Here is a 57,230-nt window from a genome sequence, read left to right on the forward strand (position 1 = left end):
AAATGAGTATCTTTTGAAAAAGTTCAACATTATGCGTTAGCGATTAGAAATCGCCTTCTGTAAAAAATGTACGAATCCGTTATGTAGTGGCTTGGCATAATAAAGAACGAGAAGACCTCTGTCCAATTATACTGCCGGAAATTGAATTGGTGAAGAATCATGTCTAAGTATATTCTTGTTGATTTTGAAAATGTTCATGAAAGCAATTACAAAGACTTGCTTTCCAAAGATATTCGCTTAAAGGTTTTTCTTGGAGAGTCTCAAAATAAGATTCCTACAGAACTTGTTCTTGGAATTCAGGATGCAGCAGGTCTTGGCCGATTGATTCAAATTTCTGGTAATGGCAAAAATGCCCTGGATTTTCATATTGCTTATGAGCTAGGTCGCATCTTTAGTAATGACAAGAACGCAGAATGCATTATCGTTTCTAAGGATACTGGATACGACCCTCTAATCGAAAATATCCGTAAGGAATTCGGCAAGAAAAGTTGCAGCCGAGTAGAGTCCATAGAAAAAATAGGCTCCCCGAAGAAGGTTGCAACTAAAGCAAAAACACCCGAAAAGAAGACTGAGCCAAAGCCACAAACAACGCCAGAGGCTACAACAAAAGTAGACATGATTCTTTCTATTGAAAACATCATCAAGTGGCTTAAAAAAAGTTCAAATAATCGTCCCAGTTCTGTTGATACTTTTATAAAATCAGTTCAAAATCTTGCAAAACCCAAGGGCTGCATCAAGAAGAAGCAAGTTGAAGCTCTTCTTAAGAATCTTGAATCGCAAAAAATGCTTGTCATTTCCGATACGGGAAAGATCAGCTACAAACTCTAAATAAAGTCATACAACCATTTTCCCAGCGTGGAGAAAATGGTCTACCCCCGATCCCACAGTTTCTCTTCTTTGTAAACGATATTCTCGTCTGCGTCAATGCCCATGCAACCAAGATTTACCATCTTGGCGATAACGCATGCAATGGTGCGTGGGTCCTGTCAAATGCCTCAGATGTCGCACCCAAGGCGACTAATGTTTTTCCAATTTTGTCACTAAAGTGTCAAAAATAAATGGTACTGTAGAACAGCTTTTTGATAAAAAAAATTAAATAGGCAGCAAATCCAATTCCTCTCCGCGAATCATGTTCTTGAAATTCCCGAAGATGAATTCTTCCTTGACCTTGTAAATGAAATCGATGTCGCTGTAGATTCTTGCCAGGGTTACGATAATGCCCCCGACATCCAATATCTTTGGATTCTCTGTCACCAATGCAGCAACGACATTCGAGGCGCTTGCGATGATGTTGGACCACATGAGTATCTTACGGGTCTTTACTTCGCCTAGCTTACGGTCCAAGCCTTGCTTGTCGAGGTAGGTGAGGCCGTGAAGCATGGCTATGAGTGTATTGATTGCGCATGCCATTGCAGCCTGCTTGCCGATATTGGCGATGTTCGACATGTCCAGACCAATCTTGGCAAGGTTGGAGGCCATTTGGGGGCTGAATGCCATTATTCCCGGTATCGGCAGGCTTGCCTTTGAGTTGATGTCGGATTGCAGGTGGATAATTTCTTTTATCAAGGAAGCCGCTACAATAAGATAGCCGTCAGAGCCTTTGTCGTAGAAGTTCCTAAAGAAATGCTTGAACACCAGCCCTGTATCTGCACGCTGGCTAAAGAAATCTCTGCCGCGGCCGTTGGTCTGGATATGGAATGATTCCCACTTGTAGTTTGTCAGGGTCGATGTGGCAATGTTTGCGGTACCCACGACGATGCCAATGACTCCGTCATGCCCCAGGGTTGTTCCTCTGTGGCCAAAGCTTCCTCCGCCGGCCAGGTTTCCGTTGGCATTGATGTTCGCATCGAAAGGAACAGGGTTGGAGCATATTTCTTCCAACGAAGGATTGTATAGCCTGTGATGACGGTTGGATTTTTCATCACCGAAAGGCTTTGGAGTTTCCTTGGATGATGTCTGGTCGTCGGGACGCTCCGGGAAGCTAGTCATAAGGTATTGGCGCAATACTTGTAGGGCTACAGCAAAAAACAAGAAAGCGAAATCCGTCTTGTTAAGCCCAGTGGCCTCTTCGAATTGGTCGTCAAGGTCGTCCAGAATCTTTTCGGCATTGTCGGCGACTTTTGCCACACGTCCGCTTTCGTCAGCCAATTTGCCCATGTTTTGAAGACAGGCATCGCTATGCTTGCACAGTCTTTCGAATTCCGCATCGAGTTCTTGTCGCGTTTTCATATGCTAGGCTGCATTTTGAATGTTTAGCAAAGCCTCTAGCTCGCTATTTAGCTTGATCAATGCCTCATTTTCTTTTTCTGTACGATTGGCCTTTTCCTCGAGACTCTTGATGAGGCAACTGTATTCAATGATGAGTTTTTTGAGTCCTTCGAGATCTTTTTCCATCGCCTCTTTCTGCTCCAGGAACATCTTGGCTTGATTATGCAGTTTTTGGGCATACTCTACGGAGGCCTCTTTATAGCCTTCCTTTTTGCCATTGACGTGGCCTTCCTTTTTACCAGCGTTGTATATGGTGCCTGTAATGGGATTATCTTCTATACTTTCTTTAACAGTGCGTTTGAGCCCGCTACCAACACTTCCTTCCTCAACGACGTTCTTTGCAACGATGGCGACTCTTGCGCCCGGAACTGTAGTGCAAATAATAGCTCTAGCAAGTCCTCGTAAAAAACCCATAATGTAATCTCCTTATTTTTCAATGAATATACATTATTGTCAATATAAGCGTTATTTTTTTTAGGAAGTGTGACATCTTCATAATCAAAAGTATGCTATCGATCATCTTCCCGGCGTGGGGAAAATGATGTTCTTTGCCGTTGTGGTTTTGCAGAATCACGACATAGGAAATTATTATGGTAAAAAAGGTTGTTGGCGTGAGCCGCGCTGAATTTTATGTACGATTTCCAAAATTCCAGACAGTGTCTGGAAAATTGAGCTGGAGCCACTATACCGAAATCTTGAAGTCCGATTCAGAACTTGAAATTGGCTTTTACGGTTTTTCCAATTTTGTCACTAAAGTGTCAAAAATAAGAGGTATTTTTCTCTACAAACAAGGAGAATGCCATGAAAAAGGTTCTGTTTCTAATGGTTTTGTCGGCGGTCTTTGCCTTTGCCGGCTGTAAAAAGACAACTGTCATGAGTCTTGATCGTGCTAGAGTTGAGCCCGGTAGTGGAATGGTTGCCATGCTCGGGGGTGGTAACGTCAAATACGAAACCTATGGCGACTCCGTGTACTTCAGGTCCGAGGGCGAATACCAGGTTTTTGTTCCTAAAAAGAACGGAACTCTTTTCTATTATAAGCACCAGAAAAAGAATGGGGAATCCTACGAGTGCTTTATGGAAAAATCCGAATGTGTCGCCAAGGATGAACTTGGCGTGATTTACGATAGAGAGCATTTCGGATACGATATTCATAAAAATCAGGATAAGCTCGAGGTCAAGCTCCAGGGCCTTTACAAGAAGGCCAAGGCCGGGTGCAAGGAATAGTTCTTTTATTCCCTGTTCCGAATGTCGTCGAGGATGTTAAATTTCGAAAATTCAAACGCTTGAAAATCCATTAATAATTGCATATATTTCATTCTGTAATTCATCACTCCCTGCGACAGTCGACATAGACTTGCAAAAGTCCGTACGTGCATTCGCGGCAGGGCTCATCAACCTTCTCGTTGATGCTGTTGGATAGCTGGCAGGAACACGACCTGCTCGAGATCCGCCGTAAGGCTGGCAAGTAACGCCGAGGAATACCCTCGCCAACAACAAGAACTGGAGCATCCCCAAATAAAATGATAGGCTCAAAGCAAGTTTTTTGCTTTGGCAATGTTGTATATGTCAAATGACTTAAACCACCCGTTTTAGTCATGTTCAACTATTTTGGCCTAGCGCCATTAATAAATTACAGGAGGCTCAAATGAGCTGTCATCAAATAGGCGAGGCAATGAATAGCGTCGTTAACACAGTCTTTAAATTGTACGATGCAAATGAATTGTCTAAAAAAACTGCGATTACACTAATAAAATCGTTGAAAAACGGTGTCAATTATTGTGACGGAAACGAATACGAGGCTGTAGAATCGGTTTCTAAATGCCGTTGCGGCAGGTGCCTGAAAATCCTAAAACCCGGAGTAGATCGCATATATTATTTAGTAGGTCTTTCTTCTAATGATTTCCTTAAAATTTCAGATAGAGAAGATGTTGCCTACGAAAACTTGTGCGTTGAATGTACCGATTCCGTTTTGAACGAGTATTTTCACGATGAAAATGCCGGTCAGAAATACCGGGATATGAGGGATGAATCAGATCCTGGCGATTCCGAAGTTGAAGAATACTGAATAATTCACAACAAGTGTTGTAAACCGTAGCTCTATTTAAATATCATTTTGCCGACATCGGCAAAATGATGTTTCACTTTTTTAAATGGAGACTTTTTATGGAAAATAATCCTTTCGGTGATATATTTGGAGAATTTTTCGGAAACAAAAATCCTGTTGATGAAATTGATCGAAGGATGAAGGAAAAAGACGCGGAGATTGAACGTTTAAAGAATCTGATTTTACGCTGTCCTAAATGCGGTGCAAAATTACGATATCCTAGAGGATAAACAATAAAAATGGAGGCTGTATGACTCAAAAAGAAATATCCGCTTATTCCGGGCAGACTTTTGATGGAATCAAGCGGTTGCGAGTTCTGGTATGCTCGCGAGCTGCAAAGTGCGCTGGAATACAAGGAGTGGCGTAATTTTGAAAAATCTGTTGACAAAGCGAAGTTGGCAGAAAAGGCAAATGAAACTCATTTCGTTGTGGGCCAGGTTGGTGGAAAAAGCTTCGTTTTGCCAAATGAGAGGCTCATTCTCACATGTTGTATTGATATAGGTTGATTTTATGAACTTGAATCTCGGTTCCACTTTGTTATATTTAACCGTGAGGTCCAAAAATGGAAGATATGAACAACAAGAAAAAACGTTCGTCTGCAGCAGACGCCTTCCGCAAGATATTGCGGGACAAGAAGGTTGTTTCTGCGTACCTCAAAAAGAACGGCTCTCTAAGGGGTTTTGATGACCCCGAAGTTAAGCTCGTTAAGCCATTATAACTGGCAATCTGAAGGATTCGAATATTTCTTCATTACAGATACAGGGAATAGAGTATCTATTCTATTCATTGACTGTTCAAGTCAGTTTTCGGAATGTTTTTCCGGAATAACGCTGTATTCGCTGTCTATTGAAAATCCTTGGTATGATCCCTCCCGAAGAAATAATGATTCTGATGATAAAACAAGGAATACAATATTTCTTATACTTCAAGATTTCTTCTCAAAAAATGTTGGCATAGTCCTTTTTATGGTCCTTGACTCAAGTGATGGGCGAGAAAAGGTACGTGAACGTCTTTTTTATAAAAACTGGTATATTCGGTTTGGGCAAGAGATTTGTGATATGGAAGCGTTGCCTGGCATGGTTGTTGACTCAATCAACATCATAACATACCTTATGTTTCCCAAGGATTTTGTAAACAAGGACTTTGTGATGCAAGTGATGTCGAACTACATCAAGGAATCATTTTGTTGACATTAACAAAATGGTTCGTGTTAGAAACGGTTTAAATAATGGAGGCTATATGGCTAAAGAAAGTGATGAAAATTTTGAAATCAAGAACGAAGAGTCTACTTCCTGGGAAGAAACGGATTTATTCAAAAATCGCTTTGCAGAATCTACTCCCGGCGAAATGATTTTTGCGAGCAGAGATATGCGAGGATGGTCCCAGGCGGCTTTGGCCGAAAAACTTGGCAAGTCGTCGCATTATGTTTCTGATCTAGAGAATGGCAGACGCTCTGTTTCTCGAAAAATGGCAGTGGCGCTCGGCGATGTTTTCGGCTGCGATCCCGCCTTGTTTTTCAACTTTTAAACAAGGAGCGACTACATAACTTTCAAGGACATTCCGTCCTTTCCGAAGAAGAGATCAAGTCTTTGTAAAAATTTCACCACTGGTGAGAGAAATTAAAAAAAGTGCGGTTTTATGTCGCACTTTTGCATTTGCCAGCTTTCCTGAATAGCAATTTCTCTTTTCCTATGTATTTTCTTTCCTAAAAAGAAGCATTCTATTTAGGTATTTTTCCAAAACTTCCATATAGTTTTCGTTAGATGAAATTTCTCTTAGTGTTACTTTTCCATTTTCATCTTTGTTAATCTCGTTGACGTCAACATTCCATATTGGATGTGCTAGAATTTCCTTTGCTATGGTAACATCGTATCTTTGAGTATAGAAACGAATTTTCGCATTTAGTTTTTCATCAAAGATTATTTCTAAATGTGGCAACCTAGGAGAGTTTGGATTTTGTTTTCCATGTTCTATGGGGTTTAAATAAAAATCGCATGATTTCTCGCTATAGCTCTGGCCAAATCCCATTCCTCTTTTTTTTATTGTATTATGGATGTCTTGCACAATTTTATGTGCCGGATGACGCCTTGCCAAGGTTTCTAGTTTTGGATAAACACTTTTCAGTTCCTTCCATCTACAACATTCTTTATATGAATCCCATCCATTATTTCTAAAAGCTGAAGGATGCGTTATAGGATAAAAGACTGTATTTGGATATTTTTGGTATTTAAAACATCCTAAATCCAGCAAGATATTATTCTCTATAATTCCATCTGGTTTTGGAAGATGATTTCTTAACCGTTTTCCCCATACGATAACAATATCTGGATTAATTTGGGGCAAAATGATTTCAAAAAGATCGTTCTTCTCCTCGGTACAATTCTTGTCTTGTGGTAATTTGAATTCGTCAAATGTTTTTCCAACAAATTTCGTGAAATAATTGTAAAAACACAAATTATCCCAAATATAGTCGGCCTTTTTAGGGATTTCGCCAGAAATCATAGATGCAACTTTTCTGTAGCAATTGCAGAATCTTGCAACGCCAATATCTTTTGCTCGTTCTGAAAAAGAAGCTACTTTTTTTTCGTTATGACATTGATATGAATTTAAAAAGACATCAATTGTGTTACTACAATCTATTGCTGCATTTTTTCCATAGTGAGATTCTCCTAAAGAAAGAACTTTTATTGGTACTTGGTTATAATTATCTCCAATATAGGGGAGAATATGTGGCTGGTTGTCTCCAAAAAGATTTTTTGCTCGATTGATAAATTTATTCCAATATTCAAGTTCCATCTTTAAACCTCAACAAACGATTCCTACAAAAAGACCTCTAGTTTGTAATTTAACATTATTTTATTGAAAAATCAGTTTTGCATGAAACCGTTTTTTTTTCTACACGACTAAATTTGTCGCATAGCCGTTTTACTTTTGGTATCAAAGAAATCAAGGTAAATGAGGCTTGCGATGATAAAATCCCTCTTTAGCAAACATATAGAGGAATGGCGGTTGATGGAGAATTCCCTCAACGATGATACCCTCTGGTATTTCCTTTCTAATGAATCGGTGGAACCGGAGAGTAGAATGTCCTTGATTATGGATATTGTATCCCGGAAACCGTTGTGCTGCACCGACGACGAATTCTCTTTCAAATACTTTCAAAAGGAAATAGGGGAGGGATGCCATCCGGATTATCTGTGGAGAAAAATTCAGCATGTGTACCGAACCTTATGGAATTGGAGCCTGAATCCTGAGATATACCACAAGGTGGGCTACCTGATTTGTGCCAACTATCCTCAGAGTGTTCTGCCTACGTTAACGCTGCTGTACTATGGCACGCGTGGCTTAGAACATGTGGCTTTGAACGAATTCTTGGATAAATTGATTGCCGAAAGTCAGAGTTCAAATTTTCCCGAATTCCTGGAACGGTATCGTCACCAGATAAATATTTCATTTTACCGCACGCAAACCATGGGCATGGGGACTTTCCCTTTTGACAAGTACAAGACTATCTGGAGGGATGGCGGTATTTCTCCACCAGTTCCTGACCTAGGGCAAGAAGTTCTTCCCTAAGGTGGGCTGGTTCGACAACAGTGATGTAGTTCGGTGTGTGGAACAACAGCCACTGTACCAGTTGGGGAGTCACCTTCACGTTCATTGTAATCTGAAGGTGGCTCTTTTTTTCCTTAATCTTCAAGGATGGATGGAAGGGGCGCTCCTCGATGTAGGGGCGGTACTCCTTAGGGATGGTCAGGACCACTTTTTCCGCTCCCTGGCCATTGTCTAGCAAAGACAGGTCCCGAACTCTTGTGCGAACTGCGTTCAGGGAGACGCTATTTTCCACAAAAGTCTTTGGGCTGATTTCTACGGACTTGATTCGGTTCAGTTTTATGACGTAGACAGCCTCGGGATTCCCATGGCGTGCGCAGGCAACGTAGATTTCGTTCTGGAACAGAACTATCATCAAAGGGATCCTGTCGGATTCCTTTTCTTCGTCCCAGGTCGGGGTGTAGAGTGTGTGTATTTCGTGCCGGGTACGGATTGCCTTCAGAATGATATTCAGTTTCTGGTTGGCCGTTTCGTCAAGGTCGGGCTGCGTACCCATGAAAAGGACCTTGGAATTGATAGCGTCATAGACTTCCTTCAGCTTGTCCTTTTGCTCCATGGTTATACTTTGAAGGATTCTTTCGATAAGATCCTCGATGAGGGCGGCAGTACCGGGGTATATGTAGGTGATGCGCTTCAGGAAAACCAGCTGCCGCATGGTATCTTCGAAGTTGGGTAGTTCAAGGTTGTGCATGGCTTTGATGCCGGACTTGTAGACCTTATGGGGACCGTTTCCCTGGCATTCCACAAGATGCCCGGGTAAACTCAGGAGGCTGTTGATGTCTCGCTGGATGTTCCTTCGGTCCGCCTCGGGGTAGGAAAGCGCCTGCATAATTTGCGTCAGTGAAAAGCTCTGCTTTGGTTTGTTCAGCAGGTGGACAAGAATCTGGATTTGCCTTTCGCTCTTCGTGTATTCAGCCATGCGGGTATCTCTCGGTTGGTTTGCCTTGAATTCTATGCGACAATGGTTGTCGTATCGTTAATCTACGTTTTAATTGTTAAAATGGCACGTTGGGCCGCAACAAAAGGAAAATATTATGGGAACTTATGTAAGAGTTGTGGGTTTTGAAGATGATGGGGCCAAGATTGTGGAAAGAGCCCAGAGTGCGTTGGACGAGGCTGCATTTCCCCAGCTGGATTTCATGGTTTTTGGCTGCAGCGAATATCGTGGGCATATTGCGGAGTGCTTCAAGTTGGATGATTTCTCGACGAGGGTGGACCACAAGTTGCTTTTGCTCGTCACTAGAGTGGATGGCCCAGCAGTCGGCTCCATTATCCCTGTGTTCTACAAGTGCGCAAAGAATTCCGGTTGGGACATGGGGGTGATTATGCTTCGTTCCGAAAATCGCCCGGACAACGGTTTGCCCAAATGGACCGACTTGCCTAAAGGCCATTGCGACTTCTTTACGGTGTTGTCAATGGACGCAAGTGCTTCGCGCAAGTATTATGTCATTGCCAGCTTGGTTTACCTGCTGAAGGATCCAGGTGTATCCCGTACGTCCTACGAAGATTTCATGGAAATCTTTGGTGATGGGGAAGAGCTGAAGTTTGAACGCATGTTTGCGGCTAACTGGATTGACATGGCCAAGGATGAAATAGAGGCCTGTGTCTTGCAGGTGGAACAAGACTCCGAATTCACCATGGACCGAATGCAACGGCTTATAAACGCTATTCCGGAGGGGATCAATTCCATTGTCGCCAACTTCAATGACATGGAGGAAGACGGCTGCCCCGCCATTGTTCACCTGTGGTATAAGAAAGCTGATTAGCAACTACCAAACGGGAAAAGTTCGTTGCACTCTCGTTCTTTACTGGCGGTGAGTTTTTCCTTAAAATCGACGTCATAGTACTCCTGCATTTCGCACTCGGATGCCGTGGGGAGGCCTTTCAGAAGAGTATAAGACAGGAAGACAGGGGAGCCTCGCCCATTGCAGTTAATAACCAAAAGTTCGTTTCCTTCTGTGCTAAGAACACGGAAAAAGTCTTTGTTCATTCTAACAAGACTATTGAGCTTCATTGCTAGCCTCCTTATCAATGACTAGGCCCCAGTCAGTAATTCCTCGGGCATTCCAGTATTCCCGTGATGCGTCCAGCAGAGACACCGTCATAGGCTTAGTCAAGAATTTGCGTTCAACACATTCACGTACCATGAAGGTGTCGTCGCTTTTCTTGCAATAGAAATCTGAGGTGTAGTTACCTTTAGTGAAGTTTTCCAGCGGCATATTGCACCGGATTGACTCAACGGATGCATCTGCATCAAGAACGTTCAGATATTTAACCTGTATTTGATTATAAAGTCGGCAAATGGCAGATGCCTTGCTTGCGATTTTCTTTTCGCAGCGGCATTTAGGGTCGCTTCTTTGCATAATTGCTCCTAAAACATCCCGAAATCCGGGAATTTATTTACCGGAATTCGGGTGTTGTTGTGCGGAAAACGGGAAAAATCCCGATTTACGCAAGGTGAATTCTTGCGAAAAACGCCTAAATTTCACAAATTTGTCAATCCCTAAAAATGATGTTACCCATTGCACTATATCATGGTACACTTGTAGTGTCCACATGTGCAAAAGCTTGTCCAACAGGCATAATTTTGCCCATTTTGGACAGGGGCGTCATCAAAAGCGCGTGCCAGAGTGTCGCACGTTGGCGTAAGTTGGCAGCGCAGGGAATGTTGTCAAATTTGTTAAATTACAGAAATTTCGCAACATTTAAGACAGCTGCGACCTATGTGTGGAAAGTTTTTAACGTTTAAGAACCTTCGGAATCTTTGGTAGTTCTATCAAGATTTTCTTGACTTTGCGAGCAGTGTCTGGCTGGACAAATCTTCGCAAATGTATCCCTTCGCACACCAACATTCAAGCCATGGCAAAACCGCATTCAACGAAATTCGCACGATTTCGCAAAAAACCGCCATTTTGCCCGAAAATCGCCAAAAAGGTGCAGCGGCCCGACCAGCGAAGCGTCACGACCGACCGCACCGTGTGCCAGTCCGTTGCCACAAATCTGCCACAAATTGTCACAGGCATTGCCCATGCTGTATCAAAATGTTTTACAATGTTAAGGCAGATTTTGCTCAAATTTGGGCAAAAAATGGCAAAAACTTGGTCAAACTGTGGCACAGCGGTGCGCACGGCTCGGCTGGCCCCGGAGACGTGAGAAGCCATCTTCGTGATGGCTTCGGACGGACGGGCGGCAACGCTTTGCGGGTGGCGGCAACGCTTTGCTTTGATTGAAAATCAGGTTGCTATGTATTTGCTTACACCCGGTTTGTCCAGGGCGTTGCAAGGACCTGTCCACGCCGAAGAAGGAGCAGGCGTGCGGTATGGAGGCGGCCAAATCGAGCCAGAAAGAGGCTAGAAGAAGGTCAGCGGGAGATCCGAGAAAAACAAGCGGAACGTCCAGCCTCAATATGAAAATTGCCTAAAACGGAGCAAAAAACGGCAATTACAAGGCACTAGGTCTAATGCACCCAGGAGGACTCTGCGGGATATCTGCGGGAATCTCTGGGAGGTCCTTGGAGAATCTGTTAGAATCTTTTAAGGCTCTGTCTGATCCTGCGAATCGTCCGTCTCGTTGGACAAATTCTTCGCATGGTTGGACATGTGGTTTGCACGGAGACAATTGTCGCATCGCTACAATTTTATTTTAGATTATTTAGTTTACATAATCCGCATTATAGAAGATTCCTTGGGCTGTGCTACCTTAATGTCGTAATTGAGATTTTCCTTGACCCAGCGATATTTTCTAGAGAACAAATCTTTTCCCATTTCATCACGAACAGATTCCCATTTGCCATAGGCACACTGCATAAGGAAGCAGAACATATTGTTGTACACGGTACGGCTAATTGTTGCGCTAGACTTCATCGCAGTCAGTCGGTCAAGGACATGGGCAAAGCCATCCTTTTCCTCGGTAGTATTGAAGTTTTCGCGGCCTAGCTGTTCATCCATTCTGTTAAGCAGGTCTCGCCAATAGACTACACCGAGCCTGATCACCTTGTCAATGTTATCAACGCCTGTTGTCATAAGATTATTCTCCTGCATGAACTTGGTACGATACTGGACTTCAAATCGGAAGATGTTCTTGAACTTGTCTTTGTTCTGTTCGTAGAAATCCTTCTTCTCGATATTATGGTCTATCGTCCGTTCCTTCAAAGTTAATTCTTCATTCTGCCGTTCGTAGGTATTGCCTTCGGCGTCTTCAAAATATGTACATCTTCCGCCAGGTTCCTTACGGTTATAGTAATCGTGTTGTTCCTTTTCCTTGTCATATACGATTAATCGGTAAGGAGACTTTTCCTTGCCCCACGCTACGGATCCTTCCTCATACGGATGGGCTTTCTGCCGATTCACACGACAACGGGATAGCACCTGTACGTATTCGCTGGACTTATGCTGGTCTGGTGCCCGAAAGTTAAGCGAGAGGTCAAATCGGCGTAGCTCTGCAGTTTCAAGGAAAGTCTTCGCGATATAGTCAAAACTTACATTGTCGTAGCTGAAACGCTCTACATTGAGAGCCTTCTAAAGAACATTGACCTGAATTGTGACTTCGAATGTATTAAGAAAGACCTATCAGAAATCGCTCATGGAGTAATCCAGAACTAATTTGATTCGTTCTATTTAGTTATAAAAAGAAACGATTCTGTAACAATAGTCGCATTAATTACAAAAGGTTCGCAATTTACGTTCTGCTTGAATTATATTATTCGGTTTCCCCATATTCGTTAGAGAAATATTTTAGATAACAATCTAATGGTGGATAGTGTGAAAAAGCCTAGCAGCGAAGAACTAAAAAATGACCTAAAATACTACCGGACCCGGGTCAACACGTATAAAAAGACCATGGAATTCCTTAAGGAACACATAGAAACCCTGCAGGATATGGAGAACGTCAAGAGGGAGTTAAGATATGCCAACTGTGCCCTGGAAGACCTACAGAAAGTGAATCGATTCATGGAGAATGTTCTGGATGTCGTAAAAGAAGAAATTAAGAAAGTGAAATAAAAAAGGTGGTGCATTTCTGCACCACCCTTTTATATGTCCCCTCTGTGCTTAAAAATGCTGGAGGACTTCCTCTACTCATTAGTAGAAATTAACCAGCGGATTCGTTTGCTTTCGGCTCGCTAACCCGTTGATGTGTATAATATAGGAAATTGGGGTCTCCCCCCCCCCTAAAAAAGAACATTATGCTGTATATCCTCCCTCCCCCTCCTCCTATCTCCCTCTATCTTCTTATCATTTTGTCTGTTCCACGTAGGTGGTAAATTTTGGAAAATTCACCTTGGTCGTTAGGTGAATTCTGGCAGCTACATCATTCATTATGTTGATTGCCGCATTTTTCTTGCTTTGTGGCACATAGAGAGCATCGAAGACGTATAGTCCCCTAATTCCTGCATAGCGCAGTTCCCGGCAAATATTTGTCATCAGCGCAACCTCCATTGAGATAAGTATATCTGATGTATTCTTGTAGCTTAGATTATTTAACACTTTGGTTTGCCTAACTAATTTCATGAACCTGGGCATCTTCCTTCCATAAATTGCATCAACCTTATAATGCGCAATATGGCTAATTCTATCGTTGAAGTACGCAAGGTGTTCTTGCTTCACCTTATCCCGTAAAGCAACCTTATCAATATTGAGGTCAAAACCAAGGGAATGAAGTTGCACGGCAAGATTACCATGTACGTCTCCAGAAAGATGTTGCAGAAAATAGTCCCGTTCCCAGTAGGGGATGAACGGAAGCAAAGCCAAAAACATCAAATTGGGATGTAATGCCGTAAAATCCAATTCAGCAATTTCATCATTATCGATGGTAATCAGCTGCCTAATCCATTTGCGCAGGCCATTAAAGCTATCAAAGACTCGCGGACAGTTAACCGTCCGATGCGGGCGAATAAGTCCATATTTCAATAATTTCTTGTATTCCTCAATATCTTCATTAAAAGAACCCTTGGTGACATTTTTCTCATCATACTCATCATCGGAAGGATTATACACTAATTGACGCCCATTTCGGATATAGCCGGAATCGGACAGTTCTTTAGCCCTATTGGTAACTTCCTCAATTGAGGGCAGAAGAACAGACTCATAGCTCCAAAGAAGATAAGATACTAGCTCATTATCCTTTTGAACCTTTCTTGGCCAAAGATGATAGCCATTAGGCTTAATGTGGTCTAGCTGGATTAGCCTTTTGCCTCTCTTGGCAAGAAACGGGGCTAAGCTATACTCCCTGCATAGGTGTTTTGCTACGCTGTAATCATTTCTAACGATGATAAGGCCCTCGTCTAGGAGAATATCAATGGCCTTCTTGTATGGCATAATGCCAACGCAAAGTCGTTCAAGAACTTTTGAGGATAATCTTTTACCGCGCCCGGCTTCTAGTTCTTCTGCATTCAGGTTGCCTATTAGGCCTATTATTACCATTAATACTTGCACTTGTTTTTCGTTCAGAAAAGTTCCACATTTGCTTAGAATGATGGTTCTTGTCCCGATGGGTACATGAATCTCACGCAAACGTTCATCATTCCACCCTATAGCCTTTTTACGCATTCCCTTTTCACCATTGCACTTGAATAACACCCTACACTTATCCTTTCCAATTGGAAACTTATTGCAGCATTCGTTGGTAATGCATTTTAATTGGCAATTCCACGAATTCTTGTTTTGCGGAATGTATTCTTCCACGAAAAGATTAAACAGGCAAAGAATACGCTCTGTATCCGGAGATGCAACCGGCATATCCCAGATTGGCCAAGGACAGGGCGCAGCAGTAGTTATTGTAAATAAGTCATTCATCTAAATCCTGTTACATAAGAAAACGGTCCCCTGCAAAAATGTTGGCCGCGGCAAGGGACCGTTTCTAAAAAAACGGAACAAATGACAGTGAAGGCGGCCAACCTACTTCTTCTACATATAGTTTATATGTTAAATATCATAACTGTCGCACAATTCCTCAAATGAACTATGTTAAACGAATGCAATTCAGTCGCTTTCGTTTGCATTTTTTCCCGCCCTTACCTCAGGAAAGGATATGTTCAGAATGGCTGACACCGGTAAGGAGCATCAGATTGTTCAGAGTACAGGCGAAAACGGTTCGCTAGGACTCATCAGCAAATTCAACGATGGTTGGATATAATCTTGGCAATAGGCCTGATTATACAGGTCTTAATGAGGGACCGAAATACGTGGAGGATGAATAGTGCAATCCCATTCAGGACAAGATACGCACTATAAGAGCAACTGCTTATGTTAATTTATGTTGATGTCGGCTTGCTCATATTACTATTATAGCAAAGGACCTTGTAAGTGTCAGCGCTTTTCGTAATTTTTTTTCGCTGTGTTTTTTTTGTTGAATGGCGGAATTGCTCATACCACTATTATAGCACACGTTGATTAAAGTGGCAACCAAAAGTTTCACTTTTTATGGGACTTCTGTTTGCCCTGAACATAGCTATTAATAGAATAATAGCTCAAACAAGTTAATGCCGTGATGTTCGGCTTCCATGATTATTTTTCCATTACAGTCGGTAATGGAGTCCAATATATTCTTGCCGGATGTTTGAATGGCCTCCATGGCAGATGCGTCCTTAACATTGTCAAGATTTCGCAAGACTCCATCAAGATAATACTTTGCTTGTTCAGTTATGTCTTCCACTTCTTTGTATTTATTAGCAAAGAAGGACACTCCAAGCGTTTGGGAATAAGCCCACTTCCCCTGAAGTTCATTTTTGATATTCACGCAATCATTGGCATAGGCTTGTAACTTGCGGATTACAGCCTTGACGAGTTTACCTTCCCTAGCCTTACGACAATTCTCCATGGCATGCGCAGTAGACTTCATGAGGTGATGACCAGTACCGCATTTTCCCTTTCTAAGGGAGTCCATATGGGCTACTTCTTTCTGGAAAGCCTTTGCTATGGTAATAATTCCATCGACACTCATGTTCTGAATTGCTTCACCGAATGCCTCTGACAGAAGCCTGAACTTACGCTGTCCATGGATTGTTTCGTTCTTTACTAGCATAAGGTTCACTTTATCTGGAATGATATTTTCCGCCTGTATGACTTTTGAGTCTTCCGGTTTTTGAAACATGACACTAGATTCGCTTATGCAATAAAACCTCTTGTCATATGAATTACCTAGTAAACAGTCAAACTTGCTTGATATCTTCTTGAATAAGGGAGATTGAAGATAAGCCGGCAGATGTTTTTCGTATAAAAACAGCGGTTGACTACCGATAAATATAACCCTGTTTGGCCGAATCTCTTGGATTAGCATATGAAGCATACCCACCGATATCATCAGTGACTTGTCATCAGTTTCGTATAGTCCGGTACTAAAAATCGATGGAGGCAAAAAGGAGTGAACTATAATCTTTGGGTCAGGAACATCGACTTTGTACCCAAACATTCTGAAATGCATTGACTTGATTTCACACTCGGTCACGACCAGCAGGTCGTTGTTCGCTTCATCAGCTACGGCAGGAAGGTCACTTAAAGGATAGCCAATTTCGCGGGCGAACGTTTCGAACTTGCTTCTTGTAATTCTAGCGCAATCCATTATACCTGCTCCTTTTATTCGCATATATCCTTGTTAAACTTAAACATCAATCTATAAAAATAAATGAAACATTTCATCTAATTTCTATAAAAGCAGTTATTAGAATATTAGAAATTCAATAAAATGCTTTATAGTTCGAGCTGATATAGGATGCAGGATTTCATGCGAACATCTCGTTTCGGCTCCAAAATCCCCTTTTTTTCAAAAAAAATGACAAGAGACCTCCTAATCCCGTAATTACAAAGGACTTTCAGCACCCTTCCTTCATGTAGGAGGCATCGGTAAATGAAATGTCAAGTTTCCTTCACTGAAACGACTGGAATAGTCCGGCGGTTAACGGGGCTCGATGGAGTCTCAGGAGCAAGCTTTTCAATGTAGGCCTGTTCTTGATTCACTCTTTTGGGGGTACGACATGTCCCCCATTTATCTTGACTCATTGGTAATACATGTCACTACAAGTAAGGAGTTGCATGGCAAATGAATGCATAGAACATTCGTCCGGGGATAAAACTAATGGGGTGAAGCGCAGAATCATCTCTGTGAGTATTACACCGGAGTTAATACCCGTTGTTGAATTCCTTCAGGTTACAGAACCTAAGGGATTTAGCGGATGGATTAGACGTAAACTTCGTGAAGTTCATGTGGACAGGACCAGGTGGCTTTACATGTCTGACATGGTGTCTAGTGATACCTAGTCTTTTTGAAGGGGACTCCAATACGCAGGCCCCCCAAAAAAACATTTATCCTGCAACCGCGTAACGCAGACAACCGGTGAGGTTGAAAATGAAAAAATAAGCAATCCTAATATGGAAAAGGAAAATCATAATGTCAAAAAAAAGAAAAAATACGCTTCGTCCTGAAGACCACCCCATCTATAAAGAATATGAAGGATTATATATGGACTTGATTTATAAAAAAATGAAAAAGGAGCATGGTGAACAGGTCGCTAAGGAATATTGCTTTGGCGCAGGTAGACGAGGTTATATAAGTTATCTAAAAGAATTTTGCAAAGATGTTAAATGCGCCGCACAAAGTTATCAAGCTGTTGCCGGGTTGTATTGTTGTAAGGAACAGAAAGTTGGGAATTATGTAGTTGCAATGCTAATGAAACCTCTAACTAAAAATTGTGAATTTTACTTGATAACCAAAGATGTTTTTGTTCAGATGGATGAAATTGATGAATGGGACATGAAAATGTATTTTGAATCATTTAATAACATTGAAAAAAATACGGTCGAAAATAATGACATACTTCTTGAAAGATTCTATAAATTTGAAATGGAAGATTCTAATTATTGTACTTACGTTCATTTATGTTTAGGGAAATATGCTTTCATTGTAACTTATGATTCCTATGGAAAAATGGTAGGCTATCCATTTGACCCAAGTACCTATAATGGAACAGTCCCGGCCTGTTTAGTTAAATTGTGGAAGGCGGAAATGTATGGGCTGATTCAAATTAAGGATGAAATTTCTGAATATAAAAGTTCAAGTCTAGCGGCCTGTAAAGAAAACAACAAAATGGAATCGACTGTTACTACCAAGTATATTCATCTAAGGAAAAATACCATCCGTTCCGAAATGACTCAAAAAGATAATGACGTTCAGCCTACCTCTCAAAGACAGCGTTTTGATATCGTATATGTCACAGACAAATGGAGTGTAAGACAGCACTACAGAAAAAGCAGGAATGGAAAAATAATCTTTTGCCCTGCTCGTATCGCTCACAGAAGATGCTCTGAAACACATCCTGAACTTGCAAAACATAAAATTACCAAATATGTTGAATAATGTCATTTTAACACTTGATTCATCAAAAGTGCATGACTATATTTTGACTAGGTAGGGCTTGTTTCAAGTCTATATTAACTGCGAATCCCAACTGTCCCACCGGAGCGAAGCCGAATTCCATTCCGCCCGGGACCGTTTGATACAGTTACTATAGCTTCCAGACATTCACAAATCTGTTCGTAATGTAGGCGGATTTGTCATCGTTTGTAAGGTTGCCTGCCGAGTGATAAGTTCGGTAATTTTGCAAAATTTCGCCATTTGGCGACCTATTGCAACCGTTCCGAACTGTTCACAAATGTGGCAGAATTAAGCCGCCATCTGATATAGTTATCCGGTGTGCTTGATTTCGCCCCTGACAGGCGCTAAATGGTCTTAAACGTCCTTAAGCGTCCTACCGGTTTCATAATTGGCGATTTTTGCTCAATTTCGTGGAATTTGGATTCGCTTTGTGTGGATTCCTGATTTCCCTAGTCAAAGACAAATTTTTCCACGTAGTGCGAAGGATTTTTCCACGCTTCCCCATGATTTTACAGGAGCCAGCCGCGAACGCGCTGGCCTATTTCATGCCTAGACTTCAGCAAGACCCTACCAAGGATTCTGAAGATTCCCTGGGCCTGTCATAAGCGAAAATTGACGAATTCAAGCAAATTTCGGCAATTCTAGGCCTCCGCGCCAATATCTGCCAAGGTCTTGCTAGACCTCTGAGAAGGCTCCTGACAGAGTCTTTCGAGGATCCTGTGAAGGTCTTGTAGGATGGTTTTGAGGCCGGCTGTACCGACGGTGCAAAGGTTTTTCCACGTTTTTGAACTGTTTTGGCCAGTTTCCCGTGGAATTCGTCCGCGCTCACCGTGGAAATTCCCCCTGCATTGAAAATAAAAATTTGGCTTTTGAATTTTTTGCAAAAGGGATTGTATTCTGGAGAGTTTTATACACCTGTAAAGGAAATATCTTTGTCTCGTGGTGATAACGATGTTTGGAGATAAAGATGTTTGGAAAACTCTTGTCGGTTTCTTCCCTGTTGGTTTTGGCTGGAGTGGCCTTTGCTCAGCAACCAATAATCACGACTAACTACACGGCAGACCCGGCTCCCATGGTGCATGGGGATACGCTCTACCTTTATACGACCCACGACGAAGATGACGCCGAAGGGTTCGTGATGTACGATTGGCTGTTGCATACTTCCACGGACATGGTCAACTGGACAAGCCACGGGGCTGTGGCATCCTTGAACGACATCAAGTGGAGCACAAGAACTAACGGAGCCTGGGCCGAACAAGTGGTGGAACGGGATGGCAAATGGTTCATGTACGTTCCCATTCACGGTAATGGAATTTCTGTCCTGGTGGCAGATAATCCCTACGGCCCCTTTAAGGAACCTCTGAACAAGGCCTTGGTTTGGCAGCGCGAACATTGGAACGATATCGACCCCACCGTATGGGTTGACGATGACGGGCAGGCCTACATGTACTGGGGCAATCCGGATTTGTACATGATCAAGCTTAACGAAGACATGATCAGCACTTCCGGCAATATCGTTACCCACCCCAAGGTCAAGGATTACCAGGAAGGCCCTTGGTTCTACAAGCACGACAGCCATTACTACATGGCCTTTGCATCTACCTGTTGCGCCGAAGGTATCGGCTACGCCATGAGCGACTCCCCCACGGGTCCCTGGACCTACAAGGGCGACATTATGCCCCACTCCTCCCGCAGCAACGGAAACCATCCGGGTATTATTGATTATAAGGGAAAATCCTACGTCTTTGGCCATCATTATCAACTTTGGCATCAAAAATCCGACAAAATGGGCCTAAAATTCCAGCATAAGGAACGCCGTTCTGTTGGCGTTGCCGAAATGAAGTATAACGCCGACGGAACTATCCAGAAGATTGACTGGTGGCCGGATAATGGCGTGGCCCAGCTGGAAGATTTCAACCCCTACAAGCGCGTAGAAGCTGAGACCATGTCTTGGGGCGAAGAAGTGAAGGTCCGTAAGAGCGGTGCCGCCGGCAATACGGTTCTCACCAATCTTACCGACGGCAAGTACACTAAGATCAGCGGCGTGGAATTCGGTGACGCCGGCGCAGAGTCTTTCTCTGCTTCAGTCTTGAGCGTCAAGAGGGCATCTTCTGTTATGGTTCGCCTGGACAAGGTGGATGGTCCCGTAATTGCTAAGGCTGAATTCTCCAAGGACGGCCTTGTGACTGTGCCTGCCGAAGGAGCCGTTGGCAAGCATGACGTATTCTTCATGTTCGCTGGAGATTTCGAGGCTGATTACTGGGAATTTGAAGACAGCAAGACTGCTGTTCCCCAGGGCCCCTTCTGCGAGGCTTTGCTGAAGGATCCCGAAGCCGAGTGCGAATTGCCGGTTATCGGGGCTACGGTCGAAGGCAAGAAGAACATCATCGAATTCGAAAACTACGATGTGGGCGGCGCCGGCAAGGCCTACTACGACATGGATACAGAAAACAAGGGTGGAAAGTACCGCGAAGACCGGGTTGACGTGGTTGCCATCAAGAGCGAAAATGGCGATGGTTATGCCATCGGTTACACCCAGAAGGGCGAATGGCTGGAATACACCGTGAATGTGGAAGTTGACGAAGCCCTCCCCTACGAGATTTCCTACGCGACCGGCATGGAGCGCGCCGGTATCCAGCTCTTCATGGATGACGAACCTATCACCGATGAACTGGAACTGGTGGGAACCGGAGATTTCGACGTGTACACCACATTCAAGGGCAAGACTACCAAGGAACTGGCCAAGGGCGAGCATGTGCTCAAGGTTCTAATGACGACCGACTATGTCAATCTTGACAAGATTGCTTTTGGCACTGCGGAACTCCATACAGACTTTTTGATGGAATCCCCTAGACTGGCAAAGAGGGGATTGCATGAATTCAAGGTCTTTGACCTGATGGGACATCAGCTTGGAAAGTTCAAGCTGAACGATGCATCCCTGGTTGTTGATTTTAAGACGGAACTGAGAAACGCCGGATTCAATAATGGAGTTTACATAGTCCGATACGCCTCGGGACGGGCTTTAAGAATCAACTTGGAACGATAATTTAACCTTTCCGTTATTTATCCCACTGGGGCTGCGCACTTCCCCGGTGGGACTTTTTTTACTGAAAACACTACTATCATGTTTGATTGTAATGTGCCGGATTTTCCGGCGGCATGAATTTAGCAAGGTTGACGTCTTTTGAGGGCGTTTTTGGGGGTTGGACGTTCACTTTGCAAACAGTTGTTTGCAAAATTCTTCATTTTTTTATAAAAAATCCCATTCCTAGCTTGATTTCGTCATTGTTTCAAATAGAAACACTTGGTGTTGCGTTGGGGTTGGCACGGTTTTTGCAAAATAAAGGGCGAAATTTAAACACAAGGAATTAATATGGCCGACGAAAATTTGCAGGAACCCTCCGCTGAAGAACGCGCAAAGTTTGAAGAAGATGTACTTAAGGCAGCCCAGGACGCCATGAAAATGGAAGCCGAGGCCAATGCCGAAGCCAGTTCCGAAGAAGCATCCGCAACCCAGGACTCCCCTGCCGACGCCCAGGCTTCTGAAACGGCAGAACCTGCCGCAGAACAGGCTCCCTCCGCCCCGGAATCCACCGAATCTGCTGAAGATGTGCTGAAGGCTGAACTTGCTGCCGCCAACGACCGCAACCTGCGTCTGATGGCCGAATTTGACAATTTCCGCCGCCGCAGCGCCCGCGAACAGCTTGAAATCATTGAAACCGCCAACGGAAAGCTCCTAGAAAAGCTTTCTGAAGTGCTGGATAACTTCGAACGCGCCTTTGCCGCCGAAAACAAGGCCAAGGACCTGGATACCTTCGAAAAGGGCATGCAGATGATCCACGATCAGTTTGCAAAGGTTCTCACCGACGCAGGTCTCGAACAGCTGGACCCCACCGGCCAGGAATTCGACCCCAACTGCCACGAAGCCCTGATGCAGCAGCCTTCCGAAGAAATCCCCGAAAATCACGTGGTGACGGTCTTTATGAAGGGTTACAAACTGAAAAATAAGATCCTGAAGCCTGCCAAGGTGATTGTTTCATCTGGCAAGGCATAATAAGAAATTGTTTCAAATTAAAACATTTTGCTGTTTGGCACGGGATTTGCTTTTAACTCGGCGAAACAGATTGGTTCTCAGAATGAACCGCAGACTTTAAATAGGAGACTCAAAAATGAGCAAGATTATCGGTATCGACCTTGGTACAACCAACAGCTGCGTTTCCGTTATGGAAGGTGGCAAGCCCGTAGTGATCGCAAACGCAGAAGGTTTCCGCACTACTCCGTCTATCGTCGCATTCGGCAAGACCGGCGAACGTCTGGTGGGCCATGTTGCAAAGCGTCAGGCAATTACCAACCCCGAAAAGACTATCTATTCTATCAAGCGTTTCATGGGTCGCTCCGCTGGCGAATGCTCCGCTGTGGAAAAGAACATGCCGTACAAGCTCGTTGGTACCGGTTCCGATCCGATCCGCGTGCAGATCGACGACAAGCAGTTCGCTCCTCCTGAAATTTCCGCAGCAGTTCTTCAGACCATGAAGAAGATTGCTGAAGACTACCTGGGCGAAACCGTTTCCCAGGCTGTGATTACTGTTCCGGCATACTTCAACGACGCTCAGCGCCAGGCTACTAAGGACGCTGGTAAGATCGCTGGCCTCGAAGTGTTGCGTATCGTGAACGAACCGACCGCTGCAGCACTCGCCTACGGCCTTGACTCCAAGAAGAGCGAAAAGGTTGCTGTGTATGACCTTGGTGGTGGTACCTTCGATATCTCCATCCTGGAAATCGACGACGGTATGTTCTCCGTGAAGTCCACTAACGGTGACACCATGCTTGGTGGTGACAACTTCGACGAAGTGATCATCGACTGGATCAACGACGAATTCAAGAAGGAAAATCCGTCTATCGACCTGAAGAAGGACAAGATGGCTCTCCAGCGTTTGAAGGACGCTGCTGAAAAAGCAAAGATTGACCTTTCTGCTACCACTTCTACCAACATCAACCTCCCCTTCATCACCGCTGACGCAACTGGCCCCAAGCACTTGGACCTGACCCTCAGCCGTGCAAAGTTCGACCAGCTGACCGCTCACCTGGTGGAACGTTCTATGGAACCCTGCCGCAAGGCAATTGCAGACTCTGGCCTGTCTCTGTCTGAAATCGACGAAGTGATCCTGGTTGGTGGTTCTACCCGTATTCCGGCCGTTCAGGAAGCTGTGAAGAAGTACTTCGGCAAGGAACCCAACAAGACTGTGAACCCCGACGAAGTTGTGGCAATCGGTGCTGCAGTTCAGGGCGCAGTTCTTAGCGGCGACTCCGCTGTGAAGGACGTTTTGCTCCTCGACGTGACCCCGCTTTCTCTGGGTATCGAAACTCTCGGTGGCGTCATGACCAAGCTCATTGACCGTAACACCACCATTCCTACCAAGAAGAGCCAGGTGTTCTCTACCGCTGAAGACAACCAGCCGGCAGTGACCATCCATGTTCTCCAGGGTGAACGTGAATTTGCTCGCGACAACCGTACCCTCGGTAAGTTCGACCTCACCGACCTTCCGAAGAAGCCCCGCGGCGTTCCTCAGATCGAAGTGACCTTCGACATCGACGCCAACGGCATCGTCCACGTTTCTGCTAAGGACAAGGAAACCGGTAAGGAACAGTCCATCAAGATTACTTCCTCCAGTGGCCTCTCCGAAGACGAAATCAACAAGATGGTCAAGGACGCCGAAGCAAACGCTGCCAAGGATAAGGAACAGCGCGAACTGGTGGACGTCAAGAACCAGGCCGAACAGATGGCTTACCAGGTCGAAGCTCAGCTCAAGGAAGTTGGCGACAAGCTGCCGGCCGACACCAAGGCTCAGATTGAAGCTGCAATCCAGGAAATCAAGGACAAGAAGGACAACGGCACCAAGGAAGAAATCAAGGCCGCTATGGACAAGCTCCAGAACATGATGAGCTCCATGGCTCAGGCTGCTGGCGCTGCCGGTGCACAGCCGGGTCCTCAGCCGGGTGCTTCTGAACAGCCGAAGTCCGACAAGAAGAACGACGGCCCGGAAGTTGTCGACGCTGAAGTCGTTGACTAATTAACAGGTACGAGGTCGCTCGCAAGCTCGCTTTCAGGGCGCTACGCTTTGAGGTATGAGCTGTGAGCAGGCCTTGCAAATGGTGTTTTCCTGTCTTTTTGAGGCAGGAGCACCTTTTTGCTATAAAGTTCTAAATAACCTCAAAGCACCGTAAGGTGCGACCTCATTGCTCAAAGGGAGCCGAAGGTGACCGACCTGAAAGCTCCGAAGGAGCGAGCTATATGGCAGATAAAAGAGATTATTACGAAGTTCTAGGCGTCGGTAAGGACGCAAGTGCTGACGAAATCAAGCACGCTTATAAGAAGCTTGCCATTAAGTACCATCCGGATAAGAACCCGGGTGACAAGGAAGCTGAAGAAAAGTTCAAGGAAGCTGCTGAAGCTTACGACGTGCTCTCTAATCCGGAAAAGCGCAAGAACTACGACCAGTTCGGCTTTAACGCTCCTGGTGGCGGTTTCGGCGGTGGCGGATTTGGCGGCGGTGGCTTCGGAAGCTTCGAAGACATCTTCAGCCAGTTTGGCGATATCTTTGGCGGTGGCTTTGGTTTTGGCGGCGGTGGCCGTGGTCGTAGCCGTAAGGCAGGCCCTCCCCGCGGAAACGATTTGCAGATCAAGGTTGCTTTGAGCTACAAGGAAATCTTCGAAGGTTGCACCAAGAAGGTTCGCCTGAAGCGCTATACTCCCTGTACCGAATGTAACGGCAAGGGTGGCGAAAATGTTACTGAATGTAGCACTTGCCACGGCACCGGCCGAGTACGTCGTGCAACGGGCGGTTTCTTCCAGATGATTTCTGAAAGTGCCTGCCCCACTTGTAACGGTATGGGCGAAGTCATTGCAAAGCCTTGTTCCAACTGCCGTGGCGAAGGCCGTGTGCAGGAAACCGAAGAAATCTCCATCAAGATTCCGGCAGGTGTTTCTGAAGGCCAGTACCTGAATCTCCGTGGCGAAGGTAACTGCGGTCCTCGTGGCGGTGCGTGCGGTGACTTGCTTGCCGTAGTGACGGAAAAGCCCGATGACTTCTACACCCGCGAAGGCGATGACCTGCACTGTGAAGTGAAGGTTCCCGTACATCGCCTGGTTCTTGGCGGTACCCAGCGCATTCCTACTCTGGAAGGCGACGAAGTGCAGATCAAGATTGCAGCCGGCACTCAGGCTGGCAGCATCCTACGTCTCCGTGAACAGGGACTGTACCCGCTGAACAAGCGTGGAGACCGCGGAAGCCTCTACGTCGAAATCGGCGTTGAAATTCCCAAGGATCTTTCCAAGGAAGAAAAGGAACTCTACCAGAAGCTGGCCGAACTCCGCAAGGACAAGGAAACCGCCCAGGAAGAGAGCTTCCTCGAAAAGATGAAGAATCTGTTCAAGTAACACCTTTAGACGTCATCCTGAGCGAAGCGAAGGATCTAGTTATAAAGTCCCCGAGGCAATAAAAGCCCCGGGGATTTTTTATGGTTAGATTTTATTTTTATGAGTAACACATCTCTTACCTATTGGTGTTTAATAGAGGTAAGTGAGCAGGATTGTTATGAAAATTTTGATTTTAAATGCCAGCCCTCGCCCTAAGGGTAACATCAGCTCCATGCTTCGCGTCATGGAAGACATGCTTGTCGCCAGCGGTGCAGAAGTGGAATTTATTGATGTCTGCAAGTTGCAGGTTCGCCCCTGCATCGGTTGCATGAAATGCCGCAGTGAACGCAAATGCGTTCTGGCAGAAGATGATTCCCAAAAAGTTCTATGCAAGATTCAGGAATGCGATGGACTGATTGTGGGCTCTCCTTGCTATTGGGGGAATATGACGGGGCAGCTGAAGGTGTTGTTTGACCGAATGGCCTACGGCATGTTGGATGACAGCGGGCATGGATTCCCCAAACCTTTATTGAAAGGTAAGAAGGCTGTTATTGTAAGCACCAGTACTACCCCGTGGCCCTTTAACGTTTTGTTTAAGCAGACCTCTGGCGCGGTGCGGGCCATCAAGGAAGTGATCGGCTGGTGCGGTTTCAAGATTGTGGGCTCCGTGCAGAAAGGCGGCACCCATATGCGCCAGGGCTTGACTGATAGCGAGATTATGAAATGCCGGAAGGTGGCAAGAAAACTACTTTGATTGAAGATGCCATCCTACCCCCTGTATTGGGGGGAAGGTGCTAGAATGTTGATGGCGGTCTAAATGTGCGAAAGTTCTATTTGGACCGCCGTTTTTTTTCACTTTTTAAACATGTTGGCTGTCTAAAAACGAAATTTAAGGGGTTAGACAGCCATTTTCCCTTCTGAAGTATTTCTGTAAAGTGTAAAATGATGTTTTTTCTGGTTTGTAAGTGAGTAAATGGCGGTCCATATTTCATTTTTTTTGGTTTGGACCGCCACCCTTCAAAATTTTAGCTGAAAAATTGGCGGTCTAAATGGGCAAAACGTATTGTTTGGACCGCCAGAATCAGCGTTTGAACGAATTAGAAGTAACGATTTAAAATAGAAATGTGTGAATTAAATTAGCGAACAACCTTCAAGTACATGCTGCGGCCGGATTGGTTCCGGAGTTGTACGATGTAGCCTTTGCGAGGGGCGTTGCCCAAGGGTATAGTGGCAGGGCCGTTAATCTGGCGACGGGTCAACAGAACACCTTGCAGGTCATGGATTGTCAATTGCATGGGCTGAACTGGAGCAGTGATATGCAGGTCTCCCCCGCTTCTTGATACATGAATGAATTGCGGTGTGGCTTGCAGAACGATGATTGAATTCGTGGTGTCGCGACCAGTCGTATCGACAACGGAGGTGTCGGCGGTACTTGTATCCACCACATTTGTATCGGGTTCCACAAACGGGTGTTCCGGATCGTTCACCACCAGCTTGAAGGTCATCTTGCTTTCGCAACCGGAGCCATTGACGAATGTGGTCTTGTAGTAACCGCTGTTCTGCCACTGTAAATTCTTGAAGCGGACTTCGCGACCCAAGTAATAGAAGTTATCAGGGCCACTCCAAGTCCAGCGGCCACCATCCCAAGGATGAGGGCCAATAACCAGAGAATCACCGGGATTGACTGTAATTTCTGTAGTTTCGTTCCAGCTGCCATCGTGAATCTTGACGTAAGGAATAATGGTATCTGCAGCACATTTTCCTTCGCCCTTCACACCATCAATAATCATGGTAACCATGGATTGGGCCGCGGCGGTAACATTCAGCGAACCACCCGAGATAGCGATGTCAGCATCTGCCTTCAATGCGGCAGGCAAGGTAAAGCGATTGACTTTTGCCTTGGTTCCTACGGCGTCAAACTTGCTCAAATCAAAGGTGTATTTCGCATCGGTGCTGCCAGTATTCAATACCACCAGCACCAAGGAACCGTCTTCGCGGATAGCTGCCAGGGTGTTGCTGTTGTCGCTATCGATAAAGCGGGAGCCTGGGCGAATGGCGCGGCTAAAGGCGGCGTGCATGTAATAACGGGGTGCATAGCTAAAAGTTTGGCTCTTGTGATTTGCTGTAATGGTGCGCCAGTTCTCCGCCGGGTCAGAAAGCTGCCAATCCACCCAAGCGCTGGCGTGCATGTCTCGCAAGTCGTGGAGAATCACGTCCGCCATCCAGAGGGTAATATCCAAGTCGCCGCTACGATGGAGTGGGCCGGATTCAGACTGCCAAATACGCTTGTCGTTGGCAAAGGCGGCGTTATACAGCTTGCCGCGGGAATCGTAGCCGGAATAGCTGTGAGTGTTCACCTGGAACATATAGGATTTTGCTTCGTCGCTATAGCTGTTGAAGCGGGCCAAGGCGTCACCGATGTTGGATTCGTCGGCGGCACTGACGGAAGTTTCCGGGAAGAGTCCCTTTTTCTTGAGGGCCTTCCCCAGTTCCACAATCATTTCGGACTGTTTGTTCTTGAAGCCACAGCCTTCCTGGTCGCCGTTGGCCTTCCACCAGCCAGCACTAGGTTCGTTGAAAGGTTCCACAGTGCGGAAGGTGATGCCCCATTCTTCCTTGAAATGCTTTGCCACTTCGGAAAGGTAGTCGGCGAAATCGTCAAAGTAGTCGGACTTCAGGTTGTCTGCGCCGTTGACACCACCAGAAACGCAGCCGCTGTTGGTCATCCACCAGGGAGGAGAATTGGAGAAAGCTTCGAAAATGGGATTCTTTACCTTCTTGGCCAAGCCGAAAAGGATGTTTCGTTGGGTGGGGTCTGCGGTCCAGTCGAAATCGCCTTTTTCAGTGGGCTTGTACCCGGGAATTGCGGCTCCCCCGTCGCCCTTGGTCAGGTGATTATGTCCCGGCTGGTCTCCCCCGCCGATATTGTAACGGAAAATGTTGTAGCCCAGGCCCGAATCCGGGTCTGCAATGGCTCCCAAAAGTTTGGTGTAATTGGCTTCGCTCCAGCCGCCGGCCAGTTCCGCCCACCAGCAAAGACTGGTGCCCCAGCCTTCGAAATGCTGGTACTTTTTGCCAGGATCCACCACAACCTTGGTCTGTGCGTTTGCCCCGCCAAAAGCGAGAGCCGTAAACACAGCCGCCCCAATAAACTTTTTACCCAATCTCATGAACATAAAAATCTATTATTTTCTTCTAAAACGGATAAAAAATATGCCTCCCCCATGGACAAATTATCCTATCAAAATGTTCTTTTGGTTTACTAGAGCGCCTTATAAAACATATATTCCCATTAAGCAAGGCATTTGCCGCGCAGATAGGTTGGGTTTTTATGATTTTTAAGAGGTTTTTGATTGGTTTTGGCGTGTGTGCCTCGGTTTTTGGAGTTGCTAGCGCTGCCAGCGTCTCGGATTGTGCGTCCAATTTGAAAATTGACGGTGTTCTGACCAATCTTTATAAGGATTTGAAGTTGCCGGCCAACGGTTCGGGGATTTCTGGCTGCGAGAACATGCGTTTTTACTGGACCTCCAGCGATACCACCTTTTTGAAGAACGACGGAACCATTGCCGCCCGCCTCGTCAACCAGAATAAGACGGTGCAGCTGTCCGTGAACATCACCGACGGAACCCAGTTCGAAACCAAGAAGTTCGACGTTTCCATTCACGGTTACGAACCCTATTCCAACTATCTTTTCATTTATTTCCCGGCCAACGACAACGAGAATATCTATTACGCCATCAGTAACGACGGTTACAATTTTGCTGCCATGAATGGTGGCAAGCGAGTGGTGGCCGCCGATACGGTCGCCCTGAAGAAGGGACTTCGTGATCCCCATATTTTGCGCGCACCCGACGGCTATTTCTACATGGTAAATACCGACATGAAGAGTGCCGAAGGTTGGGCAAGTAATCGCGGCATGGTGCTGATGCGCTCCAAGGATCTGGTCAGCTGGACTCACAGTACGGTTCATTTCCCGGACAAGTACAAGGGTACTAATTTTGCCAACGTGACTCGCGTGTGGGCTCCCGAAACTATCTGGGACAAGGATTATCAAAATGCCGACGGCAGCAAGGGTCGCCTGATGATTTACTTCTCCTTGCTGACCAACGACGGGACCATTCCCTACGACAAGGTTTATTACCTGTACGCCAACGACGACTTTACCGATGTGCTGGGCAAGCCCACCTATTTCTTTGACCGCGGTTCCGCCACCATCGATATGGACATCGTCTACAACGATAACGACGGACTTTACCATGCCTTCTTCAAGAACGAGGGCGACGGCGGCATTTGCAAGACTACAGCCAAGACTTTGACAGCGCCTGCCGGCAAGGAAGGCTCCCAGTGGAGCAAGCCCAGCGGCACTCTGCAGCAGACCAAGGAAGCGGTGGAAGGCGCAGGCGTCTTTAAGCTGATCAATCAGGATTCCTGGATTCTCATGTACGACTGCTACATGAACGGTCATTACCAGTTTACCAGCAGCCCGGACCTGACCAACTTTACCTTTGTGCAAGACACCAAGATGGCGGGGGCATTCACTCCACGCCACGGCACCGTGCTGCCCATTACCGCCAAAGAAACGGCTGCCCTGATGAAGGCCTTCCCCACTGCGGATTTCGAGCCCAAGGTGTTTGATATTCCTGAAACTGTTGCCAAGTTGGATGACGGCCAGGTGGCTGTGAAGCCTTGTTCTGGAACAAAGATTGTGCCTTATGTAAAGGTTGGGGATAGTTGGACAGAGACTACAGACCTTTTGGTAGAACCGGGTAGCAGCATTACCTTTGGCCCCCATCCTTGGGACGGGAAGATTTGGAGTTGGAGCGGTCCTGCGGAATTTGGTGCAACCACCCGCGAAGTCGCCCTGAATGATTTGCAGTGGCAGAACAGCGGCATTTACACCGTGGAATATACCAATGAAACGGGCTGCAAGAGCTACGAGAAAATCAAGGTGGTGGTAAACGATCCGGAACACCCCTATGTGGAACCGGAGGAACCTGACACAACGCTCGCCGATACAACGGAAAGTATTGGCCGCTGGAACGTAGAGTTCTCCGCAGTTCCTGTTCGTGTCCAATATTTCAACATGAACGGAAAACTGCTGCCCGGAAAGCCCAGGCAGCCTGGTATGTACCTCCGCAGGGAATTCTTGAATAACGGACAAGTTCATACTCAAAGAATCCGTCAATAAGGTACATTTAGAACACGCAATAAAACCGCTCGCGAGTTCAGCTGAATTCGCGGGCTTTTTGTTGCCTCGTGGGAGGCGTCAAAAACGAATCGTTTTACGATCTACTTTTCTTCTGCGGCGTCCTTAGACTTTGCTACAGACGCTGATGCTACATGCTTTCGCCTGGGAACGAGGTGCCGCTTGACGGGACCATTCCCTGCATGGGTTGGCATCGCTTTCGCCTTTGCCGAGAGAGTGTTCGTGACGTGGGTTTCACCCACGGATTCGCATTGACCGGTAAATAGGTGATGGTTCATTGCCATATGTATTTAAAAGATACTACACATTTTCCAGATGTCAACTTTTGAAGGATATTTTTTTGCCGCAATAGCACGAAGAATTCAAAAAACACCTTTTTTCGGACATATCCCTTGTGTGGCTAACGAACGTTAGTTAGATTTTAGCTAACGTTCGTTAGTCAAAAGGAGGATAGAATGTTTATTTACTGTTTTTTTTTATATATCTTTCGGTAAAAATCTTCAATGGAGTTTGAACATTCATGAGTGAAACGCTTTCTACGAAGGAAAAGATTCTTGCCACATCTCTGGATTTATTTGCAGAGAAGGGTTTTGAAGGTACGTCGGTGGATATGATTGCTGCCGCCATAGGAATTAAAGGTCCTTCGTTGTATAAGCATTTCAAGGGCAAGGCCGAAATTTTAGACGCCCTCATTACAAAGGTGAGTGGCTATTACACGACAAAGTTTGAAGACTCCGGTCATTTGGCACACCGTGATCATAGAACAGATGATCTCCCCCGCTCCATAGAAGAATTGATCCATTCCACATTCGCAAGGATCAACTTTACTATGCACGATGAGACCGTCCAGAAAATGAGAAGGTTTCTGACTATTGAGCAATTTCGAAATTCAAGAATTGCAGAACTTGCAAACTTCCACAGCTATGAAGGATTGCTCCAGAGATTCTCGAAGCTGTTTACGGCACTGATGAAGACAGGGCTGCTTGTGGAAGGTGACGCTAACATTATGGCTTTGGAATTTATCGCTCCCGTTTCCTTGATGATCCAGTCATACGACCGCGACCCGTCCAAGGAAAAAGAAATCGTAAAGAAAATCAAGGCTCATTTAAAGCACTTTGGCGATACTTACGGAAAGCAGTAATTATGTCCTGCAGCAATGAATTTATCGATTTCATTCAAGATGTCTTAAGTGATGTTGGCGATGTTCGTGCAAAGAAAATGTTCGGCGACTGGATGATTTATGTAGACGAAAAGCCTGTGGTTCTTGCATGCGATGACATGGCCTACGTGAAAAAATTGCCGGAAATCACAGACCTTATGGAAGAAGCGGAATGCGGAGTCCCTTATGAGGGTGCCAGGGAACATTACATCCTGGAAATGGAACAGCTGTCCCATGTTCGTGATGTAGTTCAAAAACTGGTGGAAGTCATACCAACACCGAAGAAGAAGAAAAAGTAACGAATTTCCGTTTAATAATTGTTTAAAAGGAGAATTACAATGGATCAGAATCAGAAATTTTGTCAGAGCTGCGGCATGCCTCTCACTGCAGAAGTGATGGGTTCCAACGCTGATGGCTGCAAGAACGAAGACTACTGCGTTTACTGCTACAAGGATGGCGCATTCCTTCAGAATTGCACCATGGAAGAAATGGTAGAACATTGCGCCCAGTTTGTGGACGAAGTGAACAAGCACATGCCCAAGCCCATGACCAAGGAAGAATACAAGCAGATGATGATGAATTACTTCCCCATGCTGAAGCGCTGGAAGAAATAAGGATTCTTTATGTGCAACTGTTCCAAAATGATTGCAATTTGCGGTTTAAACTGCGAAACTTGTGACGCCTATATCGCCACCAAAAACAACGACAATGAACTTCGCGCCCAGACCGCAAAGAAATGGGCCGAGATGAACAACGCTCCGGAAATCACGCCGGAAACAATCAACTGCGCTGGATGCCGCGGCAATGGTGTCAAGTTCTATTTCTGTAGTCACCTCTGCCCCATCCGAAAATGCTGTACCGAAAAGGGCTTGGAACATTGTGGCCAATGTGCTGAAATGGACCGCTGTGAAACGGTCCAGATGATTCACGGCAACAATGCCGATGCAAAAAGCAATCTTTGCGGATTGAAAAAAATCTAAAATGAGGTGGCATTTTTTCTTTGGTCAGGTGTTTCAACAGTAAAAAGAAACATCCTCTCAGGAGAAAAAATGAAACGAGTATTTTTTGGATTGTTGGTTCTAGCTATTGGCGTAATGATGTTATTGCGAGCCATGGGAATTGAATCTTTTGACTGGTTCTTTAACATGGAATGGAAACCCTATATTTGGCCCATTGCTGTAATCCTTATCGGCATTGGCATCATTTTCCATAAGGCCCGCCATAAGCATTGCGACCACATGCGCGTTAAGGATTCTTCAGACGCCATGGACGAAAAAGGCTTCATGAAGATTGAAGCAACTCTTTCTGGTCATAAGTACAACTTGAAGGGTGAAGATTTTTCTGGAGCAAAGATTAATGCATTCCTGGGAGGAGTGTCCCTTGACCTTCGCAATGCAAACTTTGCAGACGAATCTGAAATTAAGATTGACGCCTTTATGGGTGGTGCAGAAATTTTCGTTCCCCAAGACATTCAAGTAAAGATTTACTCTTCCTGCATTTGCGGCGGCGTAAAGAATGATAAACCTGCTACCGTCACAGATTCAAGCAAGACCTTGCATATTCATGCCGAATGCCTCTTCGGCGGCGTAGACATCAAGCGTTAACGCTCTGCGGTAAAGCTGTCAAACTAAAGATTGGTTTGCAGGATTTTCACCTGTTCGTCAGCCCATTCCTCGAAGGTGTCGTCGGCGATGTGGGCCTTGGCCTGCTGCATCAGGTGAATGTAGAAATGCAGATTATGAATCACCGAAAGAGTCCACCCCAGGGGCTCTTTTGCTTTATGCAGATGACGCATGTAGCCGCGGCTGTAGTTGCGGCAGCAATAGCAATCGCAGTTGGGGTCCAGGGGTGTTTTAAAGTCGTGGGCGAACTTCTGGTTCTTGTAGCGGAGAACGCCCTGGCTGGTGTAAACCAGACCATCCTGGGCGTTTTTGGCGGGCAGAATGCAGTCGCACATATCTACCCCGCGCTTGATCAATTCCAGAAGATTCCAGGGAGTGCCTACACCCATGACATAACGGGCGCGGTCTTCGGGCAAATGGTCGGTGCAGAAGTCCGCAATCTCGTACATGGTTTCCACTGGTTCGCCTACAGAGAGGCCGCCCATGGCATAACCGTCGGGACCCACTTCCTTAAGCGCCTCGATAGACTTCAGTCGCAGATCCTTGTGCATGCCGCCTTGGACAATGCCGAAAAAGTACTGCGGATAACCGTGGATAGGCGGATTCGCCTCTAGCCATTCCTTAGCCTCGCGAGTCCATTTGAGAGTCAGTCGCAAGGATTCGTCGGCTTCATCCACCGTGCTGGGGTACGGCGTGCATTCGTCAAAGGCCATGATTATATCCGCACCGATTTCCCGCTGGGCCTGCATGACGCTTGCGGGCGTGAACATATGCATGGAACCGTCTTGCAAACTCTTGAAGCGGACGCCCTCTTCGGTAATCTTGCGGAACTGCTTAAGACTCCAAACCTGGAATCCGCCGCTATCCGTAAGCATGGGGCCGTCAAAACCCATGAACTTCTGGACGCCACCAGCCTCTGCCACGGTCTTTGTGCCCGGACGCAGGTAAAGGTGGTATGTGTTGGCCAGAATGATTTCCGCTTCCATCTCCTTGATGTCGCGGGAGGTAATCCCCTTGACGGTGGCGTTGGTGCCTACCGGCATAAAGATGGGCGTTGTCACGTCGCCGTGGGCGGTGTGAATCACCCCAAGGCGGGCCTTGGATTTCTTGGACGTCTTCTTCAATTCAAAGGGATTAGCGTTCATCAAGTAGAAAGGTAGAAAAAGAACATCTACTTCTTCAAGTTTTTCTTGGCCATGAGGCGAAGCTCCACCATTTGCCTGCGCCAGATGTCTGCATCGATGGCGGGGAATCCTGCCACGGTGCGACCTGCGGGAACGCTCTTGGTAACGCCGGCTTTCGCGGTGATAATAGCCCCGCGGCCAATGGTAAGATGACCTGCCGCTTTTGCACCACCGGCAATGTTCACGTCATCTTCTACGATGGTGGTGCCGCCTAATGCTGTTTGGGCGGCCATAAAGATATTGTTACCTAGAACGCAGTTGTGCCCGATTTGAACCATGGCATCAAAGTGACAATCGTTGCCGATGGTGGTGGGCGAAATAAAGCCTGCGGCCACTACGGTGTTTGCGCCGAAGCTGCAATTGTTTCCGATGTGGACTCCTGCCAGGTGCGGTACCATACGGCGCTTGCCCTGATATTCGTAGAAACCGAAACCGCGGCTACCGATTACTACTCCGGCCTGAAAGATGCAACCCTCCCCTATGACCACATTGGGGTAAACGACAACGTTGGCTTCTAGCTTACAGCCAGGACCTATGACGGCCCCCGGCATAATTACACAGCCTGGACCGATTTCTGCGGAAGGGGCAATATGAGCGGCTGCATCACCTGATGTTCCAGCCACTAAAGCGGAACCGTATTTTTCTAAAAAGCAGACCATGGAGTGGTAAGGATTTTCCACCGGAACCAGGCTGCGAACCTTTGGAAAAATTTTGCGGAGGTCGGCCGCGGTACTATCCTGGGAGGCGGCTTGCTGCATATTGGCGGGTACATAAAGCACACCGGCTTCGCACTTGCTTAAATCGTCTGCAGAAAAACCGTTTGCCCCTGTAATGCTCTTGACGTTCCCGGTCCAGAAACTGATATCTGTTGCTGTCGCTTTTTCCAGAGACGCGAATCCGTTGATTTCAACGCCTTCTACAATCACGGGTTTCATTAGGACCCCAGTGAGAGAATTTTGACTTTGCAGGCGTAATCGATCTTTACCTGATTTCCCAATTTACCGGTTAGATCTTCTCCGTCCAGCTGTAAAAATTCATCTTCCGCAAAATCAAGTGTCAGAGACTTCGCTTTCTTTGAAACGAGGAAAAACTTCTTGACGAAATTTCCTAAAAGCGGGACGGACCCAATGGCGATTGCTGCGAGGAACATGAACATGTTCGGCACGCAGACGACTTCTAATAGGCCGTCAGCCATGTCCGACTTGTAGAACGGTTGGGACCCGCCTGCAAAACTGGGAATGTTTCCTACGATGACTGTCCGATGCCCTGAAACATCCTGAGAATGTTCGACGTTTTCGGCGTCTATAAAACTGATTTTTCCCTGTTTTAGAGTGTAGTTCCTGTCGGCAAAGAAACGGTCTACGTAATGAATTCTGTTGGCGATAACGGAATTGGAATTGAATGCGCCCTGGGAGCGGTCTCTGTTAAAGTCGTGGGCGATTCGTGCGTCGATGCCGCCCGAAAAATAGTTGGCGAAGGCAATCTTCCCGTTCACCTTCCAGATGTCGAAAGGGCGAGCCTTGGATTGGAGAAGACGGCGGACCAGGAACAGCAAACCTTTATCGACGTACGGCTTGTAAAGGTTCAGAACTCGGGCAAGGTCGTTTCCGGTTCCCAGGGGAATCAAACCGATTTTTACGGTTTTTGCATATTCCGAAGACACCAGCACAGACAGCACCGAAGAAACGGTTCCGTCACCGCCTACGGCAATCAAGGTCTCTGTATTTTCAAGAGCATCTGTAATCTGCTTTTCCATACCCTCGTGAACGGTGAATTCAGCCTTCCACTGGTCATCCTTGTAATTCATGGATGCCATGATTTCGGGCAGGAACTTATAGATTTCCTTGCCCTGGCCACCGCCGCTAATTGGGTTTATAAGAAAAACAAACTTATACACTAAAAATCCTCAGAATTAATACTGGTCTTGACGGAGTGCTTCCTTGATTTCGATGTAATGTTCTACGCCTTCGTTAAATTTACGAATTTCGTCATCGGTTAGTTGGCGGGCCACTCGTGCGGGGGATCCGACAATAAGACTTCCCTCGGGATATTCCTTGTTTTGAGGGACCAGGGACCCGGCGGCCACCACGGAATTCTTGCGGATGCGAGAACCATCCATCACGATGGCTCCCATTCCCACCAGCACATTGTCTTCGATGGTGCAGGCGTGGAGAACCGCATTGTGGCCCACGGTTACATTGTTGCCGACATGAACGCCCACATCTGTAGAAAGGTGGATGGTCACGTTATCCTGGATGTTGGTTCGCTTGCCAATTCGGATCTCGGCCAGGTCGGCTCGTATGACGGAGTTGTAAAATACAGAGGAATCATCCCCGATTTCCACATCACCAATTAGACGCGCTCCTTCTGCCAGGAATACGCGCTCTCCAATGACGGGCTTCTTGCCCTTGTACTCGATAATATTTGCCATACTATTTCAAGGTCCCGTAATGAGCCACCATTTCTGGTGTGATTGCCTTGGGGCGTCCGCGGTTCAAGTCCACCAACACCCATTGGGTCTCAGATTCAAAAATAATCTTACCGTCGCTGATTCGTTCAAAGCGACACTTTCGTTTGCTAACTACCGTTGTAAAAGAATCAACCCAGGTGATTCCCTTGATTTCGTCGCCAAGGAAGGCCTGGTTCCTGTATTCGATATGCTGTACGCGAATCATCCAGCCGCAGTTCATTTCGCGCATGAGGGCTGTGCCGCCGCATTGCTCGGAGTGATTCTTCGAAATGTCCTGGATCCACTGGACAGACCATACATTGTTAAAATGATGGTTGTCGTCGATCATCTCGGGAGTGACCTTGAAAGTTTCAGTATGAACCAGAGGTTCCCAGTTGCTATTTTCTTCGGCCATCTTTTCCTCGACTGCTATTCGAATGATTTTACCAGGGTGGGTATCGCTAATTCAAATTTAACACCATACCAGTGATTTTCTGCGTCGTCAACCGTATTTTCTATGGCTTTTAGGGTAAAGTCTGCCGCAATTTTTACGGCTTTCATGGTGCTCTTGCCTCGCATCTTGGCTCCGGTAAAGGCCGAGGCATAGATGTCGCCGGTTCCATGGCACCACATTGAGACTTTTTTGTGCTCGTAATGGTTCAGCTCACCGTTTTCGTAAACGGCAATACCGGTGTAGCCTTCCCTGAAGCCGATGCCGGTCATGATGACGCTCTTTGTACCCAGGTCGCAGAGGCGCTTGCATAGTTCCGTAATGTAGGGGCGGTCATACTCTTCGGTATATTCCATGCCGGTCAGGTAGCTTGCCTCTGAAATGTTAGGGAGCAGTACGTCCGCTTCGGCGCAAAGGCGCTTCATGGCTTCAACGAAGTTCATGTCGAAACCGGCATAAAGCTTGCCTGCGTCGGCGAGAACCGGGTCTACAATGCGGAGAGCTCCCTGGTTGCCGGTGGTCTCCATGATTTCACGGACGATATCTACCTGGCGTACACTTCCCAAATAACCGGTATAAAAGGCGTCAAACTTAATGCCTTCCTTCACCCAGTGATCTCGAATGGGCAGTAAATCGTCGGTCAGGTCCCTGAAGGTGTACCCCTTGAAACGTCCTGTATGGGTGCTAAGTACGGCCGACGGAAGCACGGCACACTCGATACCGCAGGCGGAAACGATAGGCAGGGCCACCGTAGAGGAACACTGGCCAAAGCAGGAAATATCCTGGATCGTAAGGACTCGCTTATACATGCGTCCAAATGTAGTAATTAAAGGGGCGAAGACGGATTTTCCAAGCGAATCCATAGGTTTAACGTGATAGGGCTAATATTTTTTAAAATATTTAAACCGTAATCTCATTGTAAAGAAAGTTTAAGTTATATTTCTCTCAAAAATATGGAGTATTTGTATGGATTGGAATCAGTTTACTAGCCTCACTTCCGATGATATGCAGGCTATTTGGAATTTCGGTACCAAAGATCCGTTCTCGATCCTCGGTATCCATCCGCTGAATACCGATAAGGGTGTTAAGACTGTTATCCGCACTTACCAGCCCCAGGCCAGCTACATCCGTGGCGAATCCTGCGACGGCGAGTTCGAGTTTGATTTTGTAAAGCTGGGCGATACCGGTTTCTTCGAAGCAGTCCTCGACAAGGATTACGAACCGTTCTTCTACAACCTGATTATCCGTCAGGGCGACGGTATTGAATATACCCTTACCGACCCTTACGCATTCCTCCCTGTGCTGTCTGACTTTGACCGCCACCTGATTGCCAGCGGAACCCATTACGAACTGTATCGTAAGCTGGGTGCCAATATTGTTGAACATCAGGGCTTCAAGGGCATCCATTTTGCTGTGTGGGCTCCCAATGCCCGCGCCGTTTCCGTCATCGGCAACTTCAACAGTTGGGATGGCCGCCGCCACCAGATGCGCATGCTTGGCGGATCCGGCATTTGGGAAATCTTCATCCCGAACCTGGGCGAAGGCGAACTGTACCGTTTCGAAATCCATGGTGCCGACGGCAACATCCACGTGAAGGTAGACCCTCTGGCAAAGCTTTCCGAAGTGCGTCCGGCTACCGCTTCCATTACCACCCATCTGGATGGTTACGAATGGGGCGACGACCTGTACATGTACACCCATTACGCTACCAAGGTCTTTGGTAGCCCCATGAACATCTACGAAGTCCACGCCGGTTCCTGGCGTCGCGACCCCGCAGATCCGGATCGTTTCCTGAACTGGGAAGAGTTGGCTGAAACCCTTATTCCTTACCTGAAGGAAATGGGTTATACTCATGTGGAATTCCTGCCCCTGGCAGAACACCCGCTGGATGAATCCTGGGGTTACCAGGTCACCGGTTACTACTCCCCCACCAGCCGCTACGGTACTCCCGACCAGTTCCGTAAGTTCGTGGACCTTTGCCACCAGAACGAAATCGGCGTGATTATCGACTGGGTCCCCGCCCACTTCCCCAAGGACGCTCATGCACTGGGCCGCTTCGACGGTACCGCCTGCTATGAACACGCTGACCCCCGCCAGGGCGAACACCCCCACTGGGGCACCTATATCTTTAACCTGGGCCGCAACGAAGTCAAGAACTTCCTCATTGCAAACGCAATGTACTGGCTCAAGGAATTCCACTGCGACGGCCTCCGCGTCGACGCCGTTGCAAGTATGCTGTACCTTGACTACGGTAAGGGCCCCGGCGAATGGGTTCCCAACAAGGACGGCGGAAACATCAACTACGATACTCTTGAATTCCTGAAGCACCTGAATAGCATCATGGGCCGCTTGACTCCCCATGCCATTCTCATTGCCGAAGAATCCACCAGCTTCCCCAGCATCACCCGTCCTCCTGAACAGGGCGGCCTGGGCTTCCACTACAAGTGGAACATGGGTTGGATGAACGACTTCCTCTCCTACATCCAGCACGAACCCATCCATCGTAAGTATCACCACAATAGCCTCACCTTCAGCATGGTGTACGCCTATTCCGAAAACTTCATCCAGGTATTCAGCCACGACGAAGTTGTTCACGGCAAGGGCTCCATGCTGGGCAAGATGCCTGGCGACAACTGGCAGAAGTTTGCAAACCTCCGTTTGACTTACGCCTTCCAGTACGCACATCCGGGCAAGAAGCTGAACTTCATGGGCAACGAATTCGGTCAGTTCCGTGAATGGTGCGAAAAGCGCTCCCTGGACTGGCACCTTGTCAGCTGGGATAGCCACGGCAAGATTCTCGCCATGATGAAGGACTTGAACCACGTCTATAAGGAAAACGCACCGTTCTGGGAAATCGACCATTACCATACCGGTTTCGAATGGATCTGGTGCGACGACGCCGACAACTCCATCGTCAGCTTCGTCCGTAAGGATGACCACGGCAACGAAATCCTCTGCGTATTCAACTTCACTCCGGTGGTCCGCAACGACTACCGCCTGGGTGCACCTACCGCCGGCAAGTGGAAGGAAATCTTCAACACCGACGCTAGTATCTATGGCGGCTCCAACGTGGGCAACATGGGCGAAGTCTGGACCGAACAGATTCCTTGGCAGAATCGCGCACAGAGCATGAACGTACAGGTCCCGCCCCTGGGTGCCGTATTCTTCAAGCTGGAGAAGTAACCATAAACGTCATCCTGAGCGCCGCAGGCACGAAGGATCCAAGCATTTAAAAAGACCTCACGCATGTGAGGTCACTTTTTTATGAAATAAAAATTCACCTGATCTCAAAAGTTCCACCACCACATTCCAGATTTCCTGACCAACACTAACAGTGGACCTCGCTGGCCAAACTTTTCCTTGCCGCAAGCAAGGATCACGGCAACATGAAAGGCCGCCACGAACGCTACGCCTACACATTCCTGGGCATCATCAACGCCAGCATCCAGGCCTATTCCATGGGCCTCATAAAGCTAAATGACAGGGACGTCTACGACACCTGCCATCAGTTCATGCACGGAATTTTCTCATAGCCTTGCAGTTTTCCCTGAAAATTCATATTTTTCCATTGAATCAAGGAGTCAATATGAAGAAAGGTTTTACTCTAATTGAAATTATGGTGGTTGTAGTTGTTATGGGAATCCTTGCCGCCGTGGGAGTGCCAAAGATTTTCGGTCAGATCGAAAATGCCAAAATCGCTGTTGATATTCAATCATTGAGCGCCGTCAATACCGCAGTCGTTCACGCAACCCTTGACGATGGTTTTCAACAAGCATTTGACAAAACCATAAGCAACGACGAACGTGTCATGCGCATGAGAATTTCCTGGGCTATAGCAAACCAAAACAGCGACAAAGCTCAACTTCATAAACTTGTCGTTGAAGCAATTAAGGCAAATGCAGGCAGCAACTACATCGAATTAGGGAGCAAGACATCCTATTCCGACGGCAACGTTGCAGCCGTTTATCAAAGTAACTCGCTGAGAAAGAAGCAATTAGACATGATGGTCCTCATTGTAGAACATAGCGGACACTTCAATATTGTCACGTTCCCCACAACTAGCGCAGGTAAAGATCCCATCGTCTATATGTATACTTATAGAGGTAGGCCTGTTGCCGCCGGGGACGTTCCCAAAGATGGAGAAGCCTGGGGAAACCAGAAAAAGAAGGTTACCTTCAAATACATCCCTCTAGAAGACTAAGTCACGCCCAAAACACTTTACAAAAAAGAGACGTCTTGAAAATCAAGACGCCTCTTTTTTTTACTAATTTATTTAATTACTTTATTCATCCTTCACGCAGCGAACGTAGCGACGACGCTTCTTGGGGAAATCATTACGGTCAATTTCCTTCGGCTGAATGTAACGTGTATAGACATTGGTCGATGCGGTATCGGCGCTTTCTGTCGCACTCCAAACATGCATACTAGCACCCAAATCCTTCCAACCAACATTGTTGTTGCCCTCAATGGCATAATGATACTTTCCGCCAGGAATTGCCGAGAACCCATAGTCATCTGTCATAGGATAATCGTCATACCCCTTCCAAGCACCATTAGGATCGCAAAGGCTTTGGCCTGCTGTAGCAACACCGTTGCTGGCATCTACAAAGTCGAACAAAGTTTGCCATTCTGCATCGGAAGGAATATGCCAACCCTTGGGGCAAATTCCACGATTGTAGCTCGTATCACTAATAACACCATCCTTCAGCGCAGATTGCGTCTGATACTTCTCATCAATCCCCATTGCCGTTGCCCATGTATACAAACGGCCATAGGTTTCACAGTTTTCAGGTTCATCGTTAAAGCACCAGCTAGAATCAATTCCAGTTGTTGCACGAAGATTTTCAGCCATCCACATCTGAGTGCCGATACCTACAGTCTTGTATGTATATCCATCATACTTTACAGTACCTTCGACACGATGCACTTCCGCAGACGAACTTGATTTCGGCTTGCTGCTTGAAGTCGATGATTTGGCTGTCGTGTTCTTGTCACTTGAACTACTCGACGATTTAAGACGAGACGCCTCTACTTCGCTATCTACCACCCACTTCCAAGTATGGGAGGTATCCTGAATGCAAACCATAGTGCTGTAACCGTATTCAAGAGTTGCATTTTCGTTACCCTTGTCGCAGCCCCGTTCAAAATAGACCTCGTTTTTACTGGCCTCAGTCCAGGAACTATCTCCTCGGCAGGCATAGGCCACATCCTTGGAATGGATAATGGAATAAAGATTCTTGTCATTACAAGCATCAACAAGGGAGCCGGCGACACAGTCCTGTTCATCGACATCATATTCTTCGCCCCTACACATTCCCGTGTTGATGTACTCCGAATTCGTGGAATGGCATCCCCAAAGAGAAAATAATGCCATTGAAGAAATTGAAAACTTTAAAAGATGATTTATCATAAAAAATCTCCTTTCTGCAAGAAACCTATAAAAAGCCACACCCCTTAAAAGTACAAAAATTTTTTATAAAAAAGAAGCATCCCATATTACAACATGGAATGCTCTTGTTTTATATGAGGTTACTACGGGTTTTAAAATTCGTTCTGTTTCTGCTGCTTGGCGTCTGCCTTGCCCGCCGTTTTCAGATGGCGGTAAACAGCGGGGTGTCCAGCAATGCTATGGACGGAGAGAAGGTTGGATGTTTCGGACACGGACACGCCGCTAGTTTCCGATTGGACTTGTTGATTTTTTAATAGAGGGTTTCTCATAAACCATATTCATTAGCTGATGGAATAAATATACGCTTTTTTTTCGTATTGTTTGTTAAAGGTTATGCGCTAAGTTTTTGCAAACGGTAGGCAACCGGGCTCATGTACCCCAGGCTGCGGTGCAAACGCTTGCGATTGTAGAACAGCTCGATATACTTGAACAAATCCTCCCTGACCTCGTCAATATCTGCGTATGTCCTGTGGTGAACTTGCTCCAATCACGAACTGGTTGAAAAGTACCGCAAGGATCCCATCGCAAGGAAGGCTTATATGTCTCTGGAACAGAAACTCAACATCCGCGAAAAGAAAGGTGCCGAAGCCAAGAACAAGGAACTTGCCAAGGACTTCCGCGATGCAGGAATTTCTTTAGAAGTCATTGCCCAACAAACAGGTCTCTCCCCTGAGGAAATAAAGACTCTGTAACCCCAAAGACTTTCTTGTAATTTTAAAAGGCCACACCGATGAAGGCGCGACCCTGTTTTTTTTACTGCAACTACGCGTAGGTTGCAGCACAAATCTTAGCATTTCTGGATTTTCCATTCGCCGATGGTGCGTTTTTCGGTATCGAAGGCGGCTCCAATCTTGTACAAGCTCTTCAGCGTTCCGTCGGCTTTGTTCACCACGGAATATGGAAGCAGGTAGCCTTTATCGTCGATCTGTTTTAGGGCGTCATCGACGGTGCCGTTCTTGTCCAGTTTGAACTCGAAAACGTAGACGCTGTCGGCGGTTTCTACCACGGCGTCGGCACGGCCTGCAGCGGTTCGCTCTTCGCTACGCACCAGGTAGGGCGAGGCAATTCTGAAAATCAGGTAAAAAATAGTCCTGTAGTGGAGTTCGTTCTGTTTCTCAATATCGTAGGGAATGCTCGCCATGAACGCACGCATTTCGGTAAGTGCGGTTTCCAGGTTGCCAGCCTTCATCGCCGTGATGAAATGATCCAGAAATTCGGAAGTATCGTCGCCATTTTTAGACGTATAGGTGCACGTCAGAAGATCCAGCAAGCCTTCGCGGACCTCATCATTGGGGAACTGTAACTTATATGGGCGAACCGCATTCTTGTCGTAGCCCTTGATGGTCAGGTATCCACTCTGATAAAGAATGGGAATCGGCGTTTCCGCAGTTTCCGTGGGGGCATCGAAAGAACTCTGCTTGACATCAAAACCTCGGTCGTATTCCTCGGGGCTTAGCTTGTAATGGGCCATGGCTTTTGTAAGAACCGTTGGCGTACCGGAAGCAAACCAGTAGTTCGCTAGATTCAGCTTGCTCAAGGAATTTATCAAGCTAAAGGGATTGTAGATATCCGGAGAGTTTTCGCAGAAATGGTAGCCATCGTACTGGCGCTGCAGGGCAGCAACTGCTTCGTTGTAGGTCATGCCTTGCTTGTCTGCTAGAGCTTGGATTTCGGGCTGCATCTGGGTCAGCAGTTCTTCTTTGGTGATGCCACAGATGGCTGCATACTCGTCATCCATGGTAATGACGTTCAGGTTATTCAACTCGCTGAAGATGCTGAGCTGGCTGAACTTGCTGATACCCGTAAGGAATACAAAACGCAAAATGCCACCAAGCGCCTTGAGCGGGGCGTAAAGGTCACGCATACGGTTGCGAACCTTTTCCTGCAAAGCAGCATCACCCATAGCCTCGAGAACCGGGGCGTCGTATTCGTCGACAAGAACAACAACCTGTTCACCGGTCTGCGCATTGGCTGCACGAATCAAAGAAGAAAGACGACTTCCCCAAGCCTGGTTAGAACTATCATTGTTTATGCCATATTTTTCTTCATTTGCCGCTAGAATTTCGTTCATATTGGAGGCGAAAGTTTCTGCTTCCAAGTTCTTTACCGTACTCAAATCCAGGCGAATGACCGGATACTTTTTCCACTCGGTCTCCAAACGTTCCATGGCAAGGCCGGTAAACAGTTCCTTACGACCCTCGAAATAGTATTGCAAGGTGCTAATCAAAAGCGACTTTCCAAAACGGCGGGGACGGCTGAGGAAATAATATTGGCTTGTATGCGTCAAGTTATAGACAAGATCAGTCTTATCTACGTAATAGTATCCGTTATTGCGGACTTGAACAAAATCCTGCACGCCGATTGGAAATCTCTTTAATGCCATGTCTCTAATATAACATTTTTAAAGAAACGCGTTGGACCTGTTGAATTTTCAATAGAGGTTTCACCCTCTTATCAAATCACGCCATAGTCCACTTTTTTTACATCCAAATAAGTTTTGTTCGTCTCAAAAAGAGCCAAAAATCTTTTCTTTGAAAAATCAAATCCCCAGACTGACCTCCATCATCATCATTACACCAAAGATAATACTTCACATAATATACGAATGGAACGGGCTCTTCGTCTTTATAAAAAGAAAAAAGACCATTTAATGCTAAATTGAAAAATAATTCTTCTGACAAAGAATCACTAGCAATCGTTTCTGTAAATTTCAAAGCACTTATTTTCTTTTGCTAGAAATTAATTTTACAAACTTTAGCTTCAGCGTACTTTGCATCCTTTGTACGCTCGTTTTTTATAGCAGCGCTGCAAAAAAAAACATTTCCTCCTTCAAAATAAATTTCAAATTTTTGATTACAACGATATATTGTGCTATCTAAAACAACTTTCTTCAGAGGACTTTTAAAACTTACGTTACATTTGGAGCCAGACACTTTTGACGCATATTCAACATAATTGCCAGGCAAGGCATAATCAGCGTCATAGTCTGGTGATGCATAAACAAGATAAAAACTAATTAGAAAGAAAAATGTAAAAAAAGCATTTTTAATAACAACCCATAATTGTGTATCTCATACCCAGTGCATCCAATATAGCCACTTCTATTTAAAATAAAATTCAGAACGTAAGAATAAGGGAAAAAAAGACGACGCAGCCCGAAAGCTACGCCGCTCTTTGTGGTCTCCTAACCAACAACTCTTTCTAACCTTCAAACTCTAAACACAACAAACAGGCGTCCCTGCAAGGCATGCCAAATCCATACAAACACCACACTTTTAGGAAAGTATACTTGGGCGAGCCAAATGCTCTAACCGCAAGATCAATCCTCCTAAACCCAAATGTGACTTACGTCACGCCCCTTTTACCGACGCCAAATTTATAAAAAAGTTTACGAACATGCAACAAAAAAATTCAACTGCAAGAAAAAAAGTACTATTGAGTACTATAGCTACCTATTTTCTAATGTACCGCCGGCGTATCGAAGCACAACACGGTCCGACTCGATAGATGGCTTAGGCGGAGGAGGCGGAGCCACCTCTACAACAGGAGCAGGAGCCGTCGGTTTCCTATGATTGTAATCCCTAAAGGACTAATAAAAAGGCCTCACGGAAGTGAGAATTTTTTTTTATTGCATAAACCAGTATGTGATGTATCCTTGGAAAATGTGCTCATGAAAACCCGTATTTTTAAAAATTTCCATTATTCCGATACTGTATCGTATGCCAAAATCAATTCTTTGAAATTTATAGCCAAAACCGATGGTGCCATCAACCAACATTTGACTGGACGGATTTGATTTCGGTTTAAATTCCTCATCCGCGATTGTCACGCGTTCGTCAAAGCTAGTCAGCTTGACGTCAGGTCCAAGAGTTAGGAACATGTGGTTATCAAAAAAAACGTCGAATAACATTCCCAAGCGCAGAGAAACTAGAGTCAGTTCTTCCTCGGCATCTTGATCAAGATATTTAAACTTTACGGTATACCCATTTACATCGAGAGCGATTTCAGGAACAAAGGTCAATGAGTATCCGTTTGGTGAATATGATGAGGAAATCGGAATTGCAAATCTTGCTGCAATCAAGGACATGCCTGCACCACTGCCTTCATCAAAATCGCTTGGCAATCCGGAAAGCACGTTGAATGACAATCCAGACATGATTCCCACGGAAAAATTATCAAAGGATTTTGCCATCGACATCGTAACGCTCAAGAGCAAGGCCAGGAGAGTAATTCTAATCTTCATGATTACCTCCTATATTCTTTTAAAGTGAAAAACGGAATTTCTCGATTATAATAATCCCTGTTTTCGAAATTTGCTTCACTACTGACTATCTGTTTCAAGATCATGTCAACAGCCAAGGATACATAGTGACCCTTTGAATCTGTAATCTTGAATCGAGCCCTGTTCTTTGAATCGCCGTAAATGACATTTCCTATAAGGACTGTCGTATCGTTTTCCACCCAATTGTCATCTAAGTAGTAACCACTAAAACTGATCTTGTCGTTTGGATGTTCCAAATTACCCATGGTCGGAATAAAGTCATCGCCCTTAATGTAATTCTTTATGGAATTTGAATAGGCAATCAATGGCTTAGGCTCCTTCCCCTCTTCTGTCAACTGAAGGCTAAGGATAGAGGCTTTCGAAAACCTGCTTTCGTTTACTGTGTAATGATTCCCATTGGGACTTGATGAGGTCTGTATTGTATTTGTTGCGAAACTGTCAAAGGAAAGGCCGCATTTAGAAGAACCGTTGTCGCAGCTGAACGAAAAAACGACCCCCTCCAAGTCGGTCAGGGCAACCTCGTTTTCCAATTCCTTTTGATTAACCGTGTAAGAATCAGCGTAAGTGCAGCCCAATAGCAGAGCCGATACAAACGATAGTGCAAGAAATCTCTTTTTCATCCGAATAAAACCTCCTAATCTACCAACGTGCAATATAACTACAAATTTTATAAAGGGCGTAAAAAAAGTCAAGGCGAATTACCGAAGGATCAATCGGGAATTTTAGACTTTACCATGGAGCATCCCCAATGACAAGGGAATAAGAAAAGCGACGCAACCCCCAGGCCGCGTCGCCTTTCTTGTGGTCTCCTAACCAACAACTCAACAACGCAAAACAGCAAGTGTTTTGCTTAATCCCAGAAACAAGATGGCATCACCCACCTTACGTCCTAATCAATAATGTAACGGAAAGATTTTTTAGAATCTAACCCCAAACGTAAACAAATTTAGTTAACAAGCAAAGAATTGTCCACATACTTAACTTTTACAAAAAAGAAACCCCGCCGGTATTTATCCGACGGGATTTCTTTGATTTCAATTTAGCCCATCAACCTTTGCGGCATTAGAGCTAATTTGAGGTGATTACTTGTCGAGAACGATCAAAGTAACGGTGCGCTTGCCAACCTTAACCGGCTTAGACAGGTCAACATCCTTAGCCTTCTTGGAAGGATCGTTTGCCCAACCTTCCTTCAGCTTTTCGGAGGACTTGTCCAAGACCTGCATCTTAGCCTTGCCCTTGAAGCCCGGGATATCCAGCTTCAATTCGTAATCGCTGTAGGGGCTCTTGTTGATGACCAGGAGGCTCTTCTTCTTACCATTTTCGGTGTAGTAAGTAGTGAGGAGAGATTCCTTATCGCCAGTGATGGTGGTCTTCAGGAGCTTACCGCGGAGAGCGTCAGAAGCCATCTGGAATGCCCAGTAGCTGGGACGCGGGCAGTTCATGCATTCTTCTGCAGATCGGGTCAGGTAACCGTAGTCACCGCCTTCCGGGGTAATGTCGTTGTGGATATCCCAGTACTGTGCGTTGTCAACATTTTCAGTTGCGAGCATAGCCAGGTAGTCAGCAACGAACAGGCCGTTTTCGAGAGCGATGGTCTGCGGACCCGGGTTGAAGTCAACAGAGTTCCATTCGGTGAGCCACAGTTCGATCTTCTTGTCCTTGTTGAACTTCTTGGTCCACTTATCTACGGTCTTGTGCAGACGGCTGTAGATCGGGGTCAGGTCCTGAGGAGCAGAGAGCATGGCGAAGTCGTTTTCTTCACCGAAGTGCTGCGGATAGTGGTGAACGATAAGACCGTCAGCGATGTCGCCGGTTTCGCGGAGAACGTTTTCGTTCCAGTCGCCATCGAGAACGCCGAGCACAGCAACCTTAATGGTCGGGTCAACCTTCTTCATAGCTTCGATGAACTTACGTGCGCGCTTACCATAAACGGTACCGCCGTCCTTACCATACTTTTCGTAGTACGGGTGCCAGTTACCGTAGACTTCGTTACCGATTTCCCAGTACAGGATGTTGGCCTTCTTGTCTACGTTAGTGTGCTTAACCCATGCTGCAGCTTCCTGTTCGGTGCCGGAACCGAAGTTCACGGTGAACATAGCGTTGGAGCCGGTCTTCTTCAACCATGCGAGGAATTCGTCGGTATCGACCATCCAGTCGTGGTTGTCGAGGATTTCCTTCCAGTGGTCGTCATCAGCACGGAGACCACCCGGGTAACGGATAATGCCGTGGTTGATGCGCTTTGCATATTCCCAAGTCTGGGTCTTGAACTTCTTGTTGTCCAGCATGTCGCCGTCCCAGAGGGCAGCGTTGATACCGAAGAGGCCACCAGAGATGTTCGGGTTGATCACGTCGGAAGAACCCTTGACGTCAACCTTGACAACTGCCGGACGGGCAGCAGCCTTGACTTCCTTCTGGTTGGTCAGCTTAATGTTATCGATTTCGAAGGAACCGTTAGAACCTTCTCCACCCGGTTTGAAGTCCAGAGAAACAACACCCTTCAGGTCGAAGAGGCCGTTTTCCTTTGCTTCAGGCGGCTGGTAGTACGGGAACTTGCTGAAGTTACGGAACGGAACGATCACAGTGGTACGACCGCGAGGTACACCGGTGTTAGCAACGAAGAGTTCGCTGCCAGCGTCGCCGACCTGAACGGTAATGGACTGCCACGGACGTTCAGAGTAAACGTCGAACATGATGCCCCAGTGCTTGGTCCAGTCACGGTCAGCAGCCGGGCGGTTGTTCTTCTTGAGGTCGAGCACAACGTCAACCCAGTCAGACATTTCGAAATGCTTGACATTGAGGGAGTTGCCATCGAGCTTGGAAGTCTTGAACGGAACATCAACTTCAACCTTGGACTTCGGGCCCTTAGACGGTTCCCACTTGTCGCCGTTGAACTTGCTTTCGAAGTCAGAAATTACGTAGTCAGGAGCATTGCCCTTCCAGTTATCCCACTTGATATCCGGGTCAACCCAGTCGATATTTTCGGTGAAGGTAACCTGGTCAACGTAGATGGTCACAGGAGCCGGCTTGCCCGGTTCACCCTGGTTTTCACCCTTGCCGACAGAGAAGCGGAGTTCCTGGATCTTGTTCCACTGGATATCCTTAGCAACTTCGGCCTGCTTGTTAGCGTCCCAAGCCTTACCCTTGTCGCCGAACTTCTTCAGAGGAATCTTGACGAGCTTCCAATCGGTACCAACCTTGGCGCCTTCGATCCAGTCGTTGAGGCTAATCTTGGTCTGGCTCTTGATATCGTTGCCCTGGTTGTCCAGAATACCAACGTATACCTTTTCGCCACCGAGCTTACCCTTGATCCAGAAGTAGAGACCACCCTTGTTACGGACCTTGGACAAGTCAACATACTTGCCTTCGCCCAGAGAGTAGGTCACACCGGACCAGTCGTTGTTATCGATGTAGAGAGCGAGAACGTTCTTGTTACCCGGAGTCTTGGAGTCAGCTTCACGCTGGGCAGAGAGACCACCGTAGCTGTAGCTGAAGCCCTTCAGGCCATCAGAGTAGAAGATGCCGTTGGCAACGGGCTTAGCCTTGCCGTCCAGCTTTTCGGGGTTCTTAGGACCGTCGATGACGTCGTTGTTTTCATCCCAGTAAACCATCTTGGCCTTGGGCTTGGCCTTCTTGTTACCCTTGACGATTTCGATGTTGTCAACCCAGACTTCGAAAGTCTTTTCGGCGCTCTTGTCGATAGAGAAGCGGATTTCTGCAATCTTATCCCAGTCGATACGTGCGGGGAATTCAGACTTACGGGTGTTGTCCCAGTAGAGACCACGATCCGGGAAGTCGACCAGAGGAATGGAAACCTTCTTCCATTCGGTAGTGACGGAGCCACCTTCGATGTACTTGTTCATGGGAAGAACGACCTGAGTCTTCTTGCCGTCAGAAACTTCTTCATCGAGGAGACCGACCTTAACAGTTTCGCCACCCTTTGCGCCCTTGATCATGAATTCGAGCTTGGAGTCGAGCATGAACTTGTTCAGGTCGAAAGTTTCGTTGTAAAGGCAAACGGAAGCACCGGAATATTCGCTGGGGTCCAGCTTGATATTCAGAGCGGACTTGGACTTGTAGCCGCCGTCCTTCGTAATGGTGATACCCTTGCTCTTGCCGCCGTATGCGTAGTCGAAGCCACCCTGGCGATATGCATCGTCAAAGAACTTGTAAGGAACTACACGAGGTGCTTTCGGCTGAGCCATTGTAGCTGTCACACCAAAACCCAGAAGGGCAATGGATGCAGCAGTCAATGTACGCTTCATCATATATCGTATCCTTTTGTTTGTGTTAGTTTGATCTTTGTTTTAATTTGCTATTCGAAATTAAATCTTTTGAGGCCAAAAAAGGTGCACGCGGCGCGAAGTCGCGTACACAGATTGAACCAAAATTACTTGGCTTCCTTCAGCATCTTTTCAACCAGTTCGGGGCTGAAACGATCCTGGCGCTTACCGTTGATGTAGAAGTTCGGGGTGCCCTGAACGCCAACCTTGACGCCCAGATCGAAGTCCTTCTGGATGCGAGCGTTCATGGCATCGTCCAGGACGCGGTCCTTATTGAACTGTTCAATGTTCAGGCCAACTTCCTTAGCAACTGCTTCGAAGGTGGAGTCGGTCAGTTCGCGGGAATGGGGTGCCAGAGCATAGCGATATTCCCAGAACTTGCCCTGCTTCTGAGCGGCAATGGCTGCTGCAGCTGCCGGCTTGGCGTTAGCATGGAAGGACAGCGGGAAGTTCTTGTATATGAACTTGATTTCGCCCGGGTGCTTGTCCATGAGTTCCTTCATGGTGGGAGCGATGCGAGAGCAGTACGGGCACTGGAATTCGGTGAATTCCACGATAGTCAGCTTGGGGTTGGTGGTGTTGCCGAAGACCGGAGATTCGTCAACGGGAATGTCCCAGACCTTGTTGTCTGCTTCCATTTCAGCCTTGGCAGCTTCGAGAGAAATGCCTCGCTTGTCGAGAGCGTACTTAAGAATTTCGAATTCTTCCTTAACCTGGTTGAAATCCTTTTCGAGCTGGTCGAGGCGAGCCTGCTGGTTGAAGGAACCACCGGCGGAAGCCTGGTTACAAGCAACAAGACCAGCAACACAAATAGCCATAGCGGCAATGGAGAGACGTTTCATTTTTTTCCTTTTAGTTGAACAAAGTCTAGCAGGCGTGGTCCGCCCGCAATTTTGAGGAAATATATATAATAGAGGAGAGACGAGAGAGAAGAGACGAGAGAATATGGCCCAAAAAGGCTTGTGGCGAGATATCTGATATGAGCTACCAGGTATGAATTATCAGATATGAGATATGAATTGTGAATTGTTCTGATTGCCCCAAAGCACCGCAGGTGCGGCCTAATACCTAAAAGGCCGTAAGGCCGGCCTAATATCTGCAGTAAGGTATGAGGTGCGTTCTGTATTCACTATTTGCTCATCTCAGCGGATTTGCGTCGCTCTTGTACCATTCCATGAACTTGGCGATGCCGTCGTGGAGGCTCCAGTGGGGTTTGTATTCGCACTGCTGTTCTAGCTTGGTGGTGTCGGCGTTGGTCTGGTAGACGTCTCCCGGCTGCATGGGCAGGAATTCCTTCTTGGCGGGTTCGCCGTAAGCGTTCTCGATTTCGCTGATGAAGTCCATCAGCTTTACCGGATTGCTGCAGCCGATATTGAAAATGCGGTATGGAACGTTGTTTTCACAGTTTGCGGCCTCGGGTTCGCGGTCCAATACATGAATAGAACCTTCAGCAATATCGTCGATGTAGGTGAAGTCGCGGATCATGTCGCCATTGTTAAACACCTTGATTGCTTCGCCCTTGGATATGGCTTTGGCAAAAAGCATAGGTGACATGTCGGGGCGGCCCCAGGGACCATAAACAGTGAAGTAGCGGAGACCGGTTACCTTGATTCCGTAGAGCTTGGCGTAAGCGTGGGCCATCAGCTCGTTGCTCTTCTTGCTTGCGGCGTAGAGGCTCACCGGGGAATCGACTTTGTCGTCTTCGCTGTAGGGAACCTTGCTGTTGAGACCGTATACAGAACTGCTGGAGGCGAATACCAGGTAGGGCACCTTGGTATTGCGGCAGGCTTCAAGAATGTTGAGGAAGCCTACCATATTGCTCTGCATATAGGCATAGGGGTTGGTAATTGAATAGCGGACTCCGGCCTGGGCCGCAAGGTTCATGACCTTGTCGAATTTTTCGGAGGCGAAGAGGGTATCCAGGGATTCCTTGTCTGCAATATCCATGCGGATAAAGCGACAGTTGGACCACTTGGTACTGGTCAACATTTTGCCAAATTCAAAATTGCTGTCCGGCTGTTCAAAACCGTTTTCACGAAGTCTTCCGTACTTGAGACGCTGATCGTAATAGTCGTTGATATTATCAAGCCCTACAACTTCATCGCCGCGATCTGCAAGCATCTGCATAATCTTGGATCCGATGAAACCTGCTGCACCTGTAATCAGAAACTTCATTTATACCTCTAACTTTTCCGTCCCAAATATAAAAAAAGCGACCCTGAGGCCGCTGATTTACTTAGCGCTTTTTCTTCTTTTTGTAGCTGCCATAAGAGCCGTAGGATCCGTAGGATCCGTAGTGACCATAACCATGACCGTCGGATTCGCAATGGTTCATCACGAGGGCGTGAGGCTTGTTGCCGCAGCGTTCGATCTTGATCATGGCTTCCTTGATCTGTTCCATGGAATGACGTCCGTAATGGAGAACGAACAAGGCGAAATCCACAACCGGGAAAATCAATTCGGAGTCTGTGACCAGATTCAGAGGCGGAGTATCTACGATAATGGTGTCGTAGGTTTCCGAAGCGCTATCAAGGAGTTCCTTGAACTTGGTTCCGCGCAGCAATTCACTGGGAGAAACATCTGTTATACCGGCACCGATTACAAACAAGTTCTTTGTGATGGAGTCTGCGACAGCGCTTTCCAGTGTGCATCTTCCAGAAAGTACGTCGCCGAGACCTTGCTTGTGATGGCTGTAGACCACACCACGGCGCATGTCGGCGTCGATCAGCAAGGTCTTCTTGCCAGCGGCAGCATACAGGGCGGCCAGGTTCTTGGATACAAAGCTCTTGCCGACGCCAGGAATCATACCGGTGACCATGATAACCTTCTGTTCACCCACAGAGAAATCAATTGCAGTATAAAGGGAACGGAAAGCTTCGCTGGCAGGATCCTCGGGATCTTCTTCGACGAGAGGCAGGGTGTTCTTGCCCTTCTTGCGGAGGCTGAGGATGCTGTTTTCGGACTTGGGAATCTTGGCGTAAACGCTAACGCCAGTTTCGCGTTCAATTTCAAGAGAGCTACGCACGCCACGCTTGGTCATCTGGAGCAGGTAAATCAGGAGGGCGCCCAGGAGGAAGAAACCTGCAATGCAGCCGATCAAGATCAGCTTCTTGTTGGGCTTGCTAGGCTTGCGTTCAATCTGAGCGTAGTCCACAATGCGGACGTTGCCCACTTCACCAGCACGGACCACACGGAGCTGCTGGATGTTGTTGAGCATGGAAGTATACTGAGCGTTGTTCACGGCAACTTCTTCCTGAAGGCTAATCACTTCCTGCTGAGTCAATGGCATCTTGGCGGCAGAAGATTTCAGTCGGGCCAGCTCGGTGCGCAGACGATCCTGCTGCTTTACAATGGTGACCACGGCAGGATGCTCATCCTTGAACAAACGGGTCTGTTCCTGACGCTTCTGTTCCAGTTCAAGAATCTGCTTTTCGAGGTTGGCTTCCTTTTCAAGGTGAGTGCGGGTTTCGCCGCTCAGGTCCACGGAACCAATCTTATGACGGTAGTCGGCCAACTTCTTTTCGGCGGAATCAAGTTTTGCCTTAACACCGGGCAGCTGATTTTCAAGGAATTCCAAGGTCTTTTCTGCTTCAGCACTGCGCATTTCAACATTCTGGCGCAGATAAATATTGGCGATGGTGTTCAAGATGGAGGCGGCACGGTCTGCATACTGATGTGTATAGGAAACGCCGATGATGCCGGTCTGCTTACCCCTTTCAGCAACGTTCAGCTGCTTCACGAGTTCACGAACTGCGGCCAGCGGATCAGATTCGACGAGAACGAACATCTGGCCGGGTTCTGCACGGAGAGCCTTGACCTGGATAACCAGGGAATCTCCTGCGTAGGGGGCAGAAACAGGTTCACCTACCCTGCCTTTTACCAGTTCCGTATCTTCCGGGGTAATGACAATGAATTCATCCTGACCGGTAACCAGGGCATACCATTTTTCGGTAATGGCAATTTCAGGAATATGCAGGTTTTCAAGGTCCATACGTCCTTCCTTATGGGTCAGACGTTTCATGGGTCCCTTGGGATAGGCGTTAAAGCAAAGTCTTTCCTGTTCGACGACGTAGCTCAAGACCATGCGGCTCTTGAGAAGTTCGATTTCTGCTTCTGCGGGGCTGGCTACATCAAGGAGTGCGCCCATTTCGCCCATGGCCTTTCCGGCCTTGTTTCCCTTAACATCAATTTGAAGAAGAGCGTCGCTAGTATATTGCGGGCGAACCCAGTTAGAGGCCAGGAAACCTACAACAGCACCGACGACTAGACAGAAAAACAGGAATAGCTTGTGCTTAAGAAGAATTCCTAGAACTTCGAGGAGATCGATTTCGTCGTCGTTCTTTGCACTGCCTGTATTGGATCCGTTTTTTGTGTTAACTTGAGAGTTATCCATTTTTAACCAATATTCCCGTCAGAAAATCTTTTTACGCGGTATTTAAACAAATTCTGAGCAAATATAAAAAACTTTCAGTATTCCGAAAGGTTTTTGTAATATTTTGTGTTGATTTAAGCACAATAAAAAACACCCCGTAAAAAACGGGGTGCCTTCAAACTTTTGGGTCAAGAATTACTTGCTCTTCTTGGCAGTCTTCTTTGCAGCCGGCTTCTTAGCCTTGGGAGCGGAAGCCTTGCAGAAGTCAACGTATGCCTTCAGCACGTCGCAGAACACTTCGTCCGGAGTGTTGTCGCCAACGATGTGAGAAATGATCTTCTTGTTGTACTTGGAAAGAACCTTGGCGGTGGATTCCTTGTAAACCTTGAGGCGGTTCTTGATAACAGCTTCGTCTGCGTCATCCTTACGGCCTTCGATCTTGGCGCGGTTCAGGAGGCGAGCAACGATGGTAGCTTCATCCTTGATGTCGAGCACGAAGATGTGCTTCACGTCGACGATGGATTCGATGAGCTTGACCTGTTCAACGGTACGAGGAATACCGTCGAGGAGGAGGGTGTCCTTTTCGGGATTCAGCTTGTTGGTGTTGACAAGACCTTCAACATAGCGGCCGAAGATTTCAACGGTAGCTTCGTTGGGAACCAGGAGGCCCTTGCTGGAGTAGGAAGCGAGGAGCTTGCCGGATTCGCTGGAGGGAGCGATGCCGCGGAAGATGTCACCAGTGGAGAGGTGTTTGAGAGAAGTGGTAGCAGCGAGCTTAGCGCCGACGGTACCCTTACCGGAACCCGGTGCACCGAAAATAAGAACGGCAGAAATCTTTGCCATGATGTAGTCCTTTGGTTGATTGTTTGAATTATTTGCAGTCAAAAGATAGTAAATAAGGTATGAGGTGTGAGGTCGGCCTGCGGCCTAGAGGTCGGCTTACGCCTAGAGGTAATTACCCATTCTCCGGCATCAACCTCTAGGAGCGAAGCTCCGACCTGATCACCTCTAGC

At 46.7% G+C, this 57,230-nt stretch carries 57 protein-coding genes and 2 pseudogenes; 30 read left to right on the plus strand and 29 right to left on the minus strand.

Annotated features, from left to right (window positions below; all coding sequences use genetic code 11):
* Positions 1–159: 159 nt before the first annotated feature.
* On the plus strand, positions 160–828 hold the full coding sequence (locus tag B7992_RS03990) for a PIN domain-containing protein (protein ID WP_088665613.1): 669 nt from the start codon (positions 160–162) through the stop codon (positions 826–828).
* Positions 829–1,092: 264 nt separating this feature from the next.
* On the opposite strand, the gene B7992_RS03995 is transcribed toward B7992_RS03990, so the two are convergent.
* Both B7992_RS03995 and B7992_RS04000 read right to left on the minus strand, forming a co-directional pair.
* The gene (locus B7992_RS03995; RefSeq protein ID WP_217897572.1) at positions 1,093–2,229 is read right to left on the minus strand and encodes a hypothetical protein; all 1,137 of its coding nucleotides are present in this window, start codon (positions 2,227–2,229) and stop codon (positions 1,093–1,095) included.
* A gap of 3 nt (positions 2,230–2,232) precedes the next feature.
* Complete coding sequence (locus B7992_RS04000) at positions 2,233–2,682, minus strand: hypothetical protein (protein ID WP_088665614.1); 450 nt, start codon at positions 2,680–2,682, stop codon at positions 2,233–2,235.
* Between the two features lie 176 nt (positions 2,683–2,858).
* Here B7992_RS04000 and B7992_RS04005 point away from each other — a divergent pair, with 176 nt between their 5' ends.
* The 8 genes from B7992_RS04005 (at position 2,859) to B7992_RS04035 (ending at position 5,899) form a co-directional block, all read left to right on the plus strand.
* Positions 2,859–3,128, plus strand: coding sequence for a hypothetical protein (locus B7992_RS04005; RefSeq protein ID WP_088665615.1), 270 nt, complete (start codon positions 2,859–2,861; stop codon positions 3,126–3,128).
* A complete protein-coding gene (locus tag B7992_RS04010; RefSeq protein WP_141100358.1) occupies positions 3,070–3,492 on the plus strand; it encodes a hypothetical protein in 423 nt (140 codons plus the stop codon). The genes B7992_RS04005 and B7992_RS04010 overlap by 59 nt, the downstream gene beginning before the upstream one ends.
* 421 nt (positions 3,493–3,913) lie before the next feature.
* Positions 3,914–4,333 (plus strand): hypothetical protein, encoded by a 420-nt coding sequence (locus B7992_RS04015; RefSeq protein WP_141100359.1) that lies wholly within the window; start codon positions 3,914–3,916, stop codon positions 4,331–4,333.
* Between the two features lie 98 nt (positions 4,334–4,431).
* Positions 4,432–4,602 (plus strand): hypothetical protein, encoded by a 171-nt coding sequence (locus B7992_RS16520; protein ID WP_176421842.1) that lies wholly within the window; start codon positions 4,432–4,434, stop codon positions 4,600–4,602.
* Between the two features lie 63 nt (positions 4,603–4,665).
* Positions 4,666–4,878, plus strand: a complete 213-nt coding sequence (locus B7992_RS16915; protein WP_217897573.1) for a hypothetical protein — start codon at positions 4,666–4,668, stop codon at positions 4,876–4,878.
* 65 nt (positions 4,879–4,943) lie between these two features.
* Positions 4,944–5,090: a hypothetical protein gene (locus tag B7992_RS16525; protein ID WP_176421843.1), complete on the plus strand. Its 147-nt coding sequence runs from the start codon at positions 4,944–4,946 to the stop codon at positions 5,088–5,090.
* Positions 5,056–5,562 carry a DUF6169 family protein gene (locus B7992_RS17350; RefSeq protein ID WP_369680975.1) on the plus strand — a complete coding sequence of 169 codons (507 nt, stop codon included), beginning with the start codon at positions 5,056–5,058 and terminating at the stop codon, positions 5,560–5,562. Before B7992_RS16525 ends, B7992_RS17350 begins: the two co-directional genes overlap by 35 nt.
* A gap of 49 nt (positions 5,563–5,611) precedes the next feature.
* Positions 5,612–5,899: a helix-turn-helix transcriptional regulator gene (locus tag B7992_RS04035; protein WP_176421844.1), complete on the plus strand. Its 288-nt coding sequence runs from the start codon at positions 5,612–5,614 to the stop codon at positions 5,897–5,899.
* A 162-nt stretch (positions 5,900–6,061) separates the two neighbouring features.
* On the opposite strand, the gene B7992_RS04040 is transcribed toward B7992_RS04035, so the two are convergent.
* Complete coding sequence (locus B7992_RS04040; RefSeq protein WP_141100360.1) at positions 6,062–7,168, minus strand: hypothetical protein; 1,107 nt, start codon at positions 7,166–7,168, stop codon at positions 6,062–6,064.
* A 216-nt stretch (positions 7,169–7,384) separates the two neighbouring features.
* On the opposite strand from B7992_RS04040, the gene B7992_RS04050 reads away from it, so the two are divergent.
* On the plus strand, positions 7,385–7,945 hold the full coding sequence (locus B7992_RS04050; RefSeq protein ID WP_141100361.1) for a hypothetical protein: 561 nt from the start codon (positions 7,385–7,387) through the stop codon (positions 7,943–7,945).
* Here the strand turns inward: B7992_RS04050 and B7992_RS04055 are convergent.
* Positions 7,881–8,900, minus strand: a complete 1,020-nt coding sequence (locus B7992_RS04055; protein ID WP_088665624.1) for a YafY family protein — start codon at positions 8,898–8,900, stop codon at positions 7,881–7,883. The genes B7992_RS04050 and B7992_RS04055 overlap by 65 nt on opposite strands.
* 115 nt (positions 8,901–9,015) lie before the next feature.
* Between B7992_RS04055 and B7992_RS04060 the strand changes: the two genes are divergently transcribed.
* Positions 9,016–9,747 (plus strand): hypothetical protein, encoded by a 732-nt coding sequence (locus B7992_RS04060; RefSeq protein WP_088665625.1) that lies wholly within the window; start codon positions 9,016–9,018, stop codon positions 9,745–9,747.
* Here the strand turns inward: B7992_RS04060 and B7992_RS04065 are convergent.
* The 4 genes from B7992_RS04065 to B7992_RS04080 all read right to left on the minus strand — a co-directional run bounded on the left by B7992_RS04065 (position 9,744) and on the right by B7992_RS04080 (position 12,330).
* The gene (locus tag B7992_RS04065; RefSeq protein WP_088665626.1) at positions 9,744–9,995 is read right to left on the minus strand and encodes a hypothetical protein; all 252 of its coding nucleotides are present in this window, start codon (positions 9,993–9,995) and stop codon (positions 9,744–9,746) included. The two genes, B7992_RS04060 and B7992_RS04065, sit on opposite strands and share 4 nt — an antisense overlap.
* Entirely contained in the window at positions 9,982–10,344 is a 363-nt protein-coding gene (locus tag B7992_RS04070; protein ID WP_088665627.1) for a hypothetical protein, read from the minus strand. The genes B7992_RS04065 and B7992_RS04070 overlap by 14 nt, the downstream gene beginning before the upstream one ends.
* A gap of 489 nt (positions 10,345–10,833) precedes the next feature.
* Positions 10,834–11,142, minus strand: coding sequence for a hypothetical protein (locus B7992_RS16530; protein ID WP_176421845.1), 309 nt, complete (start codon positions 11,140–11,142; stop codon positions 10,834–10,836).
* A 495-nt stretch (positions 11,143–11,637) separates the two neighbouring features.
* Positions 11,638–12,330 (minus strand): hypothetical protein, encoded by a 693-nt coding sequence (locus tag B7992_RS04080; protein WP_088665629.1) that lies wholly within the window; start codon positions 12,328–12,330, stop codon positions 11,638–11,640.
* Between the two features lie 411 nt (positions 12,331–12,741).
* On the opposite strand from B7992_RS04080, the gene B7992_RS04085 reads away from it, so the two are divergent.
* Entirely contained in the window at positions 12,742–12,981 is a 240-nt protein-coding gene (locus tag B7992_RS04085) for a M3 family oligoendopeptidase (RefSeq protein WP_141100363.1), read from the plus strand.
* Positions 12,982–13,212: 231 nt separating this feature from the next.
* On the opposite strand, the gene B7992_RS04090 is transcribed toward B7992_RS04085, so the two are convergent.
* Positions 13,213–14,772 (minus strand): hypothetical protein, encoded by a 1,560-nt coding sequence (locus B7992_RS04090; RefSeq protein WP_088665631.1) that lies wholly within the window; start codon positions 14,770–14,772, stop codon positions 13,213–13,215.
* A gap of 658 nt (positions 14,773–15,430) precedes the next feature.
* Positions 15,431–16,537 (minus strand): hypothetical protein, encoded by a 1,107-nt coding sequence (locus tag B7992_RS04095; RefSeq protein ID WP_141100364.1) that lies wholly within the window; start codon positions 16,535–16,537, stop codon positions 15,431–15,433.
* A 518-nt stretch (positions 16,538–17,055) separates the two neighbouring features.
* Between B7992_RS04095 and B7992_RS16535 the strand changes: the two genes are divergently transcribed.
* The 8 genes and pseudogenes from B7992_RS16535 to B7992_RS04130 all read left to right on the plus strand — a co-directional run bounded on the left by B7992_RS16535 (position 17,056) and on the right by B7992_RS04130 (position 26,517).
* Complete coding sequence (locus B7992_RS16535; RefSeq protein WP_176421846.1) at positions 17,056–17,232, plus strand: hypothetical protein; 177 nt, start codon at positions 17,056–17,058, stop codon at positions 17,230–17,232.
* Positions 17,233–17,362: 130 nt separating this feature from the next.
* Positions 17,363–18,328 (plus strand): hypothetical protein, encoded by a 966-nt coding sequence (locus B7992_RS04100; RefSeq protein WP_088665633.1) that lies wholly within the window; start codon positions 17,363–17,365, stop codon positions 18,326–18,328.
* A gap of 985 nt (positions 18,329–19,313) precedes the next feature.
* Positions 19,314–20,618 (plus strand): annotated as a pseudogene (locus B7992_RS17355) (family 43 glycosylhydrolase); the annotation flags it as partial.
* Between the two features lie 165 nt (positions 20,619–20,783).
* Entirely contained in the window at positions 20,784–21,392 is a 609-nt protein-coding gene (locus B7992_RS17360) for a carbohydrate-binding protein (RefSeq protein ID WP_349292378.1), read from the plus strand.
* 327 nt (positions 21,393–21,719) lie between these two features.
* On the plus strand, positions 21,720–22,400 hold the full coding sequence (gene grpE / locus B7992_RS04115; protein WP_088665636.1) for a nucleotide exchange factor GrpE: 681 nt from the start codon (positions 21,720–21,722) through the stop codon (positions 22,398–22,400).
* A gap of 115 nt (positions 22,401–22,515) precedes the next feature.
* Positions 22,516–24,417: a molecular chaperone DnaK gene (dnaK, locus tag B7992_RS04120; protein ID WP_088665637.1), complete on the plus strand. Its 1,902-nt coding sequence runs from the start codon at positions 22,516–22,518 to the stop codon at positions 24,415–24,417.
* Between the two features lie 221 nt (positions 24,418–24,638).
* Positions 24,639–25,784 (plus strand): molecular chaperone DnaJ, encoded by a 1,146-nt coding sequence (dnaJ, locus tag B7992_RS04125; protein WP_073161492.1) that lies wholly within the window; start codon positions 24,639–24,641, stop codon positions 25,782–25,784.
* 157 nt (positions 25,785–25,941) lie between these two features.
* Complete coding sequence (locus B7992_RS04130; protein WP_088665638.1) at positions 25,942–26,517, plus strand: flavodoxin family protein; 576 nt, start codon at positions 25,942–25,944, stop codon at positions 26,515–26,517.
* A gap of 382 nt (positions 26,518–26,899) precedes the next feature.
* Here B7992_RS04130 and B7992_RS04135 read toward each other — a convergent pair whose 3' ends face one another.
* Positions 26,900–28,939 carry a glycoside hydrolase gene (locus B7992_RS04135; protein ID WP_254917605.1) on the minus strand — a complete coding sequence of 680 codons (2,040 nt, stop codon included), beginning with the start codon at positions 28,937–28,939 and terminating at the stop codon, positions 26,900–26,902.
* A 155-nt stretch (positions 28,940–29,094) separates the two neighbouring features.
* On the opposite strand from B7992_RS04135, the gene B7992_RS04140 reads away from it, so the two are divergent.
* Complete coding sequence (locus B7992_RS04140) at positions 29,095–30,951, plus strand: glycoside hydrolase family 43 protein (protein ID WP_088665639.1); 1,857 nt, start codon at positions 29,095–29,097, stop codon at positions 30,949–30,951.
* Between the two features lie 101 nt (positions 30,952–31,052).
* Here the strand turns inward: B7992_RS04140 and B7992_RS04145 are convergent, their stop codons facing one another.
* Positions 31,053–31,253, minus strand: a complete 201-nt coding sequence (locus B7992_RS04145) for a hypothetical protein (RefSeq protein WP_073161495.1) — start codon at positions 31,251–31,253, stop codon at positions 31,053–31,055.
* Between the two features lie 236 nt (positions 31,254–31,489).
* On the opposite strand from B7992_RS04145, the gene B7992_RS04150 reads away from it, so the two are divergent.
* The 5 genes from B7992_RS04150 (at position 31,490) to B7992_RS04170 (ending at position 33,732) form a co-directional block, all read left to right on the plus strand.
* Positions 31,490–32,110 (plus strand): TetR/AcrR family transcriptional regulator, encoded by a 621-nt coding sequence (locus B7992_RS04150; RefSeq protein ID WP_088665640.1) that lies wholly within the window; start codon positions 31,490–31,492, stop codon positions 32,108–32,110.
* Positions 32,111–32,112: 2 nt separating this feature from the next.
* Positions 32,113–32,427 carry a TfoX/Sxy family protein gene (locus B7992_RS04155; protein ID WP_088665641.1) on the plus strand — a complete coding sequence of 105 codons (315 nt, stop codon included), beginning with the start codon at positions 32,113–32,115 and terminating at the stop codon, positions 32,425–32,427.
* Positions 32,428–32,466: 39 nt separating this feature from the next.
* Complete coding sequence (locus tag B7992_RS04160; RefSeq protein ID WP_088665642.1) at positions 32,467–32,742, plus strand: zinc ribbon domain-containing protein; 276 nt, start codon at positions 32,467–32,469, stop codon at positions 32,740–32,742.
* 9 nt (positions 32,743–32,751) lie between these two features.
* Positions 32,752–33,108: a DUF3795 domain-containing protein gene (locus B7992_RS04165; protein ID WP_073286876.1), complete on the plus strand. Its 357-nt coding sequence runs from the start codon at positions 32,752–32,754 to the stop codon at positions 33,106–33,108.
* Between the two features lie 69 nt (positions 33,109–33,177).
* Entirely contained in the window at positions 33,178–33,732 is a 555-nt protein-coding gene (locus B7992_RS04170; protein WP_083538287.1) for a LiaF domain-containing protein, read from the plus strand.
* A 23-nt stretch (positions 33,733–33,755) separates the two neighbouring features.
* Here the strand turns inward: B7992_RS04170 and tgt are convergent, their stop codons facing one another.
* From tgt to B7992_RS04200, 6 genes are read right to left on the minus strand one after another with little or no spacing between them, the layout of a single operon-like run.
* The gene (gene tgt / locus B7992_RS04175; RefSeq protein ID WP_073161501.1) at positions 33,756–34,895 is read right to left on the minus strand and encodes a tRNA guanosine(34) transglycosylase Tgt; all 1,140 of its coding nucleotides are present in this window, start codon (positions 34,893–34,895) and stop codon (positions 33,756–33,758) included.
* Positions 34,896–34,921: 26 nt separating this feature from the next.
* Positions 34,922–35,869 (minus strand): DapH/DapD/GlmU-related protein, encoded by a 948-nt coding sequence (locus B7992_RS17280; RefSeq protein ID WP_083539806.1) that lies wholly within the window; start codon positions 35,867–35,869, stop codon positions 34,922–34,924.
* The gene (locus B7992_RS04185) at positions 35,869–36,831 is read right to left on the minus strand and encodes a diacylglycerol kinase family protein (protein WP_073161503.1); all 963 of its coding nucleotides are present in this window, start codon (positions 36,829–36,831) and stop codon (positions 35,869–35,871) included. Before B7992_RS04185 ends, B7992_RS17280 begins: the two co-directional genes overlap by 1 nt.
* A 15-nt stretch (positions 36,832–36,846) precedes the next feature.
* The gene (locus tag B7992_RS04190) at positions 36,847–37,365 is read right to left on the minus strand and encodes a gamma carbonic anhydrase family protein (protein ID WP_073161504.1); all 519 of its coding nucleotides are present in this window, start codon (positions 37,363–37,365) and stop codon (positions 36,847–36,849) included.
* Position 37,366: 1 nt separating this feature from the next.
* A complete protein-coding gene (locus B7992_RS04195; RefSeq protein WP_254917606.1) occupies positions 37,367–37,798 on the minus strand; it encodes a thioesterase family protein in 432 nt (143 codons plus the stop codon).
* Positions 37,799–37,812: 14 nt separating this feature from the next.
* On the minus strand, positions 37,813–38,643 hold the full coding sequence (locus tag B7992_RS04200; protein WP_088665671.1) for a pyridoxamine kinase: 831 nt from the start codon (positions 38,641–38,643) through the stop codon (positions 37,813–37,815).
* Positions 38,644–38,800: 157 nt separating this feature from the next.
* Here B7992_RS04200 and glgB point away from each other — a divergent pair, with 157 nt between their 5' ends.
* The 3 genes from glgB to B7992_RS17365 all read left to right on the plus strand — a co-directional run bounded on the left by glgB (position 38,801) and on the right by B7992_RS17365 (position 42,035).
* The gene (glgB, locus tag B7992_RS04205; RefSeq protein ID WP_073286888.1) at positions 38,801–41,017 is read left to right on the plus strand and encodes a 1,4-alpha-glucan branching protein GlgB; all 2,217 of its coding nucleotides are present in this window, start codon (positions 38,801–38,803) and stop codon (positions 41,015–41,017) included.
* Between the two features lie 203 nt (positions 41,018–41,220).
* Positions 41,221–41,367: a hypothetical protein gene (locus B7992_RS16540; RefSeq protein WP_176421847.1), complete on the plus strand. Its 147-nt coding sequence runs from the start codon at positions 41,221–41,223 to the stop codon at positions 41,365–41,367.
* Between the two features lie 53 nt (positions 41,368–41,420).
* The gene (locus B7992_RS17365) at positions 41,421–42,035 is read left to right on the plus strand and encodes a prepilin-type N-terminal cleavage/methylation domain-containing protein (protein ID WP_088665672.1); all 615 of its coding nucleotides are present in this window, start codon (positions 41,421–41,423) and stop codon (positions 42,033–42,035) included.
* An 81-nt stretch (positions 42,036–42,116) separates the two neighbouring features.
* Here the strand turns inward: B7992_RS17365 and B7992_RS04215 are convergent, their stop codons facing one another.
* On the minus strand, positions 42,117–43,208 hold the full coding sequence (locus B7992_RS04215; RefSeq protein WP_158535536.1) for an FISUMP domain-containing protein: 1,092 nt from the start codon (positions 43,206–43,208) through the stop codon (positions 42,117–42,119).
* Positions 43,209–43,614: 406 nt separating this feature from the next.
* Positions 43,615–43,767: pseudogene (locus tag B7992_RS04220) on the minus strand (IS3 family transposase); the annotation flags it as partial.
* 55 nt (positions 43,768–43,822) lie between these two features.
* On the opposite strand from B7992_RS04220, the gene B7992_RS16545 reads away from it, so the two are divergent.
* Positions 43,823–43,975 carry a hypothetical protein gene (locus B7992_RS16545; protein WP_158535537.1) on the plus strand — a complete coding sequence of 51 codons (153 nt, stop codon included), beginning with the start codon at positions 43,823–43,825 and terminating at the stop codon, positions 43,973–43,975.
* Positions 43,976–44,070: 95 nt separating this feature from the next.
* Here the strand turns inward: B7992_RS16545 and B7992_RS04225 are convergent, their stop codons facing one another.
* The 9 genes from B7992_RS04225 to B7992_RS04265 all read right to left on the minus strand — a co-directional run bounded on the left by B7992_RS04225 (position 44,071) and on the right by B7992_RS04265 (position 57,060).
* Entirely contained in the window at positions 44,071–45,666 is a 1,596-nt protein-coding gene (locus B7992_RS04225) for an ATP-binding protein (protein ID WP_088665645.1), read from the minus strand.
* Positions 45,667–45,763: 97 nt separating this feature from the next.
* Positions 45,764–45,997: a hypothetical protein gene (locus B7992_RS04230; protein WP_073284992.1), complete on the minus strand. Its 234-nt coding sequence runs from the start codon at positions 45,995–45,997 to the stop codon at positions 45,764–45,766.
* Between the two features lie 911 nt (positions 45,998–46,908).
* Positions 46,909–47,526, minus strand: a complete 618-nt coding sequence (locus B7992_RS04235; protein WP_088665646.1) for an outer membrane beta-barrel protein — start codon at positions 47,524–47,526, stop codon at positions 46,909–46,911.
* A 2-nt stretch (positions 47,527–47,528) separates the two neighbouring features.
* Entirely contained in the window at positions 47,529–48,185 is a 657-nt protein-coding gene (locus B7992_RS04240; protein WP_073284986.1) for a hypothetical protein, read from the minus strand.
* 462 nt (positions 48,186–48,647) lie between these two features.
* Positions 48,648–51,830: a carbohydrate binding domain-containing protein gene (locus B7992_RS04245; RefSeq protein WP_073161093.1), complete on the minus strand. Its 3,183-nt coding sequence runs from the start codon at positions 51,828–51,830 to the stop codon at positions 48,648–48,650.
* 122 nt (positions 51,831–51,952) lie between these two features.
* Positions 51,953–52,687 carry a thioredoxin domain-containing protein gene (locus B7992_RS04250; protein ID WP_073237159.1) on the minus strand — a complete coding sequence of 245 codons (735 nt, stop codon included), beginning with the start codon at positions 52,685–52,687 and terminating at the stop codon, positions 51,953–51,955.
* A 295-nt stretch (positions 52,688–52,982) separates the two neighbouring features.
* Positions 52,983–54,020 carry an NAD-dependent epimerase/dehydratase family protein gene (locus B7992_RS04255; protein WP_073161091.1) on the minus strand — a complete coding sequence of 346 codons (1,038 nt, stop codon included), beginning with the start codon at positions 54,018–54,020 and terminating at the stop codon, positions 52,983–52,985.
* 61 nt (positions 54,021–54,081) lie between these two features.
* Complete coding sequence (locus tag B7992_RS04260; RefSeq protein ID WP_088665647.1) at positions 54,082–56,238, minus strand: polysaccharide biosynthesis tyrosine autokinase; 2,157 nt, start codon at positions 56,236–56,238, stop codon at positions 54,082–54,084.
* 174 nt (positions 56,239–56,412) lie between these two features.
* Positions 56,413–57,060: a nucleoside monophosphate kinase gene (locus B7992_RS04265; RefSeq protein ID WP_073161089.1), complete on the minus strand. Its 648-nt coding sequence runs from the start codon at positions 57,058–57,060 to the stop codon at positions 56,413–56,415.
* Positions 57,061–57,230: the final 170 nt, after the last annotated feature.

It is taken from the genome of Fibrobacter sp. UWH1, assembly GCF_002210365.1.
Taxonomy (GTDB): domain Bacteria; phylum Fibrobacterota; class Fibrobacteria; order Fibrobacterales; family Fibrobacteraceae; genus Fibrobacter.

Excerpts from the sequence above, each read along its gene's own strand:
- B7992_RS16530 (WP_176421845.1), bottom strand. The coding sequence starts at position 11,142 with ATGGCTTCTCACGTCTCCGGGGCCAGCCGAGCCGTGCGCACCGCTGTG.
- B7992_RS04040 (WP_141100360.1), bottom strand. The coding sequence starts at position 7,168 with ATGGAACTTGAATATTGGAATAAATTTATCAATCGAGCAAAAAATCTT.
- B7992_RS04015 (WP_141100359.1), top strand. The coding sequence starts at position 3,914 with ATGAGCTGTCATCAAATAGGCGAGGCAATGAATAGCGTCGTTAACACA.
- B7992_RS04200 (WP_088665671.1), bottom strand. The coding sequence starts at position 38,643 with ATGTATAAGCGAGTCCTTACGATCCAGGATATTTCCTGCTTTGGCCAG.
- B7992_RS04095 (WP_141100364.1), bottom strand. The coding sequence starts at position 16,537 with ATGGATTGCGCTAGAATTACAAGAAGCAAGTTCGAAACGTTCGCCCGC.
- B7992_RS04140 (WP_088665639.1), top strand. The coding sequence starts at position 29,095 with ATGATTTTTAAGAGGTTTTTGATTGGTTTTGGCGTGTGTGCCTCGGTT.
- B7992_RS04145 (WP_073161495.1), bottom strand. The coding sequence starts at position 31,253 with ATGGCAATGAACCATCACCTATTTACCGGTCAATGCGAATCCGTGGGT.
- B7992_RS04160 (WP_088665642.1), top strand. The coding sequence starts at position 32,467 with ATGGATCAGAATCAGAAATTTTGTCAGAGCTGCGGCATGCCTCTCACT.
- B7992_RS04250 (WP_073237159.1), bottom strand. The coding sequence starts at position 52,687 with ATGAAACGTCTCTCCATTGCCGCTATGGCTATTTGTGTTGCTGGTCTT.
- B7992_RS04235 (WP_088665646.1), bottom strand. The coding sequence starts at position 47,526 with ATGAAGATTAGAATTACTCTCCTGGCCTTGCTCTTGAGCGTTACGATG.
- B7992_RS17350 (WP_369680975.1), top strand. The coding sequence starts at position 5,056 with ATGACCCCGAAGTTAAGCTCGTTAAGCCATTATAACTGGCAATCTGAA.
- B7992_RS04260 (WP_088665647.1), bottom strand. The coding sequence starts at position 56,238 with ATGGATAACTCTCAAGTTAACACAAAAAACGGATCCAATACAGGCAGT.
- B7992_RS04155 (WP_088665641.1), top strand. The coding sequence starts at position 32,113 with ATGTCCTGCAGCAATGAATTTATCGATTTCATTCAAGATGTCTTAAGT.
- B7992_RS04010 (WP_141100358.1), top strand. The coding sequence starts at position 3,070 with ATGAAAAAGGTTCTGTTTCTAATGGTTTTGTCGGCGGTCTTTGCCTTT.
- B7992_RS04195 (WP_254917606.1), bottom strand. The coding sequence starts at position 37,798 with ATGGCCGAAGAAAATAGCAACTGGGAACCTCTGGTTCATACTGAAACT.
- B7992_RS04240 (WP_073284986.1), bottom strand. The coding sequence starts at position 48,185 with ATGAAAAAGAGATTTCTTGCACTATCGTTTGTATCGGCTCTGCTATTG.
- B7992_RS04090 (WP_088665631.1), bottom strand. The coding sequence starts at position 14,772 with ATGAATGACTTATTTACAATAACTACTGCTGCGCCCTGTCCTTGGCCA.
- B7992_RS04060 (WP_088665625.1), top strand. The coding sequence starts at position 9,016 with ATGGGAACTTATGTAAGAGTTGTGGGTTTTGAAGATGATGGGGCCAAG.
- B7992_RS04165 (WP_073286876.1), top strand. The coding sequence starts at position 32,752 with ATGTGCAACTGTTCCAAAATGATTGCAATTTGCGGTTTAAACTGCGAA.
- B7992_RS04225 (WP_088665645.1), bottom strand. The coding sequence starts at position 45,666 with ATGGCATTAAAGAGATTTCCAATCGGCGTGCAGGATTTTGTTCAAGTC.
- B7992_RS04035 (WP_176421844.1), top strand. The coding sequence starts at position 5,612 with ATGGCTAAAGAAAGTGATGAAAATTTTGAAATCAAGAACGAAGAGTCT.
- B7992_RS04255 (WP_073161091.1), bottom strand. The coding sequence starts at position 54,020 with ATGAAGTTTCTGATTACAGGTGCAGCAGGTTTCATCGGATCCAAGATT.
- B7992_RS16525 (WP_176421843.1), top strand. The coding sequence starts at position 4,944 with ATGAACAACAAGAAAAAACGTTCGTCTGCAGCAGACGCCTTCCGCAAG.
- B7992_RS04135 (WP_254917605.1), bottom strand. The coding sequence starts at position 28,939 with ATGTTCATGAGATTGGGTAAAAAGTTTATTGGGGCGGCTGTGTTTACG.
- B7992_RS03995 (WP_217897572.1), bottom strand. The coding sequence starts at position 2,229 with ATGAAAACGCGACAAGAACTCGATGCGGAATTCGAAAGACTGTGCAAG.
- B7992_RS04050 (WP_141100361.1), top strand. The coding sequence starts at position 7,385 with ATGGAGAATTCCCTCAACGATGATACCCTCTGGTATTTCCTTTCTAAT.
- B7992_RS04245 (WP_073161093.1), bottom strand. The coding sequence starts at position 51,830 with ATGATGAAGCGTACATTGACTGCTGCATCCATTGCCCTTCTGGGTTTT.
- B7992_RS16540 (WP_176421847.1), top strand. The coding sequence starts at position 41,221 with ATGAAAGGCCGCCACGAACGCTACGCCTACACATTCCTGGGCATCATC.
- B7992_RS17365 (WP_088665672.1), top strand. The coding sequence starts at position 41,421 with ATGAAGAAAGGTTTTACTCTAATTGAAATTATGGTGGTTGTAGTTGTT.
- B7992_RS17360 (WP_349292378.1), top strand. The coding sequence starts at position 20,784 with ATGGATACAGAAAACAAGGGTGGAAAGTACCGCGAAGACCGGGTTGAC.
- tgt (WP_073161501.1), bottom strand. The coding sequence starts at position 34,895 with ATGAACGCTAATCCCTTTGAATTGAAGAAGACGTCCAAGAAATCCAAG.
- B7992_RS04005 (WP_088665615.1), top strand. The coding sequence starts at position 2,859 with ATGGTAAAAAAGGTTGTTGGCGTGAGCCGCGCTGAATTTTATGTACGA.
- B7992_RS04265 (WP_073161089.1), bottom strand. The coding sequence starts at position 57,060 with ATGGCAAAGATTTCTGCCGTTCTTATTTTCGGTGCACCGGGTTCCGGT.
- B7992_RS17280 (WP_083539806.1), bottom strand. The coding sequence starts at position 35,869 with ATGAAACCCGTGATTGTAGAAGGCGTTGAAATCAACGGATTCGCGTCT.
- dnaJ (WP_073161492.1), top strand. The coding sequence starts at position 24,639 with ATGGCAGATAAAAGAGATTATTACGAAGTTCTAGGCGTCGGTAAGGAC.
- grpE (WP_088665636.1), top strand. The coding sequence starts at position 21,720 with ATGGCCGACGAAAATTTGCAGGAACCCTCCGCTGAAGAACGCGCAAAG.
- B7992_RS04000 (WP_088665614.1), bottom strand. The coding sequence starts at position 2,682 with ATGGGTTTTTTACGAGGACTTGCTAGAGCTATTATTTGCACTACAGTT.
- B7992_RS04130 (WP_088665638.1), top strand. The coding sequence starts at position 25,942 with ATGAAAATTTTGATTTTAAATGCCAGCCCTCGCCCTAAGGGTAACATC.
- B7992_RS03990 (WP_088665613.1), top strand. The coding sequence starts at position 160 with ATGTCTAAGTATATTCTTGTTGATTTTGAAAATGTTCATGAAAGCAAT.
- B7992_RS04070 (WP_088665627.1), bottom strand. The coding sequence starts at position 10,344 with ATGCAAAGAAGCGACCCTAAATGCCGCTGCGAAAAGAAAATCGCAAGC.
- B7992_RS04215 (WP_158535536.1), bottom strand. The coding sequence starts at position 43,208 with ATGGCATTATTTTCTCTTTGGGGATGCCATTCCACGAATTCGGAGTAC.
- B7992_RS16520 (WP_176421842.1), top strand. The coding sequence starts at position 4,432 with ATGGAAAATAATCCTTTCGGTGATATATTTGGAGAATTTTTCGGAAAC.
- B7992_RS04190 (WP_073161504.1), bottom strand. The coding sequence starts at position 37,365 with ATGGCAAATATTATCGAGTACAAGGGCAAGAAGCCCGTCATTGGAGAG.
- B7992_RS04170 (WP_083538287.1), top strand. The coding sequence starts at position 33,178 with ATGAAACGAGTATTTTTTGGATTGTTGGTTCTAGCTATTGGCGTAATG.
- dnaK (WP_088665637.1), top strand. The coding sequence starts at position 22,516 with ATGAGCAAGATTATCGGTATCGACCTTGGTACAACCAACAGCTGCGTT.
- glgB (WP_073286888.1), top strand. The coding sequence starts at position 38,801 with ATGGATTGGAATCAGTTTACTAGCCTCACTTCCGATGATATGCAGGCT.
- B7992_RS04055 (WP_088665624.1), bottom strand. The coding sequence starts at position 8,900 with ATGGCTGAATACACGAAGAGCGAAAGGCAAATCCAGATTCTTGTCCAC.
- B7992_RS04065 (WP_088665626.1), bottom strand. The coding sequence starts at position 9,995 with ATGAAGCTCAATAGTCTTGTTAGAATGAACAAAGACTTTTTCCGTGTT.
- B7992_RS04100 (WP_088665633.1), top strand. The coding sequence starts at position 17,363 with ATGTCAAAAAAAAGAAAAAATACGCTTCGTCCTGAAGACCACCCCATC.
- B7992_RS16545 (WP_158535537.1), top strand. The coding sequence starts at position 43,823 with ATGTCTCTGGAACAGAAACTCAACATCCGCGAAAAGAAAGGTGCCGAA.
- B7992_RS16915 (WP_217897573.1), top strand. The coding sequence starts at position 4,666 with ATGGAATCAAGCGGTTGCGAGTTCTGGTATGCTCGCGAGCTGCAAAGT.
- B7992_RS04150 (WP_088665640.1), top strand. The coding sequence starts at position 31,490 with ATGAGTGAAACGCTTTCTACGAAGGAAAAGATTCTTGCCACATCTCTG.